Annotated in this window: 42 protein-coding genes and 1 pseudogene (2 of these 43 running past the window's edge); 19 read left to right on the plus strand and 24 right to left on the minus strand. The window is 46.0% G+C overall.

The features are described 5' to 3' along the window. From BST99_RS05530 to BST99_RS05540, 3 genes are all read right to left on the minus strand, one after another. Nucleotides 1–1,277: the 5' portion of a 4Fe-4S dicluster domain-containing protein gene (locus tag BST99_RS05530; RefSeq protein ID WP_105000910.1), read on the minus strand. 61 nt of this gene lie to the left of the window's left edge; only the first 1,277 of its 1,338 coding nucleotides appear in the window; its start codon is at nucleotides 1,275–1,277; its stop codon lies beyond the left edge, outside the window. Nucleotides 1,278–1,285: 8 nt separating this feature from the next. Further along, a complete protein-coding gene (locus tag BST99_RS05535) occupies nucleotides 1,286–2,236 on the minus strand; it encodes an MlaD family protein (protein ID WP_105000911.1) in 951 nt (316 codons plus the stop codon). 61 nt (nucleotides 2,237–2,297) lie between these two features. Next, a complete protein-coding gene (locus BST99_RS05540) occupies nucleotides 2,298–3,524 on the minus strand; it encodes an N-acetylmuramoyl-L-alanine amidase family protein (protein WP_105000912.1) in 1,227 nt (408 codons plus the stop codon). A 169-nt stretch (nucleotides 3,525–3,693) separates the two neighbouring features. On the opposite strand from BST99_RS05540, the gene BST99_RS05545 reads away from it, so the two are divergent. Together BST99_RS05545 and BST99_RS05550 are read left to right on the plus strand one after the other, a co-directional pair. Then, entirely contained in the window at nucleotides 3,694–6,387 is a 2,694-nt protein-coding gene (locus tag BST99_RS05545; RefSeq protein WP_219843852.1) for a putative LPS assembly protein LptD, read from the plus strand. Between the two features lie 12 nt (nucleotides 6,388–6,399). Then, nucleotides 6,400–6,780 carry a RidA family protein gene (locus BST99_RS05550; protein ID WP_105000914.1) on the plus strand — a complete coding sequence of 127 codons (381 nt, stop codon included), beginning with the start codon at nucleotides 6,400–6,402 and terminating at the stop codon, nucleotides 6,778–6,780. Nucleotides 6,781–6,809: 29 nt separating this feature from the next. On the opposite strand, the gene BST99_RS05555 is transcribed toward BST99_RS05550, so the two are convergent. The 4 genes from BST99_RS05555 to BST99_RS05570 form a co-directional block, all read right to left on the minus strand. Then, entirely contained in the window at nucleotides 6,810–7,661 is an 852-nt protein-coding gene (locus BST99_RS05555; protein WP_105000915.1) for an N-acetylglucosamine kinase, read from the minus strand. A gap of 58 nt (nucleotides 7,662–7,719) precedes the next feature. Continuing rightward, nucleotides 7,720–8,721, minus strand: coding sequence for a type I glyceraldehyde-3-phosphate dehydrogenase (gene gap / locus BST99_RS05560; protein ID WP_105000916.1), 1,002 nt, complete (start codon nucleotides 8,719–8,721; stop codon nucleotides 7,720–7,722). Nucleotides 8,722–8,747: 26 nt separating this feature from the next. Next, nucleotides 8,748–9,734 (minus strand): 6-phosphofructokinase, encoded by a 987-nt coding sequence (gene pfkA, locus BST99_RS05565; protein ID WP_105000917.1) that lies wholly within the window; start codon nucleotides 9,732–9,734, stop codon nucleotides 8,748–8,750. 132 nt (nucleotides 9,735–9,866) lie between these two features. Further along, on the minus strand, nucleotides 9,867–14,237 hold the full coding sequence (locus BST99_RS05570; protein ID WP_245916192.1) for a translocation/assembly module TamB domain-containing protein: 4,371 nt from the start codon (nucleotides 14,235–14,237) through the stop codon (nucleotides 9,867–9,869). A gap of 177 nt (nucleotides 14,238–14,414) precedes the next feature. Between BST99_RS05570 and tsaD the strand changes: the two are divergent. The 5 genes and pseudogenes from tsaD to BST99_RS05595 all read left to right on the plus strand — a co-directional run bounded on the left by tsaD (nucleotide 14,415) and on the right by BST99_RS05595 (nucleotide 19,153). Next, nucleotides 14,415–15,430 (plus strand): annotated as a pseudogene (gene tsaD / locus BST99_RS05575) (tRNA (adenosine(37)-N6)-threonylcarbamoyltransferase complex transferase subunit TsaD). After that, nucleotides 15,430–16,134 (plus strand): 16S rRNA (uracil(1498)-N(3))-methyltransferase, encoded by a 705-nt coding sequence (locus BST99_RS05580; protein WP_105000920.1) that lies wholly within the window; start codon nucleotides 15,430–15,432, stop codon nucleotides 16,132–16,134. Before tsaD ends, BST99_RS05580 begins: the two are co-directional and overlap by 1 nt. 36 nt (nucleotides 16,135–16,170) lie before the next feature. Continuing rightward, on the plus strand, nucleotides 16,171–16,833 hold the full coding sequence (locus BST99_RS05585; protein WP_105000921.1) for a DUF4159 domain-containing protein: 663 nt from the start codon (nucleotides 16,171–16,173) through the stop codon (nucleotides 16,831–16,833). Further along, on the plus strand, nucleotides 16,834–17,931 hold the full coding sequence (locus BST99_RS05590) for an AI-2E family transporter (RefSeq protein WP_105000922.1): 1,098 nt from the start codon (nucleotides 16,834–16,836) through the stop codon (nucleotides 17,929–17,931). It begins immediately after the preceding gene. Next, nucleotides 17,924–19,153, plus strand: a complete 1,230-nt coding sequence (locus BST99_RS05595) for a THUMP-like domain-containing protein (RefSeq protein WP_105000923.1) — start codon at nucleotides 17,924–17,926, stop codon at nucleotides 19,151–19,153. The genes BST99_RS05590 and BST99_RS05595 overlap by 8 nt, the downstream gene beginning before the upstream one ends. Here BST99_RS05595 and BST99_RS05600 read toward each other — a convergent pair. After that, nucleotides 19,150–19,878: a M15 family metallopeptidase gene (locus BST99_RS05600; RefSeq protein ID WP_245916193.1), complete on the minus strand. Its 729-nt coding sequence runs from the start codon at nucleotides 19,876–19,878 to the stop codon at nucleotides 19,150–19,152. The two genes, BST99_RS05595 and BST99_RS05600, sit on opposite strands and share 4 nt — an antisense overlap. Before the next feature lies 1 nt (nucleotide 19,879). Further along, nucleotides 19,880–20,599, minus strand: a complete 720-nt coding sequence (locus BST99_RS05605) for a carboxylesterase family protein (RefSeq protein ID WP_105000924.1) — start codon at nucleotides 20,597–20,599, stop codon at nucleotides 19,880–19,882. 113 nt (nucleotides 20,600–20,712) lie between these two features. Between BST99_RS05605 and BST99_RS05610 the strand changes: the two genes are divergently transcribed. Then, complete coding sequence (locus tag BST99_RS05610; RefSeq protein WP_105000925.1) at nucleotides 20,713–21,129, plus strand: TerB family tellurite resistance protein; 417 nt, start codon at nucleotides 20,713–20,715, stop codon at nucleotides 21,127–21,129. 68 nt (nucleotides 21,130–21,197) lie between these two features. Here the strand turns inward: BST99_RS05610 and BST99_RS05615 are convergent, their stop codons facing one another. Continuing rightward, on the minus strand, nucleotides 21,198–21,617 hold the full coding sequence (locus BST99_RS05615) for an OmpA family protein (RefSeq protein WP_181044159.1): 420 nt from the start codon (nucleotides 21,615–21,617) through the stop codon (nucleotides 21,198–21,200). A gap of 120 nt (nucleotides 21,618–21,737) precedes the next feature. Between BST99_RS05615 and BST99_RS14310 the strand changes: the two genes are divergently transcribed. Genes BST99_RS14310 through pgmB form a run of 3 tightly spaced genes read left to right on the plus strand, consistent with a single transcriptional unit; the run spans nucleotide 21,738 to nucleotide 26,592 of the window. Next, nucleotides 21,738–24,869: a discoidin domain-containing protein gene (locus BST99_RS14310; RefSeq protein ID WP_219843816.1), complete on the plus strand. Its 3,132-nt coding sequence runs from the start codon at nucleotides 21,738–21,740 to the stop codon at nucleotides 24,867–24,869. 4 nt (nucleotides 24,870–24,873) lie between these two features. After that, nucleotides 24,874–25,866 (plus strand): Ig-like domain-containing protein, encoded by a 993-nt coding sequence (locus BST99_RS05625; protein ID WP_146106214.1) that lies wholly within the window; start codon nucleotides 24,874–24,876, stop codon nucleotides 25,864–25,866. Nucleotides 25,867–25,875: 9 nt separating this feature from the next. Next, nucleotides 25,876–26,592, plus strand: a complete 717-nt coding sequence (gene pgmB / locus BST99_RS05630; RefSeq protein WP_245916194.1) for a beta-phosphoglucomutase — start codon at nucleotides 25,876–25,878, stop codon at nucleotides 26,590–26,592. Nucleotides 26,593–26,762: 170 nt separating this feature from the next. On the opposite strand, the gene xylA is transcribed toward pgmB, so the two are convergent. Genes xylA through BST99_RS05645 form a run of 3 tightly spaced genes read right to left on the minus strand, consistent with a single transcriptional unit; the run spans nucleotide 26,763 to nucleotide 29,971 of the window. After that, complete coding sequence (gene xylA, locus BST99_RS05635; RefSeq protein WP_105000929.1) at nucleotides 26,763–28,088, minus strand: xylose isomerase; 1,326 nt, start codon at nucleotides 28,086–28,088, stop codon at nucleotides 26,763–26,765. After that, entirely contained in the window at nucleotides 28,085–29,566 is a 1,482-nt protein-coding gene (locus BST99_RS05640; protein WP_105000930.1) for a xylulokinase, read from the minus strand. The genes xylA and BST99_RS05640 overlap by 4 nt, the downstream gene beginning before the upstream one ends. Before the next feature lie 3 nt (nucleotides 29,567–29,569). After that, nucleotides 29,570–29,971, minus strand: coding sequence for a hypothetical protein (locus BST99_RS05645; RefSeq protein ID WP_105000931.1), 402 nt, complete (start codon nucleotides 29,969–29,971; stop codon nucleotides 29,570–29,572). 129 nt (nucleotides 29,972–30,100) lie between these two features. On the opposite strand from BST99_RS05645, the gene BST99_RS05650 reads away from it, so the two are divergent. The 3 genes from BST99_RS05650 to BST99_RS05660 are packed head-to-tail and all read left to right on the plus strand — an operon-like array spanning nucleotide 30,101 to nucleotide 34,141. After that, a complete protein-coding gene (locus BST99_RS05650; RefSeq protein WP_105000932.1) occupies nucleotides 30,101–32,119 on the plus strand; it encodes a tetratricopeptide repeat-containing sensor histidine kinase in 2,019 nt (672 codons plus the stop codon). Between the two features lie 7 nt (nucleotides 32,120–32,126). After that, nucleotides 32,127–32,591 (plus strand): hypothetical protein, encoded by a 465-nt coding sequence (locus BST99_RS05655; protein ID WP_105000933.1) that lies wholly within the window; start codon nucleotides 32,127–32,129, stop codon nucleotides 32,589–32,591. 20 nt (nucleotides 32,592–32,611) lie between these two features. Then, complete coding sequence (locus BST99_RS05660; protein WP_105000934.1) at nucleotides 32,612–34,141, plus strand: sensor histidine kinase; 1,530 nt, start codon at nucleotides 32,612–32,614, stop codon at nucleotides 34,139–34,141. On the opposite strand, the gene BST99_RS05665 is transcribed toward BST99_RS05660, so the two are convergent. The 3 genes from BST99_RS05665 to BST99_RS05675 all read right to left on the minus strand — a co-directional run bounded on the left by BST99_RS05665 (nucleotide 34,131) and on the right by BST99_RS05675 (nucleotide 36,292). Then, entirely contained in the window at nucleotides 34,131–34,583 is a 453-nt protein-coding gene (locus tag BST99_RS05665; RefSeq protein WP_146106215.1) for a hypothetical protein, read from the minus strand. The genes BST99_RS05660 and BST99_RS05665 overlap by 11 nt on opposite strands. A gap of 62 nt (nucleotides 34,584–34,645) precedes the next feature. Then, entirely contained in the window at nucleotides 34,646–34,939 is a 294-nt protein-coding gene (locus BST99_RS05670; RefSeq protein ID WP_105000936.1) for a hypothetical protein, read from the minus strand. A 90-nt stretch (nucleotides 34,940–35,029) separates the two neighbouring features. After that, nucleotides 35,030–36,292 (minus strand): aminotransferase class V-fold PLP-dependent enzyme, encoded by a 1,263-nt coding sequence (locus tag BST99_RS05675; RefSeq protein ID WP_105000937.1) that lies wholly within the window; start codon nucleotides 36,290–36,292, stop codon nucleotides 35,030–35,032. Between the two features lie 80 nt (nucleotides 36,293–36,372). Here BST99_RS05675 and BST99_RS05680 point away from each other — a divergent pair, with 80 nt between their 5' ends. Next, entirely contained in the window at nucleotides 36,373–37,647 is a 1,275-nt protein-coding gene (locus BST99_RS05680) for a M14 family metallopeptidase (protein WP_105000938.1), read from the plus strand. A gap of 20 nt (nucleotides 37,648–37,667) precedes the next feature. On the opposite strand, the gene BST99_RS05685 is transcribed toward BST99_RS05680, so the two are convergent. From BST99_RS05685 to BST99_RS05720, 8 genes are all read right to left on the minus strand, one after another. Beyond that, nucleotides 37,668–40,811, minus strand: coding sequence for a WD40/YVTN/BNR-like repeat-containing protein (locus BST99_RS05685; RefSeq protein WP_245916195.1), 3,144 nt, complete (start codon nucleotides 40,809–40,811; stop codon nucleotides 37,668–37,670). A gap of 127 nt (nucleotides 40,812–40,938) precedes the next feature. Then, nucleotides 40,939–43,173 carry a TonB-dependent receptor gene (locus BST99_RS05690; protein ID WP_105000940.1) on the minus strand — a complete coding sequence of 745 codons (2,235 nt, stop codon included), beginning with the start codon at nucleotides 43,171–43,173 and terminating at the stop codon, nucleotides 40,939–40,941. A 91-nt stretch (nucleotides 43,174–43,264) separates the two neighbouring features. Then, complete coding sequence (locus tag BST99_RS05695) at nucleotides 43,265–43,726, minus strand: hypothetical protein (protein ID WP_105000941.1); 462 nt, start codon at nucleotides 43,724–43,726, stop codon at nucleotides 43,265–43,267. Nucleotides 43,727–43,729: 3 nt separating this feature from the next. Next, nucleotides 43,730–47,845 carry a non-ribosomal peptide synthetase gene (locus BST99_RS05700; protein WP_105000942.1) on the minus strand — a complete coding sequence of 1,372 codons (4,116 nt, stop codon included), beginning with the start codon at nucleotides 47,843–47,845 and terminating at the stop codon, nucleotides 43,730–43,732. Between the two features lie 6 nt (nucleotides 47,846–47,851). Next, nucleotides 47,852–48,088, minus strand: coding sequence for a phosphopantetheine-binding protein (locus BST99_RS05705; protein ID WP_105000943.1), 237 nt, complete (start codon nucleotides 48,086–48,088; stop codon nucleotides 47,852–47,854). Continuing rightward, nucleotides 48,085–49,692: an amino acid adenylation domain-containing protein gene (locus BST99_RS05710; RefSeq protein WP_105000944.1), complete on the minus strand. Its 1,608-nt coding sequence runs from the start codon at nucleotides 49,690–49,692 to the stop codon at nucleotides 48,085–48,087. Before BST99_RS05710 ends, BST99_RS05705 begins: the two co-directional genes overlap by 4 nt. Next, nucleotides 49,692–50,843: an acyl-CoA dehydrogenase family protein gene (locus BST99_RS05715; RefSeq protein WP_105000945.1), complete on the minus strand. Its 1,152-nt coding sequence runs from the start codon at nucleotides 50,841–50,843 to the stop codon at nucleotides 49,692–49,694. The genes BST99_RS05710 and BST99_RS05715 overlap by 1 nt, the downstream gene beginning before the upstream one ends. Before the next feature lie 18 nt (nucleotides 50,844–50,861). Continuing rightward, complete coding sequence (locus tag BST99_RS05720) at nucleotides 50,862–51,932, minus strand: ornithine cyclodeaminase family protein (RefSeq protein ID WP_105000946.1); 1,071 nt, start codon at nucleotides 51,930–51,932, stop codon at nucleotides 50,862–50,864. A gap of 229 nt (nucleotides 51,933–52,161) precedes the next feature. Between BST99_RS05720 and BST99_RS05725 the strand changes: the two genes are divergently transcribed. The 4 genes in view from BST99_RS05725 to BST99_RS05740 are tightly spaced (at most 22 nt apart) and all read left to right on the plus strand, a layout consistent with a single transcriptional unit that may run on beyond the window. Further along, nucleotides 52,162–53,421, plus strand: coding sequence for a HupE/UreJ family protein (locus BST99_RS05725; RefSeq protein WP_105000947.1), 1,260 nt, complete (start codon nucleotides 52,162–52,164; stop codon nucleotides 53,419–53,421). Between the two features lie 22 nt (nucleotides 53,422–53,443). Next, complete coding sequence (locus BST99_RS05730; protein ID WP_105000948.1) at nucleotides 53,444–54,646, plus strand: condensation domain-containing protein; 1,203 nt, start codon at nucleotides 53,444–53,446, stop codon at nucleotides 54,644–54,646. Then, a complete protein-coding gene (locus tag BST99_RS05735) occupies nucleotides 54,622–57,384 on the plus strand; it encodes a non-ribosomal peptide synthetase (protein ID WP_146106216.1) in 2,763 nt (920 codons plus the stop codon). The genes BST99_RS05730 and BST99_RS05735 overlap by 25 nt, the downstream gene beginning before the upstream one ends. Nucleotides 57,385–57,388: 4 nt before the next feature. Then, on the plus strand, nucleotides 57,389–57,671 hold the start of the coding sequence (locus BST99_RS05740; RefSeq protein WP_105000950.1) for a 4'-phosphopantetheinyl transferase family protein. It continues 446 nt past the right edge of the window; only the first 283 of its 729 coding nucleotides appear in the window; it begins with the start codon at nucleotides 57,389–57,391; its stop codon lies off the right edge, out of view.

The raw sequence follows: 57,671 nt of genomic DNA on the forward strand, positions 1-57,671 counted from the left end.
TTTTCTACATTCCCCATCATGACGTTCAAATCATTAGGGGCTGCCGATTCTTCCATCACCAAATAACGCCGCATATCCACGATAATGGATAGAGGGTCAATTCCGATTGGACAGGCTTGTGTACAGGCATTACAAGTGGTACATGCCCAAAGTTCTTCTCGGGTGATATAGTCGTCCAGTAAATTTTTTCCATCGTCTTTCCACTCCCCCTTGTTGGCATCAAGTACCTTTCCTACTTCTTCTAGGCGGTCACGGGTATCCATCATAATTTTACGAGGAGAAAGCAATTTTCCGGTCTGATTCGCCGGGCATTCAGAAGTACAACGCCCGCACTCGGTGCAGGTATAGGCATTCATCAGCTGAACCCAATTCAAATCCTGTACATCTTTGGCGCCAAAAGTTCCAGGATCATCTACGTCTGCTCCGCTATCTTCTGCAGGGGCAGCAAAGGGATCAGCACTGGGATCCATCATCATTTTCACCTCTTGGGTAACTGATTCCAAGTTGTTAATCTCTCCTGCTGGCTGCAGTTTGGCATACCAGGTATTGGGGAAAGCCAAAATGATGTGGAGGTGTTTGGAGTAATACAAGTAATTCAAAAAAGACAGGATACCGATGATGTGTAGCCACCAGCAAGCGCGTTCCAAAAGAATTAAGCTCGACTCCGACCAGCCCGCTAAACCTTGCGCAATAAAACTACTGATCGGGAAAGAACCCGCCTCGACATAGTGTTCTGAACCCATCTGTTGCAGTTGGTAATCCGCCGCATTCATGGTTAAAAATAAGCCCATCAAAACCACTTCAATGTAGAGAATGAGGTTGGCATCATTCTTTGGCCAGCCTTTCATCTCCGGTTTGACAAATCGAGCCAGCTTTAGGGAATTTCTTCGAAGCCAAAAGACCACAACCGATACCACAACCAAAAAGGCCAGAATTTCGAATGATCCAATTAAAAAGTCATAAACTCCGCCCAAGAAGGCAAAAAGACGGTGGGTTCCTAGAATTCCATCCAGTACAATTTCAAGGACTTCGATATTGATGATGATAAAGCCTAAGTAGACGATGATGTGTAAAAACCCGGCTATAGGTCGCACCACCATCTTGGTTTGGCCCAAGGCAACGAGCCCCATCATCTTCCAGCGTTCGCTTTTCTGGTCAGAGCGATCGACCTTCTGGCCTAAAAAGATATTTCGTCTTAATTTGCCGACATTCTTCGCAAAAAGCCCAATGGCCCCCGCTAACACCAACACAAAAATCACATTGGGTAAGTACTCCATAATTTATACTAATTCTTGTTTTCCGCCGGATCGTTTTCAGGCAGGGTATACTCTTTCTGCTTCTTGCCAAATACCGATACGTTGACATATCGTTTCGGATTCAAACGGAAATCTTGAAGCAAGAGATCAAGTTCCTTCGAGGCATTCGTCAAGTTGTTGTAGAGCTCCTCATCTTGAGTCAATTTACCGAGCGTTCCGTCCCCTGCATCAATCTTAGCCAGCACACTGTTCAGGTTGTCTACGGTAGACTGAAATTCCTTCATGGTGTTGGGTAAACCTGCACGGTTCAAGGAATCGGAAAGCTGTTTGAAATTCTCCGTAATTTGATAGAAGTTCTTGACGGAAGAATCCAACTCGTTTTGATTACCCTTGACAATATTGTTGATTCCACGAACACTTTCTTTGAACTCCAGGATGGTTTCGTTCAAATTACTGATGCTCATGCGCAGTTCCTCTCTGCGCTGAATATCCAAAACACGGTTGACATTGGTCAAGAGGCTATCTGCGGAACCCGCCACACCCTGTAATTGGCCTTCGAGTTCGGGCAATTTGTCCGTCAAACCTTGAACCACTACAGAAGGCAAGGTATCTCCCGAAACCGCGATAGGTTGCCCGTCAAAAACCGTATTGATTTCGACCCATTTACTCCCCAACAGGTTGCCATTAATACGGGCTTCACTGTTTTTGGAAAATTCAACCGTAGTGTTCAAGGAAAGGGTTACCAGTAATTTCTTCCCCTGCTTATCCAAAAAACGGATATCCTTCACCTTTCCTACATCAATGCTGTTGATGTAGACCTGGGTGCCGTTTTGGAGACCGGCGACGTTGTCGTACACGGCGTAAAAAGTCCGGGAATTATCGAATATACTGAGGGATTTCAGGTAGCTATAACCGGAAATAAATAATACAATACCAACAATGGCAATTAGTCCAGTTTTGATTTCTCTTGAGAGCTTCAACAGGTCCGCTTTAGGGTTTGGATAAAATTAGGAATAATTTAGGAAAGCCCCTGCCCTTCTTTCAAGGATAAGCAGAGCGAATGGCGGCCGTTAGAGGTACCCGTTCTCCGTTTTTGTAAACGACGATATAACAGCCTGAGTATCCTTTAGATGCAGCTTCTTTTTGTAATTCCCGTGCCTCTCGGTAAGAGCTTACCGACCCGTACATATAGCGATACAAATTCTTGTAGGCCTCCTTGGACATGGTTTTTAAGCCATTAAAATAGGAGGGACTTAAAGGAATAGTCTTAACCGTTGCCATTAATTGCACCTTGTACACTACCGGAGATTTACCTGCAGAATTGGAATTGAGCTTGGGCTTAGATTCAACCACTTTAGTGACTTCCGGCTTGGTTTCTTCAACTTTCGTTTTGGTTTCGACTACAGCCTCTTCCTGTGAAGGATCTGGCGTACTGCTGGTCAAAGCACCTATATCATTTGCTGCTGCCGCCTGGTCCAGGCTCCTTTTGTAGCCGATTACCGCATTGGCGATGGCCCGCCCCATTTGCTCCTGTCCTTTTTTAGAATTCAGGTAGGCTCCTTCTGTCTTGTTGGTCAAAAAACCTGTTTCGACCAATACGCTCGGCATAAAAGTCTGGTGCAAAACGATAAAGCCCGCCTGCTTCACTTTGCGGTCTTTACGCTTTAGAGAACCCGTGAACTGTTTTTGAATCATGGCAGCCACCTGAATACTTTCATCCAGAAATTCCTCCTGCATGATGGTATTGCCAATAAGTGATTCCGGACTGTTGATATCGTAATTGGCGTAACGCTCTTTATAATTGTCCTCCAAATAGATCACCGAATTTTCTTTCTTGGCCACTTCAAAGTTTTTTTGATTTACGTGCAGCCCCATGACAAAGGTCCCTGCTCCGTAGGCGTTCGAGGTATGAGAATCACAATGAACAGAGACGAATAAATTGGCATTGGCCTTGTTGGCAATTTCGCCTCGCTTGTAGAGATCCACAAAGGTATCGTCCTTTCTTGTGTAGATCACTTTAATCCCTGGTTGCTTCTCTAGAAAAGCACCTGTTTTAAGAACAATGCTTAAAGCGATCTTTTTTTCGAGATATCCGTTCCCTAAGTTACCTGGATCATGCCCTCCATGTCCCGCGTCCAGCACAACGATAAAAGGCTTATTAACAGGCTCTTCCTTTAATTGTGGAGGTCCTTGCTTGCTTGCCAGAGTCGTCGAACCGCTGAGGAGTAGCGATAAGAAAAGTAGAGATACAAATTTTACAACATGCATAACTCAAGGTTTTAGATGAACTTGGGGCGTTAAAAATAGGATAAGGCCTCCTTGGCGTACCAAAAATATATGTAAGTTTGGATTCCAAAAACCAGGCCAAACCTTTACAAAAGTAGGATTTATCGCATTGCAGTCAAACCTTCAATTTCGTACACTTTTATTTTTGCTTTTGTTGGTTTGCTGGGGACTTCAAGCCCAGGAGGACCGGCCAATCACCTTGCGGACCCCCGTTTTTAGGGACACCATAAAAGGGGCTCTTCTACCTCCTAACATCCTGAATGACAGCGTAAAAAAAGATACTGCAACCCAAGAAAAAGCGCCAAGCAACACCATTTTAGACCAGATTCGCTACAGCGCTAAGGACTATGTACGCTTAAGCCAGAAAGACAAAAAAATATACCTCTACAACGAGGCCGAAATCTATTACCAAGACACCGAACTCAAAGCGGGAATCATTGTGATGGACTACACCACCAATGAAGTCTACGCTGGCCGAATCAAGGATGAAGACGGTAATTACAGCCAATTGCCCTTTTTTAAACAAGGGCAGAACGAGGTGATTCCCGATTCGATTCGCTTTAACTTTGACACCAAACGAGCTATCATTTGGAATTCGAGAACAGAACAACAAGCCCAGGTTGGTGCTATTGGAGGCGGAAATGATGCCATGAAAGTCTTGGCTGAAAGAACCAAGAAAGAAAATGATTCCGTTTACTTCTTGCGTAATGGACGACTGACCACCTCAAAAGATACCATTGATCCCGATTACTTCATTCGAATCCGAAAGGCCAAGTTCGTTCCCGGGAAGAAGATCATTGCGGGATTCAGTAATATGTATCTGGTGCAGGTTCCTACCCCAATTGCTTTACCTTTCGCTTATTTCCCATTGACTAATAACCGAACCGGTGGACTCATCTTCCCCACCTTCACTTCGGATCCTCAGCGAGGGTATGCCATTCAAAATGGGGGGTATTATTTCCCGATTAGTGATTACCTGGATTTCACCATCGTTGGGGACTTCTTTACCAACGGTAGTTATGGATTTCGAACGCGGTCGGTTTACAAAAAGAGATACAAATACCAAGGAAGTATCGATTTCAGATTCGAGAACCTGATCACGAGTCAGCGAGGCTTTGAGGACTACAGTAGACAGACGATTTACAACTTGCAGATTCAGCACAGTCAGGATTCCAAAGCCAACCCAAACTCGCGTTTTTCAGCCTCGGTGAACCTCGGTAGTAGTTCGTACTTCCGGAATTCAGCAAACCAGGTGAACTTGGCGCTAACCCAAAACAACAACCTCTCCTCTTCCATCTCCTATTCCAAGACCTTTCCGGCTTATCCGCGAGTAGACTTGAGTTTGACGGCTACCCACAACCAGAATACCAATACGGAGGTTATCAATATGACCCTGCCAACCCTGCAAATGAATATGGAAAGAATCTTTCCGTTTGCAAAAAGAGACGGGGTTAAAAAAGGAGCCCTCCAAAACATCAACTTCCAGTATTCCGCACGAGCAGAAAATCGTATTCAAACCGTAGACTCTCTCTTTCTCACTGGTCGTATGTTCGAAGATTCTCGTGTAGGTGCCAGACACACCATTCCGATCAACACCAACTTTAAGCTAGCCCAGTACCTCAGTGTTACTGTGGGTGGTACCTACGAAGATGTCTGGACTTTCGAGACCTTTACCAGAGGGCAAAATCCAGACAACACCACAAGCAACCAAGAGGTGGTTCTGGATACCGTACGTGGATTCGATCGCTGGAATCGCTACGGCCTTCAAGCGAGTATCGGTACGACCGTCTATGGAGACTACCGCTTTAAAGAGGGCAAGCGCTTGCAGGCCATTCGGCACGTCATGCGCCCTTCTTTGGGTTGGAATTACACCCCTTCTTTTGAGCAGTTCTACGACACCTACACAAACTTGGATGGTGAGTTGGAACAATACAGTCGATTTGAAGGAACACTTAATGGAGCTCCTTCCCTTAACCGCTCCAATTCCGTGTCGTTTAGTTTGAGTAATACCATTGAGGCGAAGATCATGCCCAAGGACAGTTCAGAGACCGAACCCAAAAAGATCTCGCTCCTGAGTAACCTGAACCTAGCCACCTCCTATAACTTTGAGGCGGACTCCCTCAAATTGGCTCCCCTGAGTTTCAATGGAGGAACAACCCTCTTAAACAATAAACTGTCGATCAACTTCCAAGGAAGCCTGGACCCCTACGCTATCGATAATAACGGGACTCGGATCAACACCCTCAACATTAAAAACGGAGGAAGTCTATTCCGCCTCACTCGGGCCAGTGTGAACCTGGGTTACTCCCTAAATAACGAAACATTCAAGAAGAAAAAGAAGGGCGAAAAAGAAGAGGAAGATCCTGATGCCGACCTCAATGACTACCGAGCAGCCAGTGGAGGACGTAAAGATGATCTCTTTGGATTCGGACTCAACGATAGAGATGCCAATTTCGCTTTTGACAACGAGGGAGAAGATGGAGAGGTAGACAACCCCATTTACGGGACCACCATCCCCTGGGATTTACGCCTGGCTTTTACCAGTACGTATAGCAATACCAATAGACAAAACGAATTCACGAACAATTCATTAATGTTCTCCGGAAACGTGCAACTCTCGCCCCGGTGGAAAGTGCGCGTATCATCAGGTTATGATTTTAAGAATAAAGGCTTTAACTTAACTCAGCTCGGCTTTACGCGAAACCTGAAAAGTTTTGATTTACGATTTAACTGGGTACCTTTTGGGCGAAACGAGCGCTGGGATTTCTTTATTGGAATAAGCAGCTCTATTTTACGCGACCTGAAATGGGACCAGCGCAGTCAGCGTAATATTGGCCGCCGCTAAATATATTACCACATGAAAACAGTCATCAATACCCCCAATGCCCCGGCTCCCATCGGACCGTACAACCAAGCCATTCTTAAAAACGACACCCTTTTTATTTCGGGACAAATTGCTTTAGATCCTGCTACCATGGAATTGGTTCAAGACGATATTGCCACCGAAACCCGTCGATGTATGGAAAACCTACGGGCTATTTTGAGTGAAGCCAATATGAATTTTGGTCATGTAGTCAAAACCAGCATCTTCCTAAAAGATATGCACCAATTTGCTGCGGTTAATGAAATCTATGGCGCGTATTTCCAAGGCGAGATTCCTCCTGCCCGCGAAACCGTTGAAGTGGGGAATCTTCCCAAATTCGTCAATGTGGAAATTTCGATGATTGCCATGCGCTGAACGCGCTTGAAGAAGGACAAGTTCTACTCTTAGATGGTACTGCGATGAAAGTCCACCAAACCATCGATTGGGCGTCTTCTGACTACACCCAAGATCAAATCGTTGCGCTCTAAAACAGTGGCCAGCTCGTCTTGTAAAAAGTGTGCAATACTGCCAACAAAACTAATCGGGACTTTTGTCGCGAGTTCAAACTGCATGATGTAGTTGTTGACGAACTGTTGTAAGCCCTTATCAATCACCCCCTTGCAGTACGGGTGGTTCTTATTTTCGATGATGAAACGGGCAAAAGTGGCCAGATAGGTATTGGGGTTGGGCTGCTTGTACAAGTGGTCTTTAATCACATCTGCATCCAATTCGTACTCTTTGGCAAATTTGATCCCTAAATCCTGAGGCATTTTGTGGAAATAGTAATCCCTGAGAAGCTTTCGACCAAAGAAGTTTCCGCTTCCATCGTCCATCAGAATATAGCCCAGAGATGTCACCTTTTGGAAGAGTTGATGCCCATCGTAATAACTGCAGTTGGACCCTGTTCCCAGAATACAAACAATACCTTGATGACCGATTTTTGTTGTCGCGTAGATGGCCGCGTAGGTGTCTTCACGAACCTCAATCTTGGCCTTGGGGAAGAAATCTTTGAAGATTCCCTTGAGAAAGTTCTTCATCCTCTCGGTACCACAGCCCGCTCCATAAAAGAAAAGTTGAGTCACTTCTTCTCTGCGTTGAGAAATATCGAAGTTGTTCGCCAAGCGGTCTTCTATTACCTCTCGGGTCAGCACTTCTGGGCTTAAGCCCAAGGTTTGTGTGACAAAAAGTTCTTCTCCTTTTTCGTCCAGCGCAATCCAGTCAGATTTGGTAGCGCCACTGTCGACAACTAAAATCATAGGCAAAATTTTGAGGGCTTCGAAAGATATTATATCAGTTCCGAAGCCCTCTTATAACTTAGAGTGCGGCAATATGTTGTGCCAAATCAACGAGCTTATTGGAGTATCCCGCTTCGTTGTCGTACCAAGAAATAATCTTGAAGAATTTAGAATTCAACTCAATACCGGCACCAGCATCAAAAATGCTCGTTCTTTTGTCACTTACAAAGTCCTGAGAAACAACCAATTCCTCAGTGTATCCAAGAATACCGTTTAGGGCACCTTCAGACTCAGACTTCATGACCTGCTTGATCTCTTCATACGAAGTTTCCTTTTTTAAACGAACGGTCAAATCAACAACAGATACATCCGCAGTAGGAACACGGAAAGCCATTCCTGTTAACTTTCCTTGAAGCGCTGGAATCACCTTCGTTACCGCTTTGGCCGCTCCTGTGGAAGCAGGAATGATATTCAACATGGCACTACGTCCACCACGGTAATCTTTTCTTGAAGGACCGTCTACGGTCAACTGAGTCGCGGTAGTGGCGTGTACTGTTGTCATCAACCCTTCTTCAATGCCGAAGTGATCGTTGAGTACTTTTGCTACTGGAGCCAAACAGTTGGTTGTACAAGAAGCATTAGAGACGATGGTGTCACTGGATTTTGCATCACCGTGGTTCACTCCCATAACAAACATAGGAGCATCCTTTGAAGGAGCAGAAATAACTACTTTTTTCGCTCCCCCATCGATATGGGATTGAGCCATATCTAGAGTAGTGAATATACCCGTACATTCAGCAACAATTTCAGCACCTACAGCATCCCACTGTAAGTTCTTTGGGTCGCGCTCTGCCGTAATACGAATTGTTTTTCCGTTGACAACCAAGTGGCCATCCTTCACTTCTACTTCACCGCTGAAACGTCCATGTACAGAATCGTACTTCAGCAAATAAGCCAAGTGCTCTACGTCCAGCAAGTCATTGATGGCAACTACATCAACATCATCACGCTCTACAGTTGCTCTAAAGACCAGGCGTCCAATACGCCCAAATCCGTTAATTCCTATTTTAAGCTGTCCCATAATTTTCTATTTAGGTTCTCTAGTTTTTAAGTCGTCATTATATCCGATACCCTAATCAACTCTTCGTCGACTGGGGTATGTCCTTTTATCGCTTCGCTTATGGGAGTTAAAATCAAATCATTGTCTCGAATCCCAACCATATAATTGGTTTTTCCCTCTAAAAGAGCTTCCACCGCTTTCACTCCCATTCTGGAGGCCAAAACACGGTCAAAACACGTTGGGTTTCCTCCTCTTTGCATGTGGCCTAATACCGATACCCGTACATCGTAAATGGGCAGGTGTTCCTCGACATAGTCCTTGAGTTCAAAGACGTTCTTACCAATCTTATCGCCTTCAGCAACAATAACTATACTGGAAGATTTACCAGATTTTTTACTGCGTTTGAGGGAATCCAAAAGACGTTCAAGTCCCAGGTTTTGCTCCGGGATCAGGATTTCTTCAGCTCCTGCGCCTACTCCGGCATTTAGTGCAATATGTCCGACATCACGCCCCATCACTTCAATAAAGAAAAGTCGGTTGTGCGAGCTGGCTGTATCGCGAATCTTATCAATTACCTCAACGACCGTATTAATCGCTGTATCAAAACCTATGGTATAAGAAGTCCCAATGATATCGTTGTCAATGGTACCCGGGATACCCATCACGGGGAAGTCGAATTCATTATTGAAAATCATGGCGCCGGTAAAGCTTCCATTCCCTCCAATCACGACAAAGGCATCAACTCCTGCCTTGACCAATTGATCGTGGGCTTTCTTTCTTCCTTCCGGTGTTCTGAATTCCAAACAACGGGCAGACTTCAAGATCGTGCCTCCCTTATTGATAATGTTATTTACACTTCGGGCATTCATGGGTTTGAAGTCTCCTTCAATCATGCCCTGATACCCTCTGTAGATCGCTACACATTCGATTTCCAGGTACGCACAAGTACGCACAACGGAACGGATGGCAGCGTTCATTCCTGGGCTGTCTCCACCTGAGGTAAGGACTGCGATTTTCTTAATCTCCTTCGCCATTTACTGCAATAAAAGTGAGCAAACTTAGAAAACATCTTGCAAAAAATTGAGGATGCAACCTCAAATTTGCCGTTTCCAAATTTCTCAAACGTTTTCGTAGAGGAGAAATATTCCTACAAGAATAGAAAGCCCTTAATTCTGGTCTTTAGAACCATCATCGGAGGCCGTTTTGGACTTGAATTCGATAAGGCTGTCGTTGTCCAGGAAGAAGGGTGTCTGCTCGGATTCTTCCCTTGGTTTGGTTCCCGCATTCTTCTTCTTAAAGACTTTTCGGAGAAGATCCTGGAAGGTGTTGAAATCCACCTGATAAGAAAGTCCTATTCCCTGGGTGTAGCCCTGTCGTTCGGCTAAAAATTCCTGAATCTCGTTTTCTCGGTTAAAGATTCGTGCTCGAAGTGTACCCTCTTCGTTAAGAAGCACCTGAACTTCAACATCGCCGGCCACAACCGATTCGGAAACTCCACCACCACCGACCGGCAATCCAACCCGTCCATTGACCAGAATCCGATCCGATATCTGTGTAGAAACAGTCACCCCAATTCGGTTTTCCGTATTTCCAGCACCTCCAGCCCCTACATCCAGGCCTTGTTCATATAAAAAACCGATATCGAGTTTTTCGTCTCCAACACTGAGTACTTGATTGATTAACCCCGAAGCGGTTTGGATGAGGTTTCCGGTTAAAGCTTGCTGTGTCAATCCAATTTGGTCATTCACAAAGGTTCCTTGGGCCAAGAGAAAGAAGGCATTTCGCTCTTCTACATTCGGGTCTTGAAGTCTATATTCCAGCTCCGATTGGACCACTGAACTGGTATTCGGAAACTGAATGTCAAAACCAATATTGGTGCTCTCGAGTTCTCCATCCAAGCGTACCACAACCTCTGTGGGAATTCGCCCGGTATAGCCCTGACCATTATCCAGTAGAGGCGCTGGGTTGGCATTGAGCGCATAGACCGCCTCCATATTTAAAGTGGCTTGTAGCGGATCCCCATCCCAGGTGATATAGCCCCCAGGACGTACAATAAACTTCTTATCGATAATTCCGCCGTACTTGAAATTGTACTCCCCTGTTACGGTGGCAAAATCCCCGTACATATTGAATTTTCCGTTGGTGTTGATGTCCATCAACAAAAGACCTTCCCCCGTACCCTTGAGAGAACTACCGGTCTGTTGATCCATCACAATCTCAACTTCTGCATCAGGAGTGACGAGCAAATCAAATGTTAGCTCTACCCCTTCGTAATCGTCCAAGACCCGTTTTTCTCCATCACCTAGGGCGACGTCCTTTTCAATAAAATTGATGAAGGAATAATCTCCTACGCTGGTTAAATCGCTTAAAGGGATCTTGAGCGATGTACCCAGAGCCGTGGAACCATCAAAAGTAATATTTAATGCATTGGTCGGCCCGGTAATACTGCCGGTTCCATTGACAAAGCCGGTACCGTAGTAAAGAGCTTCCTCATCGAATTCCGTATCCAATATCAAAAAGCGATCTCCTCGGGTAGCCAGGTTCAGATCCAAGGTCCAATCTTCAAAATTCAGGTGGGTGATATTCCCGTTTAAGAGCGCGGTCGTCCCTTCTTTGTTGTCGTTGATATCGAGATTTCTAAACCAGAACGACTGCCCTTCGAGGTCTACCTTGGAAAAGGGTGAAAAGTCGTAATTCACATTCAAGTAGGGAATATCAAAACCCGCCTGGGTAAGGGTCAGGGAACCCTGCATATCGGGGTTTTCGGCCAAGCCCTGAAGATTTACTGTACCATTCACCTTCCCCCGGATATTGGTCAATACATCTTCTCCTAAAGGAGCGAAGGGTTTCAGCGGAAAATCACTGAATCCAGCAATGAGGTCTAATCGAGGAGCACTATTGCGGTTATAAATCTTCCCCAGAACACTGAAGCGTTCCTTCAACCCTTTAGAGAGTTCACAATTCACGGTATACTCAGTCAAATCGGTATTACCAGATACATTGATCAGGAGATTTCCCATCACCGAATCGTTAACGGTAAAATTTTCTATATCCAGACCGGCCGTGGGCAAATAATTCCCTTCTCTTTGCCTGATATTCAAGTACCCATTGATTCGACCATCCAAAGCCAGGCTATCGATACTGGGTGTAATCTTGGCCAGAGAAACAATTTTGAAATCCAAATCCAAATCCTTGTACGTAGAATCGGCAAGACGACCACTGAGTCGGATCTGCTCCTGGTTCCCATTATCCATGACGATATCATTGATATAGATAGAATCCAGAGAATTGTTGATGATGATCTTGTTCTTGGGGTTGGAGTCTTTGTTGATCAACCAGGTATTTCCTTTAAAGCTCAAGTCGGATCGCTTGAGTCCAATGACTGATTTTTGATCCTCGTTAAAGGTGTGGTAAAAATTCAGGTTATACGTATCGTCATACCCTTTTCCTCCTTTAAATTCTGTTCGGAAGAAAAGCGTATCGCTCAAAGTGGTATTGATGAGTTCAAAATCCTTTACATCGTAGTAGACCGTCGACATTTCCTTCACGGCTACATAGGTATTGTAAACGGGATTCTTATTGTCAATTCGAACTTCGATATCTTCAAAACTGTTCTGAAAAAGTTCTATTCCGGGGGAGCGAAAAGTCATTTTAAAATCTCCTTCATCAGCCACAATTTGACCACGTAAATACGTATTCGGGTCAAAATTGATTTCAGGGAAAAAGACTTCAACAATCTTTTTTCGGAGTTTAAAATTGAAGTTCATAAACTGCCCTTCTGACACTTCATAAGGGCGGTAGTTTGTGTAGATGCTACCAATGGAATTCTGGAAAAGAGCCTGGAGCTCATCCAGCTTATAGCGACCACGCATATAGCCGTTCATGATGTCCGGTGAAGCGATCTGAATATTGCGCAAAGAATCCGCCGAAAACTCCGACACGACCGCGAAGTCCTCAAAGACATACTGGTCATTCTGATTCTCGTAAATCGTGTTGGTGAACTGGACGGAACCCTGAATGTTATTCGACGTATTGCCGGTAGCATCCAAGGTAATATCCCCTTTAAACAAAGCGATGCTGTCTTTGAGGAAGTTCAACTTGCGCAAATCGGCATTTTTTACGCTCGCCGTAAAGTTGAACCGGTTCATATCTGCCTTCATATCGGCCAACCCCTTAAAGTCAAACGAAATATTGGGATCGTCACTTTTCAACATCCCATCAAAGAGCTCTTCTTTGAAGACCCCTGAAACCTGAATATTGTTGTAGTTATAGCCATTGAAATCAATATAATACACCTCCCCTATAGCCTCCGTTTCAAGAAACTCCGCCGTGAATCCCTTTCCTTCTACATTTACATCCAAACTGGCCTTTCCCAGCTTGGGATTGCCTATAAAACTGCCCAAGTCAAAATCCATAAGAGAAACCAAGCCCAAATAAGAAGCCTGGTCAATGGCATTGATATTGGTCATTTGCAAATTTGCATAGCTGCGTCCAATAGCCGTTTCCAGATTGGCCTCTATGTCAATACTGCTATCGGTAATATCGGCATCACCCCTCAGGATAAAGGGTCCAAATTTCTCAAAAGAAGAAGGCAAGTGTCTTCCAACCAGGGTAGGCATCAAAGCCCGAAGCTCAAAATAACTCGTCGAGATCTGATCGATATCGGCCAACAGTTTGAAGGGCTCCTCTTTTTTGAAGACATTCTGAAAACGGTATTCTCCTCGAATGCGTGTACTGGTGGTCTGCAGGGCCAAATTAGAAACCAGAAAGTCATTTAGTGTCCCCTTTACCTGACACTCCAAGCGAGCCATTTTATTCTCACCAAAGGCCTTGTAAAAACGATTGACTTCGTTCAAGGAGAGATAGGAATCCGCAAACTCAGCTTCCAACTGTACCTTGTCCAGAAAATCCTTGAGCTCTTCTCGTTTGTAGTTGAACTGCAATCGCCCCTTGAGTTCTGACTCTGGCGTTCTAATATAAAGGCCGTTGTACACCATTTGTGATTTGGTGTAGCAGAATTGGGTACTCATCTTTTCGACCGAGATTCCACGCCCACTTTCAAAGGCCATATCTTCAATAAAGATATCGACTTCCGGTCCTAGTATTTGAAAGTCACTTGCCTTCACATTGAGTTCGGTAAAGTCGAGAATTCCCGGTTCTTCGTCGTTGTAATCAACTAGAGTGTAGCGGCTATTCCCTATGAATATCTCCGAACTGGTGAGTAAAAAGGGGGCGGTTCCTTCGGCGCGAGGTTGGCCATCATCCACTAAATCGATAAAGACATCCAGGTTGGTGTCCGTTTCACCCTCATAGGTCACCATGTTCAGGAAGAGTTCATCCACCTCGATATCACCAAACTTCATATCTCCATCGATCAATTGCTTCATATTGATAATGGAAGTCGAAAGCTTCTTCATGTAGACCAGCGTGTCCCCCTGGTGGTCTTCGATATAAATTCCTTTGAGGTGGGTCTTAAGGGTCAGGGGTACGATTTTCAGGCGATCTATACGGATGTCCGTACCCAACTCGGCATTCAAGCGTGTCGTGATCTCTTGAGCTAATCGGGTCTGTACAGCGGGCAGAGATAAAAAACAGACAGCAGCAAGCCAATGATGATCGAAATCACCAGAAATCGCTTTACTATAGATTTCAGCTTTTTGATATGCCCTTGTTTATCTTTGTATACTCAATCCCTATACCATATACGGGTGAAAATGGAAAAAAGTTATCTACTCGCCATAGAATCTTCGTGTGATGACACTTCTGCAGCGGTTTTAATGCATGATCGCGTGCGGAGTAACGTGACTGCTTCCCAAAAAATTCACCAACAATACGGAGGTGTTGTCCCTGAATTGGCTTCCCGTGCACATCAACAAAATATTGTTCCCGTTGTACACCAGGCCCTCGCTCAGGCAAATATCGATAAAAAACAGCTTTCAGCCATCGCTTTTACTAGGGGTCCTGGACTTTTAGGATCCTTATTGGTCGGGACTTCCTTTGCCAAGTCCTTGGCCCTGGGTCTCGATATTCCTCTTATCGAAGTGAATCACATGCAAGCCCATATTTTGGCGCATTTTATTGAAGACCAAAAGCAAGAAAAACCCAACTTTCCCTTCTTGGCTTTAACCATCAGTGGAGGGCACACCCAAATTGTTCTCGTGAAGGACTATTTTGAGATGGAGGTACTGGGGGAAACACTGGACGATGCGGTCGGTGAAGCCTTTGATAAAAGTGCAAAGCTCTTGGGATTGCCTTATCCAGGAGGTCCCTTAATTGATCAGCTAGCACAACAAGGAAATCCCGATGCCTTTCCCTTTCCTAAACCCAAGGTAGAAGGCCTGAATTTCAGCTTTAGCGGACTAAAAACCAGTATTCTGTACTTCTTGCAGAAACAATCCGATGCTTTTGTTGAAGAGCACAAGGCCGATATCTGTGCTTCGATTCAAAAAACCATCATCGGCATTTTGATGGATAAGCTTCATCTTGCGGTTAAAAAAACAGGAGTCAAGGAAGTAGCCATTGGTGGAGGTGTTGCGGCTAACTCCGGTATCCGGTCTGCCTTAGAACTCGCCAAACAAAAACACCATTGGAAAGTCCATATACCTCCTTTCTCTTATTGTACCGATAACGCGGCTATGATTGGCATTGTGGGGTATCTAAAGCAAAAAAAGGCCTTTTCACCACCTCAGATTCCAAAGCCCAAGCCCGGTATAAAATCAGTGAAGCCTAATGCAACTCTTCTACAAGCCTGATCTCGACAACAGTTATATGCAACTCTTTCTTTCGGAGGAAGAAAGCAAGCACGTGGTGCGGGTATTGCGGAAAAAAGCAGGGGATTTACTTGAAATCACCAACGGGAAAGGCCGCCGCTTTACCGCAGAAATTTTAGAAGTCCATCCCAAAAAGTGCTTACTGGAGGTTAGAGAAAGCTATCTCAAACCCGAACCGCATTACGCCTTGCACATGGCCGTGGCTCCGACAAAATCGAATGACCGCTTCGAGTGGTTTCTCGAAAAAGCCACCGAAATCGGACTAAGCAGTATCACTCCTATTCTCTGTGAGCGATCAGAACGCAAAATCATCAAAGCGGAGCGACTCGAAAAAATTATCGTTTCGGCGATGAAACAGTCCCTAAGGGATTACAAACCTCAGCTGAACCCCCTCACTCCCCTTCAGGACTTCTTGAATCAAGAACATCCCGGAGCCACCTTTATCGCTCATTGCGAAGAAGGCGAAAAACTAGAATTCAAAAGGGCCGTACAACCCGATCGCCCGATCACTTTACTCATTGGGCCGGAAGGCGACTTCAGCCCCCAAGAAATCGAATGGGCAACAGAAAAGGGGTTTTCGGCGGTTAGCTTTGGCGACACCAGGCTTAGAACAGAGACTGCAGCTCTTGTGGGCTGCACCATTGTCGCTATGCGCAACAGCTAGCCCCCCTTTAAGCCGAAAGCAGTACATTTGAGAGTAATGAAGAAAAGAGCTTTACTTTTTGTTTGCACGCTCCTGGGAGGAGGTCTGTTTTCGGGTCTGCTTTTTGGACAGAATATTGGCTTGCTCAAATACGGAGGTGGTGGCGATTGGTACAGTAACCCAACGGCTTTGCCCAACCTCATCGAGTTCTGCAACCGCGAAATTAACACCCGACTGGCATCCAATCCAACCACTGTAGAAGTGGGAAGTCCGCTTCTCTTTCAATACCCCTTTGTCCATATGACCGGACACGGCAATGTCTTTTTTACAGATGAAGAGGCTCTGAATCTTAGGACCTACCTTCTGGCGGGTGGTTTTTTGCACGTTGATGACAACTACGGTTTAGCACCTTATTTAAAAAGGGAATTGCAGAAAGTATTCCCAGATAAGGAGCTGGTTGAGCTCGGAAGAAATCATCCCCTATTCAATCAGCGCTTTCGCTTCCCGAATGGTTTACCAAAAATTCACGAACATGACGGAAAGGCTCCCCAAGCCTTGGGTCTGTTCCACGAAGACCGTCTAATATTGCTCTTTACGACCGAATCGGATCTGGGTGATGGCTGGGAAGACCCCCGCGTTCACAACGATCCTGAAGAGGTACGCTTACAGGCTCTTCGAATGGGAGCCAACCTGATCCAATATGTATTTAAACAAGAATAAATGACACCTCAAAACCTAGCCAACGGCATTGTGCGTGCAGTACTCATACTCGCTGGAATAGTCCTCTTTTTCTGGTTTCTGTATGCCATACGATCTGTTATTGCGTATTTGACCATCGCAGCGGTGATTGCTCTTTTGGGCAAACCCATTGTGCGATTGCTGCAACGAATTCGCATTCCAAATACCCTAGCCGTTCTCGTCGCCATGAGCCTCTTATTCGGCCTTTTTGCCGGCATTCTGGCCCTCTTTATTCCGGTGGTTAATGAACAGAGTAAAAACCTGTCACTACTGGATATCGATGCCCTGAAAAACAACATCAACCTGCTCTACCTCCAGATCGTGGAATACTTTGATGCCAATCTGCCTCTTTTTGAAAGTATTTTAGAAAACTCAAACATCGAAAAAAGTGTGATCGAAGGGCTCGATTTGCGATTTATTCCAAACTTCCTGAATTCCTTTATCAATGCGCTGAGCTCCTTTAGCGTTGGGCTTTTTTCAGTTCTCTTTATTTCATTTTTCTTTTTGAAAGACAGCAATCTTCTGCAAAATGGAATCCTGACCTTCGTCCCGGACAAAAAGGAAGGAAATATGGTCGAATCCATTCGAAAAATCAACAGCCTGCTATCCCGCTATTTCGGAGGAATCCTTTTGCAGTTGTTTATTCTCTTTGTCATCTATACCGGAGCCCTTCTGATTGTCGGAGTCGAAAACGCCTTGGTAATCGCCTTTTTGTGTTCCTTATTCAACATCATCCCTTATGTTGGACCACTAATTGGAGGAACGATCATGATCACCTTAACCATGACCAGTTTCCTCGGTGCAGATTTCAGCACGGTAATTCTTCCCAAAGCGACCTATGTTTTGATTGGTTTGATGGTGGGACAATTGGTCGATAATTTCTTTTCGCAACCCTTTATATTTTCAAACAGCGTAAAGTCTCACCCCTTAGAGATCTTTTTGGTAATCATCATTGCCGGACTTCTCTTTGGAGTCATCGGAATGATCGTTGCCGTTCCTGGCTACACGGCTATCAAAGTCATTCTGAAAGAATTTTTAGCTGAAAATGAAGTGGTGAAGAAGTTCACAAAAAATGTCTGATCCGCTTTTCCGATGGAACCCGCACTTGGTCAAACCCGAGGTGCTGGACTATTTGGCGAAACACCAGAACAGCGATCCCAAACAAAGGGCCTTTCGCTCATCTCCTTTTGACGAAGTCACCCGAATCGAACTCCAGCAGCAATGGGAGGGGCGAGAACGTATTCGCAAAAAGCTCCCCTCTTGGTATAAAAATGAGCAGGTACTCTTTCCTGCACGCTTGAATCTTGAGCAGTGTAGTTCAGAAAAAACAGCGGGCTACAAAGCAGCACTTATTCAATCCAAGCTCAAAAAACAAAAGACTACCCTCGCCGATATTACCGGGGGTTTTGGGGTAGATTCCTTTGCTTTTGCCAAACAAGGCTTTCAGGTCCACTATTGTGAGCGGCAATCGGATTTAGCACAATTGGTTGCTTACAATTCCATGGCCTTTGGCTTAGATGACTTCCATACCTACGCCCAAGAGGCGGAGGCTTTCTTCTTGCAGAGTAAAATCAGTTTTGACCTGGTCTATGCCGACCCCGCTCGCCGGGATGAAGAACAGAATCGGGTATTTGCCCTGGAGCAGACCGAACCCAACCTTAAAAGTCTTCTCTCTTTCTTACCCTCAAGAACACCTTACCTTCTGCTGAAGACTTCCCCTTTTTTAGACATTCAACAAGGCCTCAATGCGCTTCCTAATGCCACTGAAGTCCATGTTGTTGCCATCGGTAAAGAAGTAAAAGAGCTCCTCTGGTGGGTTCCCCTGAATGAAGAAAAGTCTCCACCCCAGATAATCTGTGCCCATTATACAAATGATCAATGGAAAGAAACCCGATTTAGCTATGGCGATATTGCCGTGGCAGAATCGATATTCGGAGAACCCGAAGGCTATTTGTATCTACCCAATCCTTCTCTGATGAAATCTGGGGCTTTTGATTGGATAAGTCAGGAATACGGGGTGAAGAAAATCCAAAAGAACAGCCACCTGTATTCCAGTCACTCACGCTTGGATTTTCCGGGTAAACGCTTCACCATTTTGAATACCCACTCTCCTACTTCCAAGCAGCTTAAAAAGTACAAGAATCAAAAGTGGGAAGTGGTCTGTCGAAATTACCCTTCACGGGTAGAGGAAATTCGACAACAGTTCCGAATCAAAGCCGGAGGAAAATCGGATTACTTGTTTTTTACCCGTGATCAACAGGATCAGGCCCTACTCCTAGAAGCCCGTTTGGATCAGGACTAATTGCATTCCCAAGTAAAATCGGCCACCTTATCATTGGAACCCGCACTCAGGTTGTAGTGCCACCATTCGGTTCGGATAGACCAAAATCCATGGGCTTCCATACCGGTTTTCAGTAGCAATCTGTTCTGAAGTACGGTGGCGGGTAAATCGGTATGATCGTGGTGCGCCTTATGACCAAAAAAGTCAAAATCTGTCCCCATATCCAAGGGGTTTCCTTGCAGGTCAGCCAGCGTTATATCAACAGCTCCACCCTTGTTGTGGATTGAACCCTTCACGGGGTTGGCCACATACTGTGGATTGGGCATGATTTTCCACATCTTGTACTGAACGCTATTGGGTCGATAACAATCGAAAAAGAGGATCTTATAACCCTGCTTCAAAAAGTCGGCATTCGCCTTGATCAGGGCCTTGGCTGTTTTAACCCGGGTATAGCATTCACCACAATCATAAACCTGCTCTTTCAAAAAGTTATTTGTTGTGGCATAACGCATATCGTAGAAGAAGTCATCGCTGTAATCAGCCAAACGAACAAAGGTGGTATCGGCAAGTTGATTTAAAGCGATAGGCGCAGGTTCTGGATCAATAGCGACAAGGGTATCAGCCTTTTGCAGGTCTTCTTGCGCCACGGGGTCTACCGCTATCCTTTCCTCTTTCTTCTCTAAGAATTCGCACGAAAGCAGCATCACTGCTACCACTAAGATCCCTAATCCTTTTTTATTGACCATTCTATTCTGATTTTCGCTGCGCATTCAACCAATCAAATAATCCAGGACTGGAGTAGGCCTTATCCCAGGAATTATGCCCCGTATTCTCATAGCGTTGGTACTCGACCTGCAGTCCTCTTTTTAAGAGGGCTTGGTACATCTGATCTGATTCACTCACCGGGATGATCGGGTCATCCACTCCATGAAACATTTTAATCGCTAAGTTTTTATCCAGCCAATGGGCATAAGGAACCGGAGTTCGACCGCACACAACAGCCAGGGCAGCAAATCGATCCGGAAACTGCACCGCTAATTCCCAGGCAGCACTTCCTCCTCGACTAAGACCGGTTAAATAGATTCGATTGGGATCAACTCCATAGTCCACTACGATTTGATCCAGTAGCGCTTTAACCGACCAGATGTCCCAAAATTTTTTTTTGTAAGGATTCTGAGGGGCCAGTACCAGAAACGGAAAAGGATAACCGTCAGCCATCATTTTAGGTGGGCCGTGCTTGGTTACATCAGCCAGTTCTCTACCCGACTCCCCTCCCCCGTGTAAAAAGAGTAATAGACCAAAATCTTCTGCAGTATCCTCACTGAAGTTCTGAGGCAGAAAAAGATAATAACTCAACTCCTTAGATTGATTCACTCTTTTCGTGTCTTCAATCAAGCTTGATTTTTGAGCACTGCATCCTTGACACAAAAACATCAATAAGACGAGGAGTTGGAACAATTTTCTCATGCTTAATATTAAGCAAATTCTAGAAGCTGTTAAAAAAAGACAAAGCCGAATACAAGAGGCTGTTCCCTTCGAAAAAGCACGTATATTGAAGATCTTTCAAAAATCAACACCTCATGAGCGAATACCACTTCCGAAAAGAACCGAATGACGACGAATTGAAACGCCGTTTTCAGAACTCCTTCAGTTTAGAACAAAAAATTGCCATTCTCGGCAGTTTGATTTCGATGGCATTCGCCGATGGGGATGGCAGTGATGACGAGGCCGAAATTGCCGCAATCGCAGCGGAGTTATTAGGCCTTGATCTTAAAGAGAAAGATGTTCACCGCTATATGGCGGATCCCTTGTACTACCTGGAGCAACTGAAGGTTTTAAATGAAGAACAAAAGAAATGGTATGTGAGGCTATTACACCTGATGATCGTGGCCGATGGAAAGATCGAAATCCGAGAACTGGATAAGCTTTTGGAATTCTTAGAAGTCATCGGTATCGATGAGGCGACCTACAAGCGTTACATGGAAGAAGATCAATAAAAAAACCGCCTAGAAAGTGTCCCCACGAAACTCTCCAGGCGGCCTAGCAACTGTGCTTTTAGGCTCTATTAAGCCACAGCACTCCTCTTTCCCCGAATCTGTTCTACAGGGAATTCTTTACGTCGGTTCAATCCGAGATCTTCTGCACTGCAATCGTACTTGCTCGTACATTCATTCACGGGCTTGCGCTCTCCGTATCCTCTGTAGGACAAAATATGTTCTTTTGGCACCCCATTATTAACCAGGTACTCATAGGTTGATTTAGCACGACGAGCCGATAAGCGGTCGTTGTATTCTGCACTTCCTGCCGGGTCGGTATGAGACTCCAAGCGAATCACCATTTCCGGATAAGTTTCGGTCATCAGTTTAACTACCTTATCGAGCTCTACCGCTGCATCAAGTCGAATAGTATTGTTGATCGGAGTACCCAAGTTAATGACATCGGAAAAGTCTCCTCTATCGGCATGCTGTTTGGGGAAACAGAACACCTTTATGACTATTTGCCTACAACTTTCGACGGGTCTTCCAACAGTATACCCAAGAGTGACAACAAATGCTTGGTATACTTCGCTTCCTTGTTTTTTTTTGTTCAATATGTTCGAGTGCGCATGATGAAGTCTCTATCGAAGTTGTTGATATTTGCCTTTCTGATTCTGGGAAGCTCGGGTAGTCTAAACGCACAATTGAGTGATTTGCACTATCTCCCTCCCATGAAGCAGGGACGCAACAATAAAGCAATCACAGAACAGGCAATTTATCTTTCGACACCTGAAACAACTGCCTTTTCCGTTGAGATTTACCGAGGAACCTCAGCAACACCTCTCACCACCATCACCCTCTCTAATGCTGCGCCTGTAGAGTACACCTTAGGGAATGGTGACAATGAAATTACCCTGGTTTCTAACAACAATACTGGAGTTGTTTTAACCAACAGTGGTTTACGTCTCGTAGCCCCTGGTGGAGAGCGATTTTATGTCAATTACCGCGGACGCAATAATTCTCAAGCAGCCTCCCTTACCTCTAAGGGGCGCAAGGCCATAGGAACAGAGTTCCGTTGGGGAGGAAGGCCGAACTGGACTTCCCACAATTCGGCCAGTAATACCCTCGGGATCATGGCTACGGTAGATAACACCACCTTTACCCTATCGGGCTACAATCCGGCCTGTGAATTCCGTCTACAGGGCAACGCTGGTGGATTAACGGCTGATTCGTACACTTTTACGCTGGATGCCAACGAGACTTTTGTTTTTGAGGCGTATAACACCCAGGTTTCCGCCAACAACGACGGTTGGCTTGGCGCGAGACTCGTTTCAGATCAACCCATTGTAATCAGCAATGGAGGCTTAAATATGGGGGTCAGTGCGAGCAGTAATAGTCGTGATGCTGGAATGGACCAACCAGTTCCGATCGATAACCTCGGAAAAGAATATGTCTTTGTCCGTGGGAACGGTAACAGTCAAACGGAAACCCCGGTAATTATTGCGACCCAGAACAACACGCAGATCTTCGTCAATGGTTCAGGTACGGCGATAGCTACGATCAATGACGGAGAGTACTTTGTCATTCCAGAGAGCAACTACAGTGTCTCCTCAGCGGGTGGAAATATGTATGTCACTACTTCAAAAGACGCCTATGCTTATCAATCCTTGGCTGGTAGCAGCTCCATCGTTTCGGTAGGGCTCAACTTTGTTGCTCCCATGAATTGTTTGATTCCGGATAATGTGAATAATATTCCAGACATCCAGAATGCTGCAGGGATTACACTAACCGGGGGAATCACCATCATAGCCTCCACCTCAACACCCGATGCAAATATTGTGGTAACCGACGGAAATGGAACGGTAACAAAGCCCGCTGCTGCTGCCATTACAGGAACAACGGACTGGAAAACTTTTTACATACCCAACCTGACAGGTAATGTCAGTGTGCAGTCCACAGGACCAGTAGCCGTAGGTTTTTTTGGAGTAAACGGAGCAAGAGGAATTGCCGGATACTTTTCTGGCTTTGACGTAGCGCCAAATACCAACCTGCAGATCACCGGAAACACCTGTCTCCCCGGTACACAATTGGAAGTGATTGGAGAAGTCTTTGACTCCTATCAATGGTATGGAGACGGAAATCTAATTCCAGGCGCGACAAATACTACCTATACCGCCACAGTCGCGGGGGATTATTTTGTGCGTGTAGCCAAAGGCCCCTGTTTCTATAACTCCAATAACCTCCAAGTTTATTACTGCGATCCGGATGTAGAACTCAACAAAACGGCTGACGCCAGTGAATACGATGAAGGCGATACCATTACCTACACCCTTTCAGTAACCAATTGGGCTGAAGATCCAGCTACAAATCTCGTCGTTACCGATAATTTGCCTCCTGGCATTACGCTGCAAAGTGGTACCCCAACCGCTGGAACCTACACTTCTCCAACCTGGACTATTGGGACCTTAATTAGTGGACAAATGGAATCCTTGACTCTAGTGGCCACCATTGACGACATAACATCGGTCAATGCTATCGGTACCCTGGTCAATATTGCTTCCAATAGCCAGGACCAAAGCGATACCAATATTACCAGAGATAGTCCCAGTGTCTATGTTGTTGTTCATAACGACTCCGATAACGATGGTGTTCGGGATCAGACGGATGTAGACGATGACAATGACGGAATCTACGATACGGTTGAATGTACTATTGGCGAAACCAACTTAGCCCTTACCGGCTCGGCAACTTCCAGCAGCACCTATCCTGGAGGAGACGCCAGCAAAGTAATCGACGGCGACACCAATGGCGCATGGGCCGGGGGGTCTGTGGCTGCTACCCAGAATACGACTGCCAACGAGTGGATCACTGTTGATTTGGGCAGTGTACAATACGTAGATGAAATCCGAATTTGGAACCGGACAGATTGCTGCAGCGATCGGCTTTCCAATGCTTATGTTTTTGCCTCTTCTACAGCATTCCCTTCAGGGACTGTATTGCAAGACTCTTTTGACAACGCCAGTTTCGCTTATCAATTAGGGAATACCAGTGGGGTAACCGAAAACAACTTCCAAGTTTCTCAATCGATACGCTACATTCGACTACAATTGTCCGGTGATAATGTTGGTGCTAATTATCTCAATATCGGGGAAATTCAAGCGATCCGTTATGACTATTGTGATACGGATACAGACAACATACCGGATCATCTCGACACAGATACCGATGCGGACGGTTGCCCTGATGCTATTGAAGCCTATGCAGATCTCAACGCTGATGGTGGGGACGGTCCGGAATACGGGACTGGATCACCCCCAGCCATCAACGGAGACGGATCTGTCAGTGGAGCTGCCTACACTACCCCTGCCGATGGAGGCACCAACGGAACCCCGGACTTTCAAGAAAATGGACCTGTGCCCAATATCAGTACACAACCTGCCGATGAAATGACCCTTATACCAAACAATGGCAGCATCGATATTGTGAGTACAAACACCAGTACCTATCAGTGGCAGGTCAGTACTGATGGTGGCAGCAACTACACTGATATTGCAGAGGGGACGGATTATTCCGGAACGCAAACCGCCAACTTAACCTTACTGAATCCAAGCCTAGAAATGGATGGGTATCTCTACAGAGCTATCTTGCAAAATGACAATTGGATCTGCGGATCAGTCACCTCATCTCCTGCAGAACTCGATGTACGACTCGGTACTATTATCACCAATCGACGCGTTACAATTCGAGTAAATCCAAATTAAAGAAGTGAAAAGGACCACAGTATTATTATTCTTCCTACTTCTCGGGATAATCCGAGCCACTCCTCTTATCGCTCAAAGCCAACCTCCTGTTGCACAGAATGATATCTATGCAATCTTAGTTAGTCAGACGTTGAATACAGTAGCCGGGCAGAGTCTTCTCAATAACGATTCTGACCCTGAAGGCACCTCACTTCTGGTTAGACCCAGACCCTTTACCGCCGCTAGTTCAGGAACTCTAAACCTAAACACCGATGGAACATTTAGCTTCACCCCTGTTTTTGGAAGCCTCGCCAATGTCAGTTTCGCCTATCTCGCCTGTGAAGATACGGACAGTCCCGAACTCGTTTCTCAATTTGACTTTGACACCAACCCTTTGACCCAAGCTACTGTTGGTCCAGACGCAAGCAGTATTAACCCCAACACAGAACAGGCTGGATGCGGGATTCGGACAACAACCTCTGGTGGAAGTGTTGGTCTCGATATCGAGGTACCGAATACCGGTAATATTTTCAATTTTACTGGTTTTAGAACGGAGTTCACCTACCGGGACCAAGAGGGTCAGGCTGACATTGTAAGTGGAGGAAATTTTAGGATTTATCACATAACCGCTAATGCAGTTGGAATACAACTGAACTTAATTAATGGAGATACGGGAGCTGCCCTGACCATAACACAGAACCTGGGTAATTTTGCAGCCGGGGATTCCGATTATACCATTGAATATGACGAAATAAATGGTGACCTTATCTACACCGTAAATGGAAGCACTCAAACTTTCAGTGATGTAGCTCCTGATTTTTCTTTTATTGATTCCTCCCTCGCCAGTGGCATAACCATAGGAGAACGTATGGATGGTGCTCGAAAGGCCAACCCGTCTCTTTGCGCAATCGCTATTTACGATACCAGTAACCAATGCGATTCAGCCACTGTGGCCTTAAATATCATGTCTTCCGTGATTACCAACAAGCGTATTACTTTCCGGGTTAATCCACTATAGGAAGAATTTTTGCACGCTCCAATAGCAGGGACTACTTTTGCCATCGCCAAACCAAATGCACACAAGATGATCAAGGCTTTTATTTTTGATTTAGACGGGGTGATTACCGATACCGCAGAACACCACTACCTGGCCTGGAACCGCTTGGCCGGTGAGCTCGGCTGGAACTTCGATCGAGAAGTAAATGAAAAACTAAGGGGGGTATCAAGAATGGATTCTATACGCATCATTCAGGCCCACAACAACGTGAGTCTGCCAGAAGAAGAACTGACCGAACTGGCTACTCGCAAAAACGAGTACTACTTACAAGGCCTTGAGCATATCAGCCCGGAAGATTTTTTACCTGGTGCAAAGGAATTATTAACCCAGTTAAAATCAGCTGGCTACAAGATCGCCCTAGGCAGCGCAAGTAAAAACTCCCACAAAGTATTAGAGCAATTACAGGGCAAAGCGTTCTTCGATGTTATTGGAGATGGCAACAGCGTTGACAAAAGCAAACCAGCACCGGATATCTTCCTATTCGGAGCAGAACAATTGGGCTATAAACCCGCGGAATGCATTGTTTTTGAGGATGCAGAAAGCGGAGTAGATGCAGCCAAAGCAGGTGGATTTTACAGTGTAGGAATTGGTCCTGAGGAGCGCGTAGGTCATGCCGATCTGCGATTCGACAGCATGAAAGAGGCTACCCTTTTCAGTGTCAAATCCCACTTTCAGGATCTTTTTTAGTTTTTAAACTTCGTCTAGAGGAAAACGCTTGCGCTGTTGTCTTCGACGGATGCGATCCAAGGCAAAAAAACAAGAAGGGAAGTGTAGCATAGATCCATCCGGAATAGGCCGCTCCGTACCCTCCCCAGATCAAGACGATCAGGACAGACTTGCTCGTCTCCTAAAATAAACTAAATGTATTGGTTGAGAATGGACTCATAAAGCTCTTGTTTTCCGCTAGTTTGCTCAGGCTCCTTTCCTTCACTTGCCAAGGTATACAAGTCTTCTAGGTCTAATTTACCGGCTTCAAACTCCGCCCCTTTACCCGAATCAAATGAAGCATATCGATTTTTCCTAAGGCCCGTGTAAGCTGATTTTTCGAGTATGGCCTCCGCCGCTAATAATGAGCGTGCAAAGGTGTCAGCACCAGAAATATGGGCGATGAACAAATCTTCTAAATCGGTTGAATTCCGTCTGGTTTTGGCATCAAAATTTATACCGCCTCCTTGGAGGCCTCCACTCTGCAGAATGACCATCATCGCCTCGGTACATTCGTAGAGGTCGATTGGGAATTGATCGGTATCCCAACCGTTTTGATAGTCTCCCCGATTGGCATCTATACTTCCCAGCATTCCTGCATCAGCGGCGACCTGGAGTTCATGCTGAAAAGTATGTTGTGCCAAGGTCGCATGGTTGACTTCGATATTGAGTTTGAAGTCGTTCTCTAAACCGTATTGTCGGATGGTGTTTATAGAAGTGGCGGCATCAAAATCATACTGGTGTTTTGAGGGTTCACAGGGTTTTGGCTCGATAAAGAAAGTTCCGGTAAAGCCTTGCTTTCTTGCATAGTCTTTGGCCATATTTAAAAAAGCCCCCAAATGATCTTGTTCCCGTTTCATATCGGTATTGAGCAACGACATATATCCCTCTCGTCCTCCCCAAAACACATAATTTTCACCCCCAAGCGCAATGGTTATATCCAGTGCCAATTTTACTTGAGCCGCGGCATGTGCCACAATTTTAAAATCGGGATTGGTTGCGGCACCATTCATATAGCGTGGATGTGAAAAGCAGTTGGCAGTACCCCAGAGTAACTTCACTCCAGATGCCTTCTGCTTAGCGCTGAGATAATCCACCATGCTTTGAAGACGCTTTTCCGACTCCAGTAATGTATGGCCTTCATCAATAAGATCATAATCGTGAAAACAGTAATAGCCAAATCCCATTTTAGTCAAAAACTCAAAACCAGCATCAGCTTTATCCCGTGCCATTCGAACTGGATCAGAGGACTGGGACCATGGGAAATTTTTGGTGCCCGGACCAAATGGGTCTCCACCTGTTCCGCAGAGGGTATGCCAATAGGCCATGGCGAACTTAAAATGCTCTCTCATGGTCTTACCTGCAACCAGGTGATCTGGATTGTAATATTTAAAGGCCAATGGATTGTCCGATTGTTTTCCTTCGTATTGAATGATGCCTATACCTTTAAAGTATTCTCGATCTCCTAGTAGTATCATGCTTCTTGTATGCGTTTAAGTAACTCTGTTTTCCAGACCTCATAGGCCTCTAAATAGTGTTTATTCTGTTTCTCAGGGTAATAGGATTTGAGGTAATCCTGCAGTATCATCTGCTTGAATTCTATCTTTCGGTCTTCTGCCAAAGCACAGGCTCGAGCCGCCCCTTCAGCCCCAGTGGTTTCAAAGACTTCAATTTCTACTTGCAATAGATTGGCTACTGTTTGAGCCATCACCTTTGATTGAAAGAGGTTGTCATTGCCCGTCCGTATGCTTTGGGTATTAACCCCTTCCTTGGCTAATAGCTCGAAGCCATAATAAAAAGAAAAAGCTATTCCCTCTAAGCCTGCCCGGCAGAGGTGTGCTCTGTTATGGCGGTTGAAATTCAGACCACTTATATGTCCTCCTAAATTGCGATTTTCTAAGATCCGCTCTGCTCCATTCCCAAATGGGAGAATGCTCAATCCTTCAGATCCGATAGGTACTTGTTCAGCCAATTTATTCATCTCAGTATACGATAACCCATCAAAAAGTTGCGATAGCCAACGGTAGAGAATACCACATCCATTAATACAGAGTAAGGTTCCTAACCGTCTACGAGAAGCGTTGTGATTGACGTGTAAAAAATGATTGAGGCGATTCAATTCTTTAAAGGAAGTTGAATCGTTTACGGCATAGACCACTCCTGAGGTTCCCCCGGTAGCAGCAACTTGACCCGGGTCCATTACGTGCAAGGAAAGGGCATTATTCGGCTGATCACCAGCCCGATAGAGCAATGGTGTACCCGCAGAAATCCCAAGCGCCTTCGCAGCCGATGAAGAGACTTGTCCCTGCTCACCGAGTATAGGTACCAACTGTGGAAGTAGTTCTGTAGCACCAGGAATCGCTCGTAGCATTTCCATCGCAGGTCCGTTCTTATAAAAATCCCACATTATGCCTTCAGAAAGGCCTGTGGAGGTTGTGCTTGGCACTCCAGTTAATCTGAAAGCCAAGTAGTCCCCAGGCAACATAAAGTATTTGGCTTTCGCGAATAACTCTGGCTCAAAGGATCGAACCCAATCTAACTTAGAGGCGGTAAAATTACCCGGATTATTAAGTAAATGATCTACACAATATTGCTGCCCGAGAGATTTCCCTAAGGCTAAGCCTGAATCAATCGCTCGACTATCGCACCAGATGATAGCATCTCGTAAAGGGTCACCGCTTTGATCTAATAAAACAAGACCATGCATTTGATATCCGATTCCAATACCGATGACTTTTGAGGGGGGTACACCTGCCTTTTCAAATAAACGAAGAACTCCGCTGACCAGGTATTCCCACCACTGAGCAGGGGACTGTTCAGCCCAATCCTGTTGTGCAGATGAAATGGACATTTCCTGCTCTGGGTAACTGATCATCTCTTTTCGAAGGCCGGTATCCGATGCTACCAATGCCAGCTTAAGAGATGAACTTCCAAGATCAATTCCTAAATAATACACCTTTTAACCTTTGTTCTGAATAAACTCTTTGTATAAAGCGATCGGCATCCAACCGGTCCAACCACAAAAGTCCCGTATCGACGGCATAGCGTAGGAGATCAAATCGGTCAAAACGAGGTCGAGAAGAGCCTGTATAAAAAAAGTTTCGTCATCCCCAGCGATTACTTTAAATCGATTAATTTCCAGGGCCTTTGCATCCATTTTACGTTGAAGTTCTTCACTAGTTTCAAGCTTAGCCAGATTAACCATTACCTCTTCTTTTTTGGGTGAACAAGTCGCCAAAGTTGTTGCCACAAGAGCACCTAAGCCCGAGGATTGATTAAGGCCTCTTCGTTTCATTGTTGGATCAATTTTGCTTGAAAATACAGCTCTATCCCCTTTAGAGCAAGTTTGATCATCTGGCATATCTCGATAAAAATTGTTAAAACATTCTTAAAAAAATTCCCGTTTTACACCTCATATCTATCAAAACCTCAGTATCTTTCCTTCATACTACCCATTAGCGCTCTTTTAGTTTGATCACAAAAGTCACCTATGAGACGGTTCTCCTTTGTTCCCCTGCTAGCAGCCTTCGTGCTGATTCTCACAAGCCTTCCTGTTGATGCCCATCCGAAAAAAGAAGAGAGGAGAGAAAAAGGCCTTAGCCAATTAGAACAGCTCGAAGAACACCAATCCGGTCAAAAGGAGCTCCCGCACGAAGAATATATTGATCTTCTCAATGAGCTAGCAATCAGTTACCGGTACAAAAACACCGATTGCATTCGGTTTTATTCCGAAATGGCTCTCAAGCATAACTCGGAAGAAGAGTACCTTAACGGGTATATCAATTCAGAGATTTACTTGGCTTACTATTACGCCGAAGCTTCCAAATATGACGAGTCACTGTTTCGATTTGAAAAACTGAGAACAAAAACAGATGAAATCGGTGATCCGGAATTAAGCGTGAACTTAATGCGCTTCCGAGTGATGTACGATCTTTTTTCTGGGAGTCAAAAAGACCTGATCAAACACACCTACGAAAGCATAGATCTTTGCCAGAAATATGGTTATAAGAAGCAAGAAGCCATTTTGCATCACAACCTTGGCTTTACTTATTACCGTTATGGCTTACATGATAAGGCAAAAGAAGAATACACCAAATCGGAGGCTTTGTGGAATGAACTCGACCAACCTGAGAATGCGGCGTATGCCTGCAGTAATATGGCATTAAATGCCGTAGATGCTGAGGATTACGAAACTTTCCATATCTACAGAAAGAAAAGTATAGACATCCTAAACTCCGAGACAGACCCGCTGTGGTCTAGTCGAGCGTATCGGGTATATGCCCACTACTACATCAAGAGAAATAACCTGGATTCTGCCCTTTACTGGACCGATAAAGCCCAAAAACTGATTAATCAGCTCAAAAATAAGCGAGACCAACTTGAACTAAACACCTTATACACAGACCTCTACATCCGTCGAATGGAATTAGACAAGGCAGAAGAACAAGCCATTGCCGCGATCCAACTCTCCAAATTCCTCAAGGACTCTATTGATTTGGTTGGGGCTTATGAAAACTACAAGAAGATCGCCATGCTTCAGGGAGACCAGGAAAAAGCCTATTCCCTTCTTCTTGAATACACCGATTTAAAAACAAAATTTGATCGAGTTGCAGCCAATCAAACGTTAGACTTTTTAAGGGCACAATCTCAGTACGACGCGGATATAGCGGCTAAAGAATCTGCCCTTGCAGAAAAGAACTGGATTATTCTGGGTATTCTCTTTCTCTTGTTCTGCGTATTAGCTATTCTCTACCTGGCGAGTCAGAATTACGCCAATCAAAAAGAGGCCAATAAAAAATTAAGTCAACTCAATGACTCCAAAGACAAACTTTTCTCTATTATCAGTCACGATCTGATTTCACCCGTCAATACACTTAAAGAAATGTTGACCCTGTACCGAGACAATGTTTTAAGTGAAAGTGAAGTACTAGAGTCCATTCCACGACTCAAATCAAGGGTCGATATGAGCTCCTTTGCCCTCAATAACTTACTCTATTGGGCCCAGACCCAGATGAGTGGATTTCATGCCAATCCTGTGGAAGTGGACTTAAAGAAGAGAGCTCAGATGACCTGTTCTTTTTTTAATGAGGATATAGAAAACAAGAATATTAGCCTGAATTGCGAAATTCCAGTAGGGTATAAAGCCCGCTTTGATGTGAACCATTTGGATGTGATCCTTCGAAACTTAGTTTCTAATGCCATTAAGTTCACACCGGAAGGTGGAGAAATCCAATTCAGAATAACCGAACTAGATAATCGCATCGCCTTTGAAGTGATCAATGAAGGGGTCAGCATTCCTACTGAAGTTATCCAGGCCCTCGAAGACGATCAGACGTATTCTTCGTCCCCTGGGACTCGTCAAGAAAAGGGTACTGGCGTTGGATTAAAAATAGCGAAAGAATTGACTGAACTCAATGGAGGAGAATTTGAATTGGTCACACCTGGGGTAGACGGAACAACCGTTCGAATCTATTTACCCAAAGTCTCACCTCTTAAAGCTGTGGTCTAAGCCTGATATGAAAACGCCTAAGTATTTATTGCTTCTTGGATTTTTTTATTCTTTTCTGCTCCCTTCTCCCCTGCATGGACAGGTTATGAGTAAAAAGGACAGCTTGGTTCAACGCTTTAATCAAGTCAATCAAGGGCGAATCACCCTAAGTACTTTGGAAGAAATCAACTTGCTGAATGATCTAGCCCAGACTTATAAATTCAGGGTGCCCGATAGTTTAAACTACTTTGCCCAAAAAGCACTTTATCTCAATTCTCCTGTTGTTTCCAAAAAGGCTAAAGTTCTTTCAAACATCTATTTAGGAGGCTATTATTCCGATAGAGCAGAGAAAGAAAAAGCATCGCTCTATTTCAGCTTTGCCTCAGAAGAAATCAAAACTTTGAATGCCCCTAAAATTGAAATCCTTCTCTTGCAAGAAATGCTCTCAATTACTTCTTCAATTACCGTTCTTATAAATGGCATAAATGCCTAGTAGACGCTATCAAGATCAGTATGGATCATGGTATGGAGTTGGAACATGGGATTCTGCATCACATTAAAGGGTATTTGTTTTACACCTACAATCTCTACGAAGAAGCTGAAAAGGAACAGAATAAAGCGGAGGATCTTTTTCGAAGAAATAATCATACTCGTCTTCTTACTAATGTCAAATCTAACCTGACTTTAAATGCCTTAGATTGGGGAAAGATTGAAGACTTTGAAATATACAGCAAAGAAACCCTTGATCTTCTGGAACAATACCCGAATCCACTCTGGTCGAGAAGAACCTATTACACGATTGCCAAATACCACTTAGGTATGGAGAATTTTAAAGAGGCTTACCGATGGAATTCAAAGGCGGTGGCTCCCTTAAAAAAAGTATCTCTTCTTAGAGACCAGTTAGAACACAATAACTTGCAGGCAGGAATCTACTTAGGACTTAAGCGTATAGATAGTGCTGCACATTACGCCTCTTTGGCTTACTCAATGGCTTCTCAATTGAACGATACCCTACAACTTATACAATCGCAGGAATACCTCAGTGAAATAGAAAAATTAAAGGGAAAAAATGAAGAAGCTTTTAGTCTGCTAATCAGTGCCCACGAAACAAGAGCCATCTACAACCAGACAGCTAAAACCAATCGCGTACGTTTTCTGAATGCAGATTTACAACTTAACAATCTGAAAAGGGAAAGAAGAGAGGCATTAGCGGAAAAATCCAAACAGCAGAACCGAGTAATGCTCTTTGGTTTTTTAAGCCTCGTTGGCTTATCCGTATTAGGACTTCAGGCGCTCCATAACAGAAGAACCGAACAGCGGCTGAATAAAGAGCTGGAAGCCAAAAACCTATCCAAGAACAAGCTCTTTTCTGTCGTTAGCCACGACTTAGTGAAACCGATAAACATTCTCAAAGAGAACCTGGCCCTTTATAAAAATAATCTGATAAGTAAAAAGGAAGTTCTTGGCAGTATTCCACAATTACAGAGCGAAGTAGAGCAAAGTTCTTTTACCCTAAACAACCTCCTCTACTGGGCGCAATCCCAAATGTCCGGAATCAAATCAAATCCAAAGCAGACCAAATTAAAGGAGCGCGTTAGCATCTCCCGTGAACTCTTTTCCCCCGAGATGCAAAGAAAAAGCTTGGATGTGGCCTGCGAAATTCCACAAGAATTAGACGTTTGGTTTGATGTAAACCACTTGGATGTCGTCATTCGAAATATGGTATCTAATGCTGTCAAATACACCCCCAAAGAGGGTAAAATTCGATTTAGGGCTTATGACGAAGGCGAGCATATATGCTTTGTCTTAACAAATGAAGGTGATAAAATCTCTCCTATTATCATCAATTTTTTCAATGATAAAAGCCCAAAAACGGATTCTGAGAAAGAACTTGAAGACACTCGCCTTGGAGTGGGTCTAAAAGTGATCAAGGAATTGGTGCTTTTAAATGATGGACGCCTTAAATTGAAGCATTGCAAAAAAGATGGAAATGTTTTGGTGATTCACATTCCAAAGGCAGAAACCCTAAAAGCTATTCTCTAGCGTACAACCCAAGTCCATCTAAAGGCAACTGAACCACTTCATCGCAATCCCCTTGACCATTGCAAAGAAAATTTCCTTCTCGCGACAACGAGCTAAGGCGGATGACCGGACCACAACAATCCACCTGAACCGTCCTCACCCCCATATCCAATTGAAAGTTAACACCATCCACGGTAAAGAGAATGGGGCTGTTTTGATAGAGTACAAGGATTATGCGGTTATTATCTGCATCGACCTGCCCCACCGACGTAAATCCTTGCTGGGTTACTTGAATTAAGGCGTTGGGATTTTCTTCAAGGTAATTGTTCCCATTTATGGTTAATTCAACCTCAACAAGATCCCCACAAAAAACACTGACAACGGAGCAATCCACTGAGGATTGTGGTTCACAAGAAACAAAGAGAAATAAAGGAAGGACTAAAGTGAAAATAGATTTGCGCATATTCATTTTCTTTATTGGTTATTAAGGAGATACGAGAAGGCACAAACGTTGCTTCAATCCACTTAACTTCCCGCAAGAGGGCTTCCAAATAGCCCAACAGCCATCTCGGCCCAGAGCAAGAGAAAAAGCAATACAATCCCTGTAATTAAACCCCAGCGGTATTTTCTGGTAAGGGGTTGGCTAAGAAGAAAGGAGATTAATAATCCAAAGCCAGCTAAAAGGAGCGCAGCAACCCCAAAATCCACCATATCCCAGTTGACTTCAGGGCTAAACTGCATAGCCACTAAAGGGATACACAACAAAACAGCGACCGTAACCAGTACAGTCAAGACTTGTTTTTTTGAAATAGAGACCATTTCAACACATTTTAACTAAACATGTATGCTGCTGACTTCAAGTTAGTCTAAAGAGTTCAAAATGAATATAAACAACTGTAAATAGGACACTTAGACCCGACCTGCCAATTTTTTCATCGCACTCACAAATTGATCCAACTCTGCTGTTGTTGTATAAACATTGGGGGTAATTCTGCATCCCTGAACATTGGCGTAATCGATGGCTACCGTCCAAACCCCAAACTCATTCAGAAGCGTTTTCGCAAGGACTGCAGGTTTCATCCCTTCTATACCGACATTGGCAATACCACAGCTTCGAACAGGATCCTTAGGCGTGTTCACTACAATGTTCTTTTCTTCCCGAAGCTGATCGCTCCAATACCGCTGAATAAACCGAAGACGGTTCTCTTTGCGTTCCAGACCCATCATTTCTAAGTAATCCATAGCGTCCTCAATCGTCAGATCCGTATGAACCGGATGGGTCCCGGTATGATTGAGTCTTTTGATATTCTCGCGATCGGTAACATGATCAGCAAGCAAAGGCCAAACCCTTCCCAATTGTTTTTTAGCCACAAAAAGTAAGCCCGCCCCTAAGGGAACACTCAACCATTTATGTAAACTAGAGCCGTAATAATCACAACCCAGGGCTTTTACATCTACCGGGATATGTCCGACGCAATGCGCTCCGTCGACCAAAACTTCGACCCCGTATGAATGGGCCATATCACAGATTTTACGAACCGGTAAAATATGCCCGGTGATATTGATCATGTGACAGATCATCAGCATCTTGGTCTTGGAGGTGATTTGCTTTTCGTACAGCTCCACGATTTCTTCATCTGATTGAGGATGATTGGGCACCGAAACTTCTTTGCACCGGATACCATATCGCGCCTCCATTTGTTTGAAATGGTTTTTCATGGCGCCATAATCCTGAATAGCGTATATCGCTTCATCTCCTTTCTTCCAAGGGTAGCCACCAATAACCAAATCCAGAGATTCCGTCGTATTACGCGTGATGACCACTTCTTCTTTTGAACAATTAATCAACCCTCCCAAGCGGTTGGCTACCCGGTCTTTATTTTCCCACTGTTCTGTACGCATATAATAAGAGCCCTCGTAATTCACCCGTCGAATGTGCTCCATATATTTATTCAGGATGGGGGTAGGCACAAAATTGTAGTAGCCATTTTCTAAATTGATATAATCGGGTTTAAGCGCATAATCCATCCGAATACGTTTCCAAAAAGCTTCTTCCTCGGAGGGATAGGGTGCATTTAAGGAAGTGAAATGCTGCTCTGATGCCTGCAGCGGCATGACAGCGCCGGCAAGAGCTGCTTGTCCGACCCGTTTGAGAAATTGGCGTTTTTTCATGGCTTATCGATTGTCGTCTTGGATTACAAGTTAATCAAGACATTTTGAAATTAGCTACCTTCCCTACCTAGTTCCGTATTATGAAGCGCATCTTTACTATCGCCTTTGCCCTATCTGTAATTCTTTACGCCTGTAAATCAACCGAGAAAACGGGCTATCAGGGCCAGGGACCTACGCCTTTAGTCTCTACCAAAACCAAACCGGTACAAAAGCAGTGGAAAGGTCAATGGGCCTTTCAAGACAGCACGGTATACTTCAGCAATGAATTTGACGGGGCTCGATTAAACGGTGTTGCCTACGACAGTTTGAATCACTACACGGCCTGGATTACAGCGGAGAATACCCCGATTAATGTTAGTCCCTGGTACGGATTTCAAGTCTGGAGCAAGACCCCTCAAGAGATTTTAATCCGACTTTCTTACCAAAACAGCCGCAGTCGTTATTATCCTAAAATAAGCCGAGACGGCTTAAGTTTTACTACCATCGACAGCACCCAATTTACTCTTGTCAATCCTGGTGAAGGTCTTTTTGGGATCAAGGCTGCGCCTGAGTTCGCAGAAATACGCTTGAACATCGATGATCAACCCACCTGGATCACCGCTCAAGAGCTCTACACTTCTTCGCGCGTCAAACAATGGATAGATACCTTGTCTTTAAATGAGTATGTGCGGACCGAAGTAATGGGAGAAAGCCGCGAAGGACGACCCATGCATCTGCTCGAAGTAAATGGGAACTCTTCCAAGAAAGCCCTGTTGATTATTTCGCGGCAACACCCTCCTGAAGTGACTGGTTTTCTGGCCATGAAGTCTTTTATGGAAACCCTGGCCGGAGACAGCGAACAAGCCAAAAACTTCCGAAATCACTTCACCATCTATAACTTTCCACTCATGAATCCCGATGGAGTTGACAATGGACACTGGAGGCACAATATGGGAGGAATTGACCTGAACCGGGACTGGTCAGCCTTCAACCAACCCGAAACCCGAGTCGTTCGGGATTTTTTGAAAAGCAAAAGTGAAGCCGGCACTCAATTCGTATTCGGAGCTGATTTTCACTCTACCTGGGATGATATCTACTACCCCTTAGACACCACAATCACCGGGGAACGAGGACAAATCGTTTTTGACTGGATTGAATCCATTTCTAAGCGTTTGCCTGCTAAGCAAACCAATGTGAGCGCCTCGACCAAATTGTTTCCGACCATGGTTTCCAGAAACCACTTCTTTGCCGAATACCAAATGCCCGCGATCGTCTTTGAGCTGGGAGACAATACGCCACGGGATTTCCTTAAGCAAAAAGGACAAGTCGCTGCCGAGGAACTGATGCGGCTCTTGATGGAAAATAAGGTGGAATAAATTAGTTACTCCTACCCTACTTAGTCCGCAAGAATAATCCCCATTAATCCACTACTTTGGTAGAGGCGGTTATAGTCCGCCAATTCCTTCTGCATGATAGCATTCATCTTGCTTTGCATGCTGGCACTCATTCCGAACAAGTCATTTCCTCTTTGGATGGCGCCTTGGGTCACTCGCGGATCTGCGCTGTTGACCGCCTCTTTGAGGTACAGAAGTTCAGAAACCAGTTGGTTGGGGAAGTTGATGACATCCTGAAAAGTCTTCTGCTTGGGTTGAATAAGTTCTTCTTCCCAGGCCGCTACGGCCTCGCTCAGCGCCTTTCCGGCATCCAGGAGTTCCTTGTATTCTTCTTTCCCTTTCAGGTGTTTTGCATGAGCATTCACCTGGGTACGGGCTGATCTCAAAGTGTTGATGTCTTCGATCAAATCCAAAACAGTCTTGTCAAGTCGCTTGAGAAGATCTTGTTGGGTGGCATAGTCAGCGGCATACTGTTTGAAATAGGGATGAGCCGTCACCTCCGCCTGGGTATCGAACACTTGATCTCCGATACTCAGTCGAACTCCATACACTCCTGGCCCTACACGGGAACCTTGATAACCGCCAAAGACAAAGACCTTATCTATAGAAGGCAAACTTTCTCTTCTAAAATCCCAGTAAAAACGGTGCATGCCTTTTTTGGAAGCCAGAACCGCGGGCTTAGAAGGTCCTCCAGGCCAGCTCTTAAATCCTTTGGACTTCTGGTTGCTGTATCGGCGAATCACCTCTTGCCCCTCTAAAATTTCCAGGCTTACCTCTACCGAGTCCATATCGGCCGGTAGATAGTAGTTGATCCCTACTCCCGACTGCGGGTTTTGTCCGAGTCCGGGAAGGGCCTCTTTGGTGTGCCCCCCGGTATACAGAGAAGTACTTATTGGCTTTAAGAGAGCAACCGAAGATCCGCTTGTACTTTGCAGTGGACTTAAGTCGTCCAGGATCCAAAACGAGCGACCGGCTGTAGCAGCGACCAAGTCGTTATTGCGGATGGTCAAATCATTAATAGGCACAATGGGCAAATTGCGTTGGAACTTTTGCCAATTCATTCCTCCGTTCAGCGAAATAGCTAAGCCTGTCTCTGTGCCCGCGTACAAAAGACCTTGACGGACGGGATCTTCGCGAACTACACGCGCGAACCCATGAGGGTCATTAAGTCCTTGGGTCAATTCACTCCAGCTCGCCCCGTAATCAGTGGTCTTGTAGATATGGGATTTCAAATCCATCTCTTTGTAGCCCATAGCCACCACGTAAACGGTAGCAGGATCATGAGGAGAGACCTCAATACTGTTGATGATTTTTCGACCTGCACCCGGTGGGCTCACATTGGACCAATTCTGGCCTCCATCTCGGGTGACGTGCAATAAACCGTCATCGCTGCCGGCCCACAGCGTGTTTGGATCGTGAAGGGATTCTACAAGACTCATCAGGGTGTTGTAGTTTTCTCCACCCGCCGCTTCGTTGGTGAAAGGAGCACCACCGGGTCCATGCTTGTCTTTTTCGTTTCGGGTCAAATCAGGACTGACTTCCATCCATCTCTGTCCTCCATCGGTGGTCTTTAAAACGACATTTCCGGCGTGGTACATGACCTCTCGGTTAAAAGCGGAAGTGATGATGGGGGCATTCCAGTTGAAGCGGTACTTCATCTTGCTCGGCTGCTTACTCAATCTCAATTCCGGGTAGACCATGATGTTCTTTGACTCTCCAGAGGCCATTTCCCAACGGTCAATAATCCCTTGGTAACATCCTCCATACACCACCTCAGGGTTGTTGGGATCAAAAGCCAAGAAAGCGCTCTCACAACCGGCAACGGAATACCAGTCTTTCCAATCAATTCCCATATCATTGGTTCGGCTGGCAATTGCGATAGCCGAGTTGTCTTGTTGTCCTCCGTAGACATAGTACGGAAAACGGTTATCCGTGATCACGCGGTAAAACTGTGCCGTGGGTTGGTTTTGCTGGGTACTCCAGCTTTTTCCTCCGTCCAGGGATACATTGGCTCCCCCGTCGTTGGAGTTGATCATCACCTGGTTGTTATCGGGATGAATCCACAAGTGGTGGTTGTCGCCGTGCGGCGTAGGCAGCGGAGTAAAACTTCTTCCCCCATCGATGGACTTGAGTACAGGGGCGTTCAAAACGTAGACGATATTCTCGTTCTGCGGATCTGCGAAGATTTCCATATAATACCAGGAACGGGCGATATTAACCCGGTTCTTATTGACTTGCATCCAGGTTTTTCCGGCATTATCTGATCGGTAAACCCCTCCCTTTTCGCCTTCTGCTTCGATCACGGCAAAAAGACGTTGATTGTTGGCTCGAGAAACGCTAATACCCGATTTACCAAAGACCTCGGGCAAACCCTTGGAAAGTTTCTTCCAGCTCGTCCCTCCGTCAAGTGATTTATACATACCAGAGCCCTCTCCTCCAGATTCAATCTGCCATGGGAAGCGTTTGTGATCCCACATGGCTGCGTAAAGCACCCGGGGATTGGTCATGTCCATCACCAGCGAAGAAGCACCCGTTCGGTCGTTGACGTAGTGTACTTTTTCCCAGCTCTGTCCCCCGTTTATACTGCGGTACACCCCGCGTTCTGTGGAAGGACCATATTGGGCACCTTGAACGGCCACATAAAAGACATCCGGGTTGGTGGGGTGAATAATTACGTCCGAAATATGCCGGCTTTCTTCCAATCCAATATGGGTCCAACTTTGCCCGGCGTCACGAGAGAGGTAAACTCCATCTCCCATAGAGGTCATTACACCACGAGCAGCGTGCTCCCCCATTCCAACAAGGACTGTATTAGGATCACTTTCTGACACCGCAATGGCTCCAACAGTACCTGTTTTCAAAAAGCCGTCCGAGATGTTCTTCCAGGAATTACCGTTGTTCACGGTCTTCCAGATTCCTCCCCCCGTACTTCCCATATAGTAGGTACCCGGCTGGCTTACGACCCCTGTCGAAGCCACGGAACGGCCACCGCGAAAGGGGCCGATGTTCCGCCACTTAAGGGCAGAATAAAGGCTGTCGTTCAGTTCCAAAGGCACTGGTGCATTCTTGCGTTTACGCCTGCTTTGGGCGTCCATCGTCGGTGCAAAAAACAGAATGGATAAAAGAGCGAGGAAAAGTGATCTCATTTTAGGTCGGTCTTGATTAGGAGCTTAAGATACGGGATTTCTGTTTTTTATCTTTCTGAATAAGCACCTCCTATAAATGACAAACGGCCCGTTAAACGGGCCGTTTGCAAAACATTGGTACGCTGATCTAGAAGCGCAGACTCACCTGCCCTCTCAAGAAGAAAGGGGCTCCGGGAGTAAAGTGAATTTCTTCCACGGATTGAGTTTCGAAGCTCAGCAAACTCTCGGTAGCAAACTGGGTTTCGTTCCAGTCTACATCAAATAAGTTTTCTACAATCAATCCAAATGTCCAAGGCCCGTGGTTGTAGTTGACATTCAAATCGGTTACAAAATACCCTTCAGCCACGATGGAGTTGTCTTCATTTGCAGGACGATCGTCCACCCAGCGGTAACGCAATCCTCCAGAGAAGTTCCCCAGGTTGCGGAAAGAAAGAGCACCCGTAGATACCCAGTCCGGAGCAAGCGGAATAAAATCCTGACCAGAAGGATCGTCTTTACTGCGTGCGCGTGCATAGTTCAGGTTGGAATTGAAGTACAACCAATCGGTGATCTGGTAACGAAGTCCCAAATCAAATCCATAACGACGGGTACGGCCCGATGGCTCTACAATAGCTTCATCTCCAACGTAAACGAACTCCTGCTCCAAATCAAGACCCCATAGAGCGGCATCCACGATCAGGTCATTTCCGATACGCAAAAGTGTTCCTACGTCAACTCCAAAAGCTCCAGGCAAGGTTTCCAAACCATTTTGTGCAACAACCACTCGGGCGTCGTTGGAGTGGAATCCAAAACCGGACTTCACATAAAACTGGGTGGCCTCATTAGGAGCATAGACGACGTTCAGCTTTGGTGCAACAAACACATCACTTTCGCTGCGAGCGTCATAAACCGGGCTCAAGAAATTGGTGTGATCAAATCGGAAGTAATCAAAACGTAATCCGGGGTTGATGGTCCAATTATCGGTCTTGTAAGTCGCTCCTACAAATCCGTATCCGTTGAGTTCATCGGTATCTCCAAAAGAAAGGCGGCTCAACAGCTCACGACGGTTACGCGTACGCGATAACTCCACATCGTTCACATCGTCATAACGGAATCCCAATCCGGCATCCCAGACCAATTCGTTATCACTGTCTTCGAAGTGCTGCGCGAATTCGTACTTAGTCTCTGCCCCCATGATGGTTCGGTTTTCTTTCTGCTTGATTTGGTCTCCGTTAATAGGATCATTCAAGAAGAAGGTGAAGTTCGAAAACAGCTCAAATCCGTATCGGCTGATGTAGGCTTTGGAAGTCACACGCTGGTGAGGCCCCAGGTCGCGTTTGTGCTGTAAGAGCACATTGGAACGGCTGGTCTGCCCTCCTTCTGTGTCATCAATCGCACCAAAACGCGAGATCAAGCCTTGCTCAACTGCACGTACCGGAATCTGCCCGGAGGCATCCCACTTGCTTTGGAAGTGCGAAACGGTTAAAGTCAGTTCCTGATCGTCCAGGTTATTGAAGTTGTAACGCCCCATCACATTGAAGCGATTGAAATTCTGAGGAGACTCAAAGAATCCGTCAGAAAGCATCATTTCGGTAGCGATATAAGCATGTTGCTTATCCCCGTCCAAAAGACGCAGCATGTTTACGTTTCGGATGGTATTAAAATCCCCAACCTCCAATAAAACACGGTTGTTCTTAAGACGCTTCTTCGTTTGAAGATCTAAGTAACCCGCGGTGTTGAAGTTTCCTTTGTTGGTGTAGTAGGGACCTTTTCCGAAGTCGATGTTCTCAATGGTTTCCGGAATAATAAAGTGGGAATCCGAATACCCTTGACCGTGCGCGTGCGATGGCAAGTTGATCGGCAGTCCGTCTACCGATAAAGTAATATCGGTTCCGTGGTCGATGTCAAATCCTCTCAAAAAGATCTGTTCCGCCTTACCTCCACCTGCATGCTGACCGATAATCAAACCCGGTACCCGCTGAAACAATTCCTGAGCTGATCGCACAGGGTTGTTTTGAATATCGACGTTGATGATATCAGAAAGTACATTGACCTTGGACAAGAGAACCACCTGATCCAAATTCACGGCAGAGGTGGTCATCACGATCTCAAGATTCGTGTCCAGGTCACTGGGTTCAATTTTTCGTTCCAAACGTTCGAACCCCAAGCTTTGGAAAAAAAGAACATCTCCTTCGTCGACATTTTCTAACTCAAAGTATCCAGAAAGGTTGGTGTAGGTATAGCGTCCGTTAGAGGTATTGTATACCCCTACATCGGCAAGGGCCTCGCCGCTGTCACTGACAACACGCCCTTTTATTTCATGAGCTTGCAGCCCAAATACGACGCAAAGCGTCATGCAAACAAATGCGTAAAAAGTTTTCATTACTTGAATTTTATTAGCAATAATTATCCTGTTCCCCAGCGATAGGACTGGAAGCGCAAGAGATTTAAGAAGTGGGAAAAGGGGTCGTAAATCAGGAGTATTGCTTGGGTGGGCGCAACAAAGGAACCCGGAAAGGATCCCGGAGGGAGGAAATTTGTTGATGGTCTTTTGACACTTCTCCCAATCGGAAAAGATCGAGTGGAAAAGCCTGATGGGTTTGCAGGTGTTGATCGAGAATGATCAGGTTGATTTGATAGGCAATTTGTTGGTCTTCCGGTTTCTCCTCGTATTGATCAAAAAAGTCCTGTGCGAGATGAACCACCCGATGGGCTTTGGAAGCGGTTTGTCTTGAGTGCTGTTCCCACTCATAGTTTTGGTGATCCCCGTTATGGCTCAAAATAAGTTGCGGTGGTTGAAACTCATGGGCCAAAAAGTGACTCCAGTGCAGGAGACTCGTGCCACTTAGCGCCAAGCCATAAAGTAGGGCCAGAACCACAAGAGTTCTCTGCGAATTGGCCTTTGCCTTTTGGTATGTGGTCTTTCTTGTCTTCACCCGTTACGAGTTCTCTTCTTCTAATAGGGTTCGCATATGGGTTTCGAGGGCTTCCGCATAAGACTCGATGGTCGGAAACTCAAAGACCCAAGCCAAGGGGAGTTCAGTCCCTAGGTCTTCATTGAGTTGAGCAGTGACCCGAATGGCGGCCAAAGAATGCCCTCCCAGTTGAATAAAGTTGGACTCAATTCCAGGGCTTTCGACCCGCAATACCTTTTGCCAGATCTCTTGAATCAAGGCTTGAATATCATTTTCGGGCTGTTTAGCATGGGCCTGTTCTTCTCCTTCTGTATGGTAAGCCGAAAGGAGCTCTTTACGGTCTACCTTACCACGGCTGGTCAGCGGAATTTCTTCAACCTGAATGACATCATTGGGAACCATATAGTCCGGCAGAACCTCTCTGAGTTGAGCCCAAACTTTTTCCTTATTCAGATTGGTTTTTCCGGTGTAAAAGGCAAGCAGTTTGGCATTGGATTCCTGTGCTTCGTGATCGACATACCCAATTTCGTCCAGCATCCGCTCGACTTCGGTCACATCGATGGCTTCGTTGATTTCGTCCAGACTTTCGTCCCGATTCTTATGGCCCAGGCGGACGTCCCAGCTGTAGGGGAAAGCATAATTGCTGTAGCCTTTTTTCTTTTTGTGCACGTGTATTCCCGCCTGGTTGATCAAACAGTTAGTTGATCGACCGGTATCGGTGGGTCTTTCCCAACCGATCTCCGTTCTAAGGAACTGGAGCATTTGGGTTAAGGAGACGTGGCTGTAGCGATAAAAGTCGACGTACTCTACTTTTTCAAAAGTACTGGCCTCACGGAACATGCTTACATCCAAACAACTCTTAACCGCATCCTCTTCCTGATGGTAGAGTTTGCGCGCTTCTAAAATGATTTTATCAATAGAGTCTGTGCTGTTTTCGGTATGCCAGAATAACTCTTCAGTCAATCGGGTTTCAAAAAATTGCCCACGAGAAAGGCCGGTAACGATAAAAGGAATGTCCTTTTCGAGCGCTATTTGGGTACTGAGGGTGTAGATAGTTTTGAAACAACCGTTGCACACATTTTGATGGCGGTGTAGGCTGTCAACAAAAATGGTGTTCATGTGCGGCGTGCTGCCGTAGACATGATCCACCCCAAGCTGCTTGACAATCTTTTGAATATTAGCTTTGGCCTGATCAGAAATGTAGCCGTTGTCTAAGGTAAAGGCCAAGACCCGAAGTCCCATCCGAACGAGTCGTGCCAAGACATAGGTACTGTCTTTTCCTCCACTGAGCAGGGCCAAACAATCGTAATGTGAAGAGCGACCTTGCTTGCTGGTTAATAAACGCACCAGGTCATCCTCTGTTTTGAAGTACTGGTCCACTTTAATTTCGTAACCTTCAAAGGCACGGCAGAGGTGACATACCCCCTCTTCATCAAAATCCGCTTCCGGATAATTGGAGGGCAAACCACAATTGCTGCAGTGTGTATCGGCTTCTTTTGCTACAACCTCCTCATTACTTTCTCCCTGATCATAAACGATCGCAACCTCATCAAGTCCTTCCTGCTTGCGAAGAGCGGATTTGATTTCGCCCAACTCTATTCTAAAGCCATTGCGTTTGATCTGCTCGTCTCTGCGGCCGAGGTAGATCAAATCTCCATCGGAGTTGACACGCGCAAAGTCTCCTGTTTTATAAAGACGCAAGCCCGGGTAATGAGCGATTTCTACAAAGCTTTCTGCCGTGCGATCCGCTCGCTTCCAATAACCCTGAGCCAGATTAGCCCCATAGAGGTACAACTGACCTACCAATCCATGGACTACCTCCACACCGGCTTCATCCAATAAGAGGTAACCACCATAAGGGACCGATTCACCAATCGGAGTAGATCCTTCCCGGTGCTTTTCAGGAGAAAATTCCCCGACAATACAGCCAACAGTCGCTTCTGTTGGGCCGTACTCATTGTAAATACGGTGCACACCGGCTTGAAACAGGCGTACGGATAATTCATTCTTGAGATCTTCTCCTCCCAGAATACAGCTTTCGATTTCTGGATTTACCCCACCTTGAGAAAGCCACAATTGAAGGTGAGCCGGGGTTAATTTTACGGTGTTGATCTCTTGGTAATTCTTTAATTCCAGCACAGCCAAATCGGGTCCGCTCCCTTTCTGTCCGATGACAACAACCTTCCCTCCTGTCGCCAAAGGAGTCAATAGACTGGTTAAGGTTAAATCAAAACCGATGGAGGTAAAAAATGGCATGCACAGGCTCTCATTTCCGGGACGGTATTTTTCGGCAGCCCATTGCACATAGTGGGACAAGGCTCCTTGATTCACGACGACCCCTTTGGGTTCACCGGTCGAACCGGAGGTGTATAAGATATAAGCCGCCTGATCTGGATTCGGGAAGGATGGGTTTCCTAAGCAAGCAGACGAGCTAAAAATTTGGTTAGAAAGAGAGAGCAAGCGGTGCGGCGTAGACCTCCAAAGGCCTGCTTCCTCTTGTTCAGCAGAACACAAAATGGCAGACACTTCTGCATTCTCGCCAATAAACTGCAAACGCTGTGCTCCCTGAGCCGGATCAAGCGGCACAAAGACATAGCCTTCTCGAAGACAGGTCCATACCGCAGCGACATAAGCGCTTGATCTTTCGGAACACAAGCCTACCCGATCTCCTGGCTGCAATCCTGCTCTTTTCAATTGGGAACTCAATTCTGCAAGAGCGGCATTGAACTGGGCGTAAGTGAACTGCTGATCCCCTTCAACCAAGGCGATCTGATCTGCCTGTCTCAGGAAGTGATTTACTTTTTCACCCAATACGGCAGGGACCTCCTGAACTTGTGGCATATCGCCGGCTGGCAGCGAGGAATCCTCAAGCAGAACCTCACTAAAGGCTTGCTCTACATTGTCCAAAAAGGCGTCTAAAAGTTTTAAATAATGGCGACCCACCCGGTTTCGTTGGTCTTCCTTAAAAAGGGCTTCATTCAGATCGAACCAAAGTTCTGGCTCGCCAGACTCCCCCATTTTTGTGTAGTGGCAGCGAATACCATGTGCGGGATCACTTTGACCAGAATGCAACCAGTTCGTTCTGACCTTCCAGTCGGTGGGGTTGTCAAAACCGGCTCCGATAAAATTGAAAATGGCCTGGTTGGAGCGGTTGGCTTCTGCTGAAGAAGAACCCGGAAGAGCGTGCTTAAAAAACTCGGCTCCTTCCGACTTGATCTGAGCATAGAGTTCCTTAAAGCTTAGACCGCTGGCTACTTCCGTGACAAAAGGGAAAAATTCAATCCACAACCCTGGACTTTTCCTGGCTTTAAGACCGCTTCGGTGGTGCACCGGAATCCCCAGCTGTACCTTTTCTGACTGGGTAATGCGACTTAAAAAAGCAACATACACGGTCAAAAGAATAGTAAAGACACCCAAATCCTCACTAAAGGAAGAAAAAGTGGGCTCTTTTAAAAGGGTTTTGAGTTTAATCAGACGCTCTTTTCCGATCGCATACCTCAATTGTTGGGATTCCAGGGTATTCTTGGATAATTCCCCATAAAAACGCTGTGGAATATGCGCTGCACTTTGCTGAACCCAATATTGGGTGTCGAGGGAAGCAAGGGATTCATGCCCGTATTCCGTCAAGCTTTGTTCAAAAGGAATCAAATCCAAAGAAGGGAATACACCAGACTCTTGAAATCCGAAATAAAGCGTCCAAAGAGCCTTCCAGATAAAGGTCGACGAAGTCGCATCCTCCACCGAATGGTGCATATTGAGGTAAAAAACATAGTGTTCTTCCCCCAAAACATAGACACAGGCATCAAAAACAGTCTCTTCGATTGGCAAAGGCTGGGTCTTTCTATGATCGACCAAGGCTTTCCACTCGTTTGGTGCACATTCAACCCAGTCCAGACCCCGGGTTGGCTCTGGTCGTACCTCCTGATACGGATGATTCTCTTGAATTCCGAAAACCAAACGAAAAACACTAAGCTGTCGCTGCAATTCCGCGAAACTCCGGTCAAAGAGTTCCCGATCCAGGCTGTTCTCCAACTCAAAGGTGTTGACCACATTGAGCACACAGGCTTCTGGGTACAACTGATGAGCCAGCCACATCTGGGTCTGGGTTGCCGTTAGTTGATATCGTTTGTTTTCGTTCAAGCTCTTCTATTTCTTGCTGTTGACGTACTTCTCTATGGTCTCTACACTCATAAAGTTCTCCATGGTCAGGTCCTCAGTGGGCACCTTGATGCCATAGTTGTTTTCAATAAAACCGACCAGGCGCATCATGCCCAGGGAATCGAGTAATCCACTTCCCAGTAGATCTTCGTCCGTTTCTAAGGTGCCGAAATCCGGATCGTTAATCAGATCCTCGGTGATATAGCGGCTGAGTTCTTCAATCATGACTCTTGTTTGTGTACGTTTAGTTGTTCTATCCAATCTTTGAGTTGTCCTCGTATAATTTTTCCGGAACTGGTTCTCGGAAAGCTCTCCAATTCGACTAGGCGATCCGGAAAGGCGTAAGACGGCAATCGTCTTCTGCACTGCTCAATGAGCTCTTCTTCTTTAAATTCTTCTTCCCGCCGACGTTGGTAGGTCAGGACAATGATTCTATTTTCTCCTTCCAGGGTACTGAAACAAGCGGCGTCCTGCACTCCATCTAACTCCAAAGCCGCACTTTCAATTTCGGCCAAATCAATTCGGTAGCCCCGCTTTTTTATCTGGGCATCAATTCGGCCCTTAAAAACCAATTGACCATGGGCATTGAAGTACACCAAGTCTCCGGTTTTGTAGTATTGTTTGCGAATCCCTGAAGGGCTGTTGGCTTCAAAAAAGGGAGAAAGATTTCGGCTTTCTTGTCTCCAATAGCCTTGCATGGCTGTTTCGGCATGTATACAGAGCTCCCCTTCCTGCACTCCCTCGGTCTTCCCCGTATCCGGATCCAGAAGCAAGAAATCAGCATCGGCCCAAACCTGGCCTAAAGGAATGGGCTCCTCCCCTTGAGGCGGTTCTGAGAAATTAAAATAGGTGCATTGGTTGACCTCTGCAGGCCCGTAAACGTTCGAGAAGGTCGAGTTGGGCCAGAGCTCCATCAATCGACGCACATATTTGGGCGCGAAGGGCTCACCCCCGTAGAGCACCCATTTCATAGGCACTTGACTCAGGCTTTCTTCAATGCCAGGCTGTAAGAGTTGAATCAAGGCCAAGGGAACCGCATACCAAAAGGTAATCTGATCCCTCACCAGGACTTGGGCTAAACTCGCCGGCATCTTGGTTTCGCCTTCCGAGAGCACCACCGTGTGTACCCCACAAAAAGGAGCGGTGAAATAGGCGAAGGTGCAAATATCAAAATGCAAAGGGGCATGACTGGCATACCGATCTTCAGGCCCCGGACGGTAGAGTCGGGCCGATCGTTCGGCATAGGCCAAACCACTTCGGTGGGTATGCATAATCCCTTTGGGTTGGCCAGTAGAGCCAGAGGTATACATGATATAAGCCAGCTGGCTGGCGCTGAATTTTAATACCGGCGCGTCGGTCTCGGTGGCCATCAGTTCATCCCAGGACAGGCAGGAAGTGTGGTTCTTTTGTTCACTCAGTTTTTCGGGTCCTATCCCTATTAATTTGATCGCAAATGGCAAGACTCTATCGAGAGACCTCAACTTGCGAAATTGGGCAGGTGTTGTCAATACGATACGGATATTGGCATCTTCAATAATCTGGGCCATTCGCTCCACCGAACTGGTTGGATCAAGAGGCACAAAAGCACCACCGGCTCGAAGTATTCCGTAAACCGAAACAAAGCTTTCGAGAGAACGCTCTGCTAGAATACCGATGCGATTTTCTTTTTGGACTCCCTCGGCGAGCAGAGTGGCTGCCAACTGTCCGGATTGCTTCTCAAGTTCGGTATAGGTCAATCGCTTCTCCCCCATGGAATAGGCGGTATGGTCAGGAAAGCGCTTGGCTCCCTGCTCCACAATTTCACCCAAATGGAGAAGCGTCGAATTCATTACAGGCCGAGAAGTTTAGAAATAATATTGCGCTGGATATCGGAAGTACCGGCATAAATAACTCCACCTACAGCATCACGCAGATTGCGCTCCACTTCAAATTCACTGATGTATCCGGGAGCACCGTGGTTACGAATGGCGTCCAGACTGGATTCGATAAAGCTTTCACTCATGTAGAGCTTGAGTAAGGCTGACTCCATCATGGAGGTTTCGCCCTTGTTTTTCATCCAGGCCACTTTGTAAAGCAAGAGTTTTGAAAGCTCCAGCCTTAGCTTCATATCGGCAACGCGATTAGAAACCGACTGAAATTTTCCGATGGCTTGTCCATACTGCTTTCGCTTGCGCACATAAGCCACCGTCTCTTCTAACTGATACTGCATGGTACCCAGCTGTCCGGCTAAAATGGTACAGCGGTCGTGCTCCAAAGAGCTGTTGGTAATGGACCATCCGGCTCCTTCCGGACCTAGGCGGTTTTCTTCAGGCACAAAACAGTCTTCAAAAAACAAATCGCCAAAGGGTACCGTACGTAGGCCCATCTTCGGACGGTTCTCGCCCTGGGTAAATCCCTTCATTCCCTTTTCAACCATAAAGGCGGTAATCCCCCAGGCGCCTTTGTTTGGATCGGTAGTGGCAAAAACCAAAATGACATCGCCCACCGGGCCAAAAGTAATGTAGTGTTTATGTCCATTGAGAAGGTAACCCCCGTCGACCTTGGTCGCGGTGGTCTTCATGCTGTAGACGTCGGATCCGGCATCGGGCTCCGACAAGGCGTGACAGCCCATCCATTCCCCCGCCGCCATACGAGGCAGGTATTTTTTCTTCTGCTCCTCCGTACCAAATAAAACGATGGGGTATTCCACCGTCCAGAGTTGGGCATTGATTCCAAAGGCCAAACCGTTATCGCGACAGGCGTATCCCAGACCTTCCATGGCCAGACAAGCCGTGATCAGGTCAATTTCGTCTCCTGTTCCCCCGTATTCTTTGGGGATGGCTAGGCCTTGCAAACCGAATTCGGCGCATTTCATCCAAGCCTCTTTCGAAAAAACGCTATTCAAATCGGCTTCCAGATAAGACTCGGGGAAGGCCTCCTTGGCGAAAGCGATAACCTTTTCTTTATAGGCCAGCTGTTCTTGACTAAAACTGTAATCCATTGTATCGTGTTTCAGGGGTTAGACCTGAACGGGTTTGCTTATAAAATGATAGGGATTCTTGACATCGGAAGACACATTCTCCAGGTGAATGCCCTGTCCTACGCCTAAAGCGCGTCCGAGTTCTTCCATGAGGTTGGCCACAATTTGATCTTCATAGGCCCATCCCGTTGAGTCGAAAACACTCATCCCTTTTTGGATGGTTTTCCAGGTGATGGGTTGCGAGATCAACTGCTTTAAATCAGGACCAATTTCAGTATCCTGAAGCTGCTGACACTCCCCTTCTATTTTTGCTTGTTCTCTAAAGTCCGGTACGACCGTGGACTCCAGGAGTAAGTTTCGAGGCAATTCCAACTTCCCCGGAAAATCAGACCCTACGGCATTGATATGCAAATGAGGCTGGCAATTGTAGTGTTCAAATAGCGGGCCTTCATTGACACCGATGGAGGTGGCGGTACAGAGAATATCGACCGTATCGACAATGGTTTCTATATCACTGCGAATGAGATTCACATCCAATTCCAGACCCTCTATTCGGTCCTGGAAGTTATCCATCGCCTTGGGGTCGATATCGTAGATCCAAATACTTTTAAGTGGAAAGAGACGGCTCAGGGCGTGCAATTGAACCACGGCTTGAGCCCCACATCCGATCAACCCAAGCTTTTCACTACCGGGTTTAGCCATCGCACGGGAAGCCACAGCAGAGGCCGCAGCGGTGCGCAAAGCAGTGGGCAGAACCCCATCCATGATGGTTTTAAGGTGTCCTGTCTTGGTATCGTAAGTCGTGATATTCGATAAGATCGTCGGAAGATCAAAGAGGTCCGGATTATGGGGATGGTAGCCCACGACCTTGAGGACGACTTCCTTTCCTTTTTCGTGAACTGGCATAAACTCCACAAGCCCCTCGGGAGCAGCCTGGTAATTAAAACCGGTACGGATTGGAATTTCCAGAGAACTCGAATCAAAGTTCTCTAGCCCCCTAGTCAAGCGTTCTATGAGCAGATCTATAAACCGATTGGGACCCGTTTGAATGAGTATTTCTTCCAGATCTGATGCGGTAAGCAACCAGGTCTTGGTGGAGTATTTCTTCATCTGATAAGCGGCAATTTTGTCTTAAGATACATTTTCTCTTTCAAGAGTTGCGTTTAACGAGAAAAATCTCGACGAAGGAAGAGAAAGATGGGGTATAATTCCAAAATGCCTGTAATCACTGGGATTACGCTTAATCGTAATTTTCTGCACTAGAGTCGATTAATCCCGTTTAGTTAAACAGCTTTCTGTAATTTACCCCCTGTTTGACCGATCAGACTAAAAAATTGCTATGAAAACACAGATAAAAAGAGCGCTTTTTGTGCTGGCTTTTTTGGCCGTACAAATCATCAACGCCCACATTCCCAACCAGAGTTATGTCTACCTCCGCATTTACGAAAAGGATGGTATTGAAGGTCGTTACGAGATCAATATTCGCGAGATCAACAAGCTGCTCGACTTAGACTTAGATACCCGTTCATCTTTGGACGAGCTGAGACCTTATATTCCACAGCTTCAAGCTTATATGTTGCAAAACACTTCCTTTAGTTCAGCAGTTGGAGATCACCAGATCAAGTTTAAGGAGTCCGATATGTTTTACCTGGGAACAGGGAACTACCTGCTGATGAAGTTTGATTTGACCAACACCAAAGAACTGCCAGATGATATGGATATGAGTTATTCCGCCCTCTTTGACAAGGACCCCACGCACAAAGGATTTTTGATTATCGAATACAACTGGAAAGCCGGTATTATAAACAACGAAGCCAATATCCTTCTTGATTTTGGACCCGGGGATCTCAGCGGGGAGTTCAGCCTGACCGAAGTATCGCTTTGGAAAGGTTTTTGGGCGATGGTCAAACAAGGGGTTTGGCACATCTGGATTGGTCTGGACCACATCCTCTTTTTATTGGCTCTGATTTTACCAGCGGTCGTGAGACGCTCTCGAGAAGAAACCGAAACCGCCGTTCCTCTTCCCACATGGATGAAAGGGAACGCCGTTATCGATTGGATTGGTGTTCCTCAATTCGGGAATGCCTTTTGGTACATCCTGAAAGTGGTAACCTTTTTTACCATTGCACACACCATTACCCTTACCCTAGCCACCTTAGAATGGGTCAATTTAAATGCTCAGATTGTTGAATCCATCATCGCCTTTTCCATTGGGTTGGCGGCCTTTCATAACATCCGTCCCATCTTTAAAGGGCGCGACTGGGTGATTGCCTTTGTTTTTGGACTTTTCCACGGCTTTGGTTTTGCCAGTGTACTCAGTGACCTGGGGCTTACCGGAGAATTTCTGAGTCTTTCGTTACTCGGTTTCAACATTGGGGTGGAATTAGGACAGATCGTAATCATCGCCTTGTTCTTCCCCGTACTCTTTTTACTCCGACAGAAAAAATACTACTCCAAGATTTTGGTGTATGGGTCGATAACGCTCATGGTCATCTCACTCTATTGGGTGATTGAAAGGGTTTTTGATGTGAATTTAGGAGTGGAAGACTTCCTCAAATCCATTATTATCTCGATCTTGAAAGGGATTGGACTGAGATAACCCCCAATCCGCCTCAAAAAGTATGTCTCGCGACTCCAATGATTTGTTGGGCCGGTTTAAGAACCGGTCCATAAATACGGGTGCCAACCTGAGCAAGGCCCCTGAAGGGATGCCTGTACCTCTGACCGCCGGCCAAAAAAGGCTGTGGTTCTACCAACAGGCGCATCCCAAATCCGCTGCATACAACTACGGCATTCGCTATTTTGGAGAAGGTAAATTCAATCTGGAACGCTTTCGACAGGCCTGGGAAGCCCTCGCTGTAGAATACACTATCCTGCGAAGCTATTACCCCCTGGTCAACAACAAGCCTGAGATCAAAATAACAGACGAGATTCCTCCTCTGGTCTATAAAGATCTAACGCAGGAGGCAACCCCAGAGGAAGTAGCGAAAAAAGAGGAATACGCTCTTTTACACCATAATTACGAGCTCGGTCAAGCGCATCTATGCTCTTTCCTCGTCCTAAAGACAGGACCTGAAAAATACCGCTTCACTTTTGCGACCCACCACATCTTGGTAGACGAATGGTCTGTAGGGGGCATCATTCAAAACTTGGCAGACTACTACGCTAATGGTTTTAAGGCAGAGCGAGAAATCATTGATTTTAGAGATGTCGCCTGGAGTTTTCATCAAAAAGACGAAAGTCGACACCTGCCCTATTGGACAGACTATATCCGAGGTGCTCAAGCCGGGAGTGGTTTGGTACCGGATTTTCAGAGGGGGTCGAGTCCAACCGGAACGGGTGCTCGATGGGCTTTCTCCCTACCAACCAGCCTTTCTAAACAAAGTAAAAAGCAAGCCCAAGAACTGGGTCTGACCCTTTTTGAATGGTGTTTTGGTCTTTTTGGGTTACACCTGCACCAACTGGGCGGGAACAGCGATTTCATCGTTGCCAGTCCAGCGACCTTACGCCAGGACCTGGCCTTACAAAAACACTGGGGTTATTTAATCGAGACGGTCCTTTACCGCTTCCGATTCGATCAAAACAAGACCCTGAAAGAGTTGCTCTCTGAGCTCAGTGCAGACCACCGAAAGGCACAAGGCAAGCTGCCCTTGCCCCTTGAAAACCTCGTCAGCGAACAGCAGGCATCACGGGACCTCAGTCGGAATCCCCTCTTTGAGACCATGTTCGTTTTTAACGAATCCCAGGAAACTCCTTCCTCGGGGAAGATTTTGTCTGGTCTGCGGAAGAGTCATCTGCCTTGGAAACGGCAAAATTTGATCTGACTCTTTTTAGCCGTTGGGAAAACGAGCAACTGCATTTTAGTTGGGAGTATAACCCTGCGCTCTTTTCAGTGGACAGTATACAGCTCATGGCACAAGGTTTTCTGCAACTTTTTAAATCGGTTGCCGAGAAAGGGGTTGAACAATGGGCTCACAGCTACGGAAAGGAACAAGTTGAAAACGCTGAAACGCCATGGAAAAATCTCTGGAGCGGTATCAACAGTATCCCGGAACGCTTTAAGCAGATGGTGGAGCAGTACCCGGAAAAAACCGCTTTGAGTTTTGGCGCCGAACAGTGGACCTATAAAACCCTGGATCAAAAGAGTACCGCGTGGGCTCTGGCCTTGCTAAAGCTGAATCCGCAACAAAAACCTATTGCCCTGCACCTGGACCGTTCCCTTGAACAAATAGCCGCCCTTATGGCTGTGCTCAAAAGTGGTGTTCCGTACCTTGCATTGGACCCGGAATATCCTGGGGGTCGTTTGAGCTATATGCTCGAAAACAGCGAATGCGCTTTGGTTATCAGTTCCGACAAAAGCAACTTCACAGATACCGGAGCTAGGGTCATTGAGCTGAAAGAGCTGGATGTGGTTTCAACAGAAGAGATGCCCAAGAGCTTACCGCCGATCACGGGCGAACAAGCCGCTTATATCATATACACTTCAGGGAGTAGTGGTAAACCAAAAGGGGTGGTGATCAGTCACTCCAACCTACTCTACTCTACAGCAGCCCGACTCGCGTTCTACCCGGACCAGCCTGGTGTTTTTTATTGGACCTCTTCGCTTTCTTTTGACAGTTCCAAAGCCGGTTTGTACTGGACCCTTTTACAAGGAGGTCATTTGCGCATCGCTCCAACACGAAGCGAGCAAGACATGGAGCAGATGGCAAAAGAAATTGAATCCCATCAGGTCACCCATTTATTGACCTTACCAAGCTTGTACAAAAAGCTTCTGCAATTGGCACCCAAAAACACCTTGTCTTCGCTCACAACGACGATGGTCGCCGGAGAAAGCTGCGAGCTGGAGGTTATCGAAATCCATCACGACCGACTCAAGAACTGCAAGCTCTACAACGAATACGGCCCCAGTGAAGGAACCGTTTGGGCCACGGCAAAAGAATTGCATCCTAAACAAGACGGAGGACGTGTTTCGATCGGAAAAGCCATTCCCGGAACCCAGGTTTATGTACTGGATCGCTACGGTCAATTGGCTTCTCCACTTCAAATTGGCGAGCTTTGTATTTCGGGACCCGGGCTGGCGGAAGGCTACCTGCATGCTCCTGAATTAACGGCCGAAAAATTCATTCCGAATCCCTGGGGAAAAGACGACTTTAAAAAGCTCTACAAGACCGGAGACCAAGCGCGATGGAACACCAAAGGAGAGCTTGAATTTTTTGGTCGAAAAGACCAACAACTAAAAATCCGTGGGCAACGCGTGGAGCTTGAAGAAATCCAATCCATACTGTCCAACCTCAAAGGAATCAGTGAAGCCTGCGTAGTCATTCATCAATCGAGCAATACCCCCTTGCTGGTCGCCTATTTTACCAGCGACTCGAAAGACTTAGAAGTAAACATCAGAGAAAAGCTGCAGAATCAGTTGCCAGCGCATATGGTGCCGAAACACCTGCTTCAGCTCGAGAAGTTTCCTCTACTGCCCAATGGGAAGGTGGACCGTCAAAGCCTGCGTGGCCGACCCCTGCAGATCCAAACAACAGAAGGCACTCTTCCCGAGACCGAAATACAAAAACAATTGGCTGTACTTTTTGAAGAAGTAAGTACGAAAAGACCGGTTTATGTGGAAGACGACTACTTTGATCTCGGTGGTGATTCCATAAAAAGTATAGAATTGATTGCCAAGGCGCGCAGCTTAGGAATGAACATCACCCCCAATATCCTCTTTAAATACCCGACCATCCAAGGTCTGAGTCATTACCTGGAAGCTGAACAAGAAGAGGCCTGGGACTATCTAGTCAAATTCCACGACCAAGGCACCAAGCGCCCCCTTTTTTGTATTCACGCTGGTGGAGGCCATGTATTCTTCTACAAAGAACTTCACAAATTCATCAAAAACAGACCGGTTTACGCTCTACAGCCGTCAGGAGCTTATGAGGATCAAGAGCTGCAACCCACGATCAATGCCATGGCCCTTGACTATATAAAGAGTATGAAAAAGGTTCAGGCTCAGGGACCTTATACCATTTTGGTGTATTGCTTTAGTGCCGTAGTCGGGAATGAAATATGCCGTCTTCTTCGAGAAGAAAGTCAGCAGATCGATGTCATTGTGGTCGATACCATGACCTCACCTGCGAATTTGAATAGTCCCAAAAGACTAAAAATGAGGATGCAGGCCTTTGGCTCTCGTCTTCTCCGCTCTCCAAAGCGAACATTGTATTACTGGACCATTGCACGTTATTCCTTACTCCGAATGCGCTATCAGGAAAAAGCAGCCAAGGATGAGGAAGCTCGAAAACTGGAACGTCTTCGAAGACACCTCATGCAACTCAGTCAGGGGCACCCCTTTTCCGAAATGGAAGAAGATATCTACCTCCTCTTGACCAAGAAGGATCACCGTGCCGTCAACCGAGAAACGGTGGCTTCCTGGCAAAGAACGACCTCCGGAAAGGTCCGGGTGTTGCGCGTGCCTGGAGAACACATGACCCTTTTTGATGATGGTTTTTTGGAGACCACCTCGGAAGCCATTCAGGAAAGTTTGAACCAGATAGAAAACGCCACCGAGGCCTAAGGCGATGGAAACAGGTCTTCATAAACAAGCGGTACAGCTTTGCATCTTTGAATACGCCCATCTGCTTAAACAATTAGAGGATTTGGGCCATCTTTTGACTCCCGACGAGGAGGAACGCGCTCTGCGCTTTAAAACGGAAAGGCTTCAGAATGAATTTCGAGCTGGCCGGGGCCAACTGAGGCGATTGCTCGGAGAGGTCCTTGATCGAGATCCCAAGAGCTTCACCTTTGAATACGGGGAACTGCGCAAGCCCTTTTTGCGTGATCACAACCTTCATTTTAATGTCA

The organism is Aureicoccus marinus (assembly GCF_002954325.1).
GTDB lineage: Bacteria > Bacteroidota > Bacteroidia > Flavobacteriales > Flavobacteriaceae > Aureicoccus > Aureicoccus marinus.

Coding starts and splice junctions, on each gene's coding strand:
- BST99_RS05540 (WP_105000912.1), bottom strand. CDS start 3,524: ATGCATGTTGTAAAATTTGTATCTCTACTTTTCTTATCGCTACTCCTC.
- BST99_RS05550 (WP_105000914.1), top strand. CDS start 6,400: ATGAAAACAGTCATCAATACCCCCAATGCCCCGGCTCCCATCGGACCG.
- BST99_RS05555 (WP_105000915.1), bottom strand. CDS start 7,661: ATGATTTTAGTTGTCGACAGTGGCGCTACCAAATCTGACTGGATTGCG.
- gap (WP_105000916.1), bottom strand. CDS start 8,721: ATGGGACAGCTTAAAATAGGAATTAACGGATTTGGGCGTATTGGACGC.
- pfkA (WP_105000917.1), bottom strand. CDS start 9,734: ATGGCGAAGGAGATTAAGAAAATCGCAGTCCTTACCTCAGGTGGAGAC.
- BST99_RS05580 (WP_105000920.1), top strand. CDS start 15,430: ATGCAACTCTTCTACAAGCCTGATCTCGACAACAGTTATATGCAACTC.
- BST99_RS05585 (WP_105000921.1), top strand. CDS start 16,171: ATGAAGAAAAGAGCTTTACTTTTTGTTTGCACGCTCCTGGGAGGAGGT.
- BST99_RS05590 (WP_105000922.1), top strand. CDS start 16,834: ATGACACCTCAAAACCTAGCCAACGGCATTGTGCGTGCAGTACTCATA.
- BST99_RS05595 (WP_105000923.1), top strand. CDS start 17,924: ATGTCTGATCCGCTTTTCCGATGGAACCCGCACTTGGTCAAACCCGAG.
- BST99_RS05600 (WP_245916193.1), bottom strand. CDS start 19,878: ATGGTCAATAAAAAAGGATTAGGGATCTTAGTGGTAGCAGTGATGCTG.
- BST99_RS05605 (WP_105000924.1), bottom strand. CDS start 20,599: ATGAGAAAATTGTTCCAACTCCTCGTCTTATTGATGTTTTTGTGTCAA.
- BST99_RS05610 (WP_105000925.1), top strand. CDS start 20,713: ATGAGCGAATACCACTTCCGAAAAGAACCGAATGACGACGAATTGAAA.
- BST99_RS14310 (WP_219843816.1), top strand. CDS start 21,738: ATGATGAAGTCTCTATCGAAGTTGTTGATATTTGCCTTTCTGATTCTG.
- xylA (WP_105000929.1), bottom strand. CDS start 28,088: ATGATACTACTAGGAGATCGAGAATACTTTAAAGGTATAGGCATCATT.
- BST99_RS05645 (WP_105000931.1), bottom strand. CDS start 29,971: ATGCCAGATGATCAAACTTGCTCTAAAGGGGATAGAGCTGTATTTTCA.
- BST99_RS05650 (WP_105000932.1), top strand. CDS start 30,101: ATGAGACGGTTCTCCTTTGTTCCCCTGCTAGCAGCCTTCGTGCTGATT.
- BST99_RS05655 (WP_105000933.1), top strand. CDS start 32,127: ATGAAAACGCCTAAGTATTTATTGCTTCTTGGATTTTTTTATTCTTTT.
- BST99_RS05660 (WP_105000934.1), top strand. CDS start 32,612: ATGGATCATGGTATGGAGTTGGAACATGGGATTCTGCATCACATTAAA.
- BST99_RS05665 (WP_146106215.1), bottom strand. CDS start 34,583: ATGCGCAAATCTATTTTCACTTTAGTCCTTCCTTTATTTCTCTTTGTT.
- BST99_RS05670 (WP_105000936.1), bottom strand. CDS start 34,939: ATGGTCTCTATTTCAAAAAAACAAGTCTTGACTGTACTGGTTACGGTC.
- BST99_RS05675 (WP_105000937.1), bottom strand. CDS start 36,292: ATGAAAAAACGCCAATTTCTCAAACGGGTCGGACAAGCAGCTCTTGCC.
- BST99_RS05680 (WP_105000938.1), top strand. CDS start 36,373: ATGAAGCGCATCTTTACTATCGCCTTTGCCCTATCTGTAATTCTTTAC.
- BST99_RS05685 (WP_245916195.1), bottom strand. CDS start 40,811: ATGAGATCACTTTTCCTCGCTCTTTTATCCATTCTGTTTTTTGCACCG.
- BST99_RS05690 (WP_105000940.1), bottom strand. CDS start 43,173: ATGAAAACTTTTTACGCATTTGTTTGCATGACGCTTTGCGTCGTATTT.
- BST99_RS05705 (WP_105000943.1), bottom strand. CDS start 48,088: ATGATTGAAGAACTCAGCCGCTATATCACCGAGGATCTGATTAACGAT.
- BST99_RS05710 (WP_105000944.1), bottom strand. CDS start 49,692: ATGAATTCGACGCTTCTCCATTTGGGTGAAATTGTGGAGCAGGGAGCC.
- BST99_RS05715 (WP_105000945.1), bottom strand. CDS start 50,843: ATGGATTACAGTTTTAGTCAAGAACAGCTGGCCTATAAAGAAAAGGTT.
- BST99_RS05720 (WP_105000946.1), bottom strand. CDS start 51,932: ATGAAGAAATACTCCACCAAGACCTGGTTGCTTACCGCATCAGATCTG.
- BST99_RS05725 (WP_105000947.1), top strand. CDS start 52,162: ATGAAAACACAGATAAAAAGAGCGCTTTTTGTGCTGGCTTTTTTGGCC.
- BST99_RS05730 (WP_105000948.1), top strand. CDS start 53,444: ATGTCTCGCGACTCCAATGATTTGTTGGGCCGGTTTAAGAACCGGTCC.